Source organism: Roseisalinus antarcticus (assembly GCF_900172355.1).
GTDB classification, from domain to species: Bacteria; Pseudomonadota; Alphaproteobacteria; order Rhodobacterales; family Rhodobacteraceae; genus Oceanicola; species Oceanicola antarcticus_A.
The window spans coordinates 166944-222933 of record NZ_FWFZ01000004.1 but is presented as its reverse complement, the minus strand read 5'-3'; the positions used below and the strand labels follow the sequence as shown (position 1 = coordinate 222933).

Below are 55990 nucleotides of genomic sequence, written 5' to 3'. Positions count from 1 at the left end.
GGGCAGGTATAGCCGCACCACACCCGTCCCAGCGCCGAGGTGAACAGAAACAGGCCCAGCCCGGCCATCACCAGCAGACCGGCGACGAAATAGAATTCGTGCGGCCAGATCTCGATCCAGAAGAAGTAGAAACGCCGGCCCGCGAGGTCCAGCAGCACCGCCTGGTCGGGCAGTTCCGGGCCGCGGTCCCAGCGAATCCAGGGCAGAATGTAATAGATCCCAAGGGTGACAGCCATGATCCACCACTTCGTGCGGCGGAAGAAGCCGCTGACGCGCCTGGGAAAGACCGGTTCGCGGGAGGCGTAAAGTTTCGGGGCCTCAGACTGACTCATGGATTCGGGTGTCCTGCATGAAACATGTAACTGCCATCGTTCTTTAGAAGCGCGCGTCGCAGCAGTCCTTGATTCAGGTCAAGTCGCCCACCGCACGTGCCGATTGGCGCCTTCCCGATGGCCCGACCGACCGCCCCCCTCTGGACGGGATCGCAGCGCGTCCGGGCAGTTCGCAGCGCCCGCGGCCAGGATGGCCCGGTGGCAGGACCGCAGGGCGGGCCCTGCAAGATCGCTGCCCCTGAAAGATAAAGGCCGGGGACGGCGAGCCCGCCCCCGGCGTTGAAGATGGCCGGCGGCCGGTCGGTGTCGCCACAAGCCGCTACCAGATCGCGGCCCTATTGACCGCCGCCCAACTGGTGGACATAGGCCGCCACCGCGTTGATCTCGGCCTCGGTCAAACCGGGCATGCGCCATTCCTCGGACCAGGCGGGCATCACGCCGGCGCGGCCGTTCATCAGCGTCTCGTGGATCGCCTCTTCGGAGCCGCCATAGAGCCAGATCGCGTCCGACAGTCTCGGTGCACCGGTCATCTCGCCATCCGGATAGACGACCTCGGGGTCCTCGTAGGAGCGGGTCGCGGCAAGGCTGCCCTCGCCGTTCTCGCCGTGGCACGAGGCGCAATTGTCGAGGTACACCGTCTCGCCCGCCGCGGCGAGCTCGGCGTCATGCTCCTGCCCCGAAATGGCCAGGACGTGGTTGATGACCTGGTCCATCTCTTCGGGCGACAGGATGTCGGCGAAGGATTGCATCATGCCGCCATAGCCACGCGCATCGGGCGAATCCTCGTTGCGGATGCCGTTGGCGACGGTCCAGGCGATCTCGTCGATCCGGCCGCCCCAGATCCAGGCGTCGTCGATCAGGTTCGGAAAGCCCTTGGCCCCCGCCGCGCCGGAACCGTGACATTGCGAGCAATTGGCCCGGAACAGGGCCGCCCCGCCGTTGACAGCGAACTGGTGCAACGTCTCGTCCTCGGCGATCGTCGCGAGATCGGCCGAGGCAAGCTGCGACATCAACTCGGCGTTCTGCGCCTCGACGGCGGCGATGTCCTCGGCCACGTTCGCTCGGGTGGAATACCCCAGCACCCCGGCCGTCGCCCGGTTGATCATCGGCCAGGCCGGGTAGGCGATGGTATAGCCGACGCCCCAGACGATCGTCGCGTAGAAGATCCACAGCCACCATTTCGGAAGCGGGTTGTCGAACTCCTTGATCCCGTCCCATTCGTGCCCGGTCGTGTCGGGCGCCTTTTCCTTTTCGCTCATTTCAGAGCCTCCGTGAAATCAAAGCCCTTGCAGGCGCACTCCTGGCAGCGCCCCGAGCAATCGCCGGCGGGCTTGTCCTCGTGGCGAAACGGAACCTGGGCCGCATCGTCGTGCAATTCCCGGCTGCCCGGGCGCCAGGCCCAGAGGCCGGCCCCAAGGAACACCGCGAACATCATCAGCAAGACCCAGCTGTCCGCGATTTCGCGCAAGATGTGATAGTCCATGACGCTCTCCTCAGCGGCTGGCGTCGGGCGTGAAGGTCGAGAAATCGACCAGCGTGCCGAGCATTTGCAGATAGGCGATCAGGGCATCCATCTCGGAAATCCCCGGTGCGCCGTCGAAGTTGCGCACCTGGGCCCCCGGGTAGCGTTCGACCAGCCCGTCCCAATCCCCGAAGGGATCGGTCTGCACGCTGAAATCGGCCCATGCCACGTCGATCATCTCGTCAGTATAGGGCACGCCGACGGCGCGGTGGGCGCTCAGCAGGTCCTCGACATACTGGCCGTCGATCAGCCGGTCGGCCAGAAAGCCGTACTTGGGCATGACCGATTCCGGCACCACGGCCTGCGGATCGGTCAGGTGCAGCACGTGCCACTCGTCCGAGTAGCGCCCGCCGACCCGCGCCAGGTCGGGGCCCGTCCGCTTGGACCCCCACTGGAACGGGTGATCGTACATCGACTCGGCGGCGAGCGAATAGTGCCCGTAGCGTTCGACCTCGTCCCGCATGGGACGGATCATCTGGCTGTGGCAGACATAGCACCCCTCGCGGATGTAGATCTCGCGCCCGGTGAGCTCGAGCGGGGAGTAGGGGCGCACGCCCTCCACTTCCTCGATCGTGTTCTCCAGGTAGAACAGCGGGGCGATCTCGACGATCCCGCCCACCGTCACGACGGCAAGGCTGAGCCCGAGTAGCAGGGTCGCATTGCGCTCGATCTTGCCGTGATGCCGGAAGAACCAACTATGGTGCGGCAGCTCGTTGGGGACCTTGCCGTCGCCCAGCTGATCGACCTTGGGATCCTTGTCGGGATCGGTGAGTTTTTCGTTTTCGGTCATATCTCGCCCCCTTTCATTCGGCGGCGATGGCTGAAGCCGGCGCCGACTCTCTGGTCGGGCTGCGGCGGACAGTCATCCATAGGTTGTAGCACATGATCAGCGCACCGGCGAGAAACATGACCCCGCCCAGACCCCGCACGACATACATCGGGAACTTCGCGGCCACGGTGTCGGCGAAGGAGTTGACCAGGAACCCCTGGGCGTCGACCTCGCGCCACATCAGGCCTTCCATGATGCCGGTGACCCACATCGACGCGGCGTAGAGGACGATCCCGATCGTGGCGAGCCAGAAGTGCCAGCTCACGAGGGTCAGGGAATACAGCCGCTCGCGGTTCCACAGCTTGGGTGTCAGGAAGTAGAGCGCGGCGAAGGTGATCATCCCGTTCCAGCCCAGCGCACCGGAGTGCACGTGGCCGATGGTCCAGTCGGTGTAGTGCGACAGCGAGTTGACCGCACGGATCGACATCATCGGGCCCTCGAACGTGGACATGCCGTAGAAGCCGATGGAGATCACCATCATCCGGATGATCGGGTCGGTGCGGATCTTGTCCCAGGCGCCCTGCAGCGTCATCAGGCCGTTGATCATGCCGCCCCAGCTGGGCATCCACAGCACGATCGAGAACACCATGCCCAGGGTCGAGGCCCAGTCGGGCAGCGCGGTGTAGTGCAGGTGGTGCGGACCGGCCCAGATATACAGGAAGATCAGCGCCCAGAAGTGGATGATGCTGAGCTTGTAGCTGAAAACGGGGCGCTCGGCCTGCTTCGGGACGAAGTAGTACATCATCCCCAGGAAGCCGGCGGTCAGAAAGAAGCCCACCGCGTTGTGGCCGTACCACCATTGCGTCATCGCATCCTGCACCCCGGCGAACAGCTGCACCGAGCGCGAGCCGAAGATGCTGACCGGCAGCGACAGATTGTTCACGACATGCAGCATCGCGACGGTCACGATGAAGGCGAGGAAGAACCAGTTGGCCACGTAGATATGCGGCTCCTTGCGTTTGATCAGCGTGCCGAGGAAGATCAGCAGGTAGACCACCCAGACGATCGTCAGCCACAGGTCGACGTACCATTCGGGCTCGGCGTATTCCTTGGACTGGGTCGCGCCCAGAAGGTAGCCGGTCGCGGCCAGCACGATGAACAGGTTGTAGCCCCAGAACACGAACCAGGCCGCGTTTCCGCCCCATAGCCGCGCCGCGGTGGTCCGCTGCACGATGTAGAACGACGTGCAGATCAGCGCGTTGCCGCCAAAGGCGAAGATGACCGCCGAGGTGTGCAGCGGCCGCAGCCGTCCGAAGTTGGCGTATCCCTGCGCCCACTCGAAGTTCAGCGCCGGAAACGCCAGCTGGAAGGCGATGAACGTCCCCACCAGAAAGCCGGTGATGCCCCAGAAGGCGGTTGCGATGACGCCCGCGCGGATAACGTCATCCTGGTACCCCACGGGCGCGGGCGGTTTTTCGTCGCCCATCGTCCGAACGGTCCAGATGAACATCCCCGCGGCCACGGCGAATACGATCAGGGCATGGATCTGGTACGCCAGATCCCGGGCCCAATTCGCGGCCAAAGCTGCGAACAGGGCAACGATGCCCAGGATCGCAATCTTGATCCAATCCCACATTATCAGTGTTCCCTCGTTCTGCCCGTTGCATTTCGGCACGGGCTTCCTAAGGGGCCGGTGTGTCAAAGGGCGGCTCTCGATACCTTGATCTGCGTCAAACCAATTGACCGAAGGCTTCGGTAGTCTCCGAGAAACGCTGGCGCGGCAAGACTGCCGCCCAAGGATCGGGCAAAAAGGGAACCAGACCGATGGCTATCAAGTCTATCGCGACCGTCGTGACTGACATCGAAACGGACGGCGACATGCTCAAGGCGTCGTTTTCACTGGCGTATGCGCTGGACGCCCATCTCGACATCTACTGCCTGAGCGTGGACACGGCCCGCTACGGCGCCTTGCCGGCCGGGTCGATGGGTGTCGTGATCGAAACCGACATCGCCGCGACGCAGGAACGGGCCAGTGACCTCGCCGCCTGGGCCGAGAAGGCGACCCCCGCGGGCAGTTACAAGGTGACGGTCGAGCCGCTGATCCTGCCGAGCATGGGGCTCGACAACGGTCTGAGCCGGCTTCTCCGATTCGCCGATCTTGCGATCGCGCCGCGACCCTATGGCGAGGCGGGCGGGATGCTTCAGGTGCAGGTGCTCGAATCGGCGCTGTTTCAGCGCGGCGTGCCCTGCCTCGTGTTGCCGCCGGGACAGAAGAGCTTTGCCCCGCCGTCGCGGATCACGCTGGCCTGGGACGACAGCACTGAAAGCCTGGCCGCCGTGCGCCAGGCGATGCCGTTCCTCAAGAGCGCCGACCTGGTCAACGTCGTGATGATCGACCCGCCGCGCAACATGCCCGACCGGTCCGATCCGGGCGGCATGATCGGCACCATGCTGGCCCGCCACGGCGTGCATTGCGAGATTTCGGTGGTGTCGCAGACCATGCCCCGCGTCGCCGACACGCTGATGCGGTTCTGTGCCGAGCATGAATGCCAGGCGGTGGTGATGGGCGCCTACAACCATTCCCGCATCCGCGAGGCGATCGTCGGCGGCCCGACCCGCGACATGCTGCAGGAGGCCGACGTGCCTCTGCTCATGGCGCACTAGGTCCGGAGGGGAACAGATGCTGCGGGGGGTTCCGGCACCAGAGGAGCGGTCAGGCCACGACACCGCCGTCCACATCGTCGCCGGTCTCTTCCAGCAGACGCTGCATGTCCGGGACCTCGATCCGGCGCTTGCCTTGCAGGACGATGATGCCCTCGCGCTTAAGTGCGCTGATCTGGCGGCTGACGGTTTCCAGGGTCAGGCCAAGGTAATCGGCCATGGCCTCGCGCGTCAGGGGAAGCTCCACCATGACGGCGCCGGACTGCTTGACCAGCCCGATGGACATCTCGCGCCGCGCCACGATGGCCAGCAGGCTGGCGATCTTTTCCCGGGCCGTCTTGCGCCCGAGGATCAGCATCCATTCGCGGGCCGCGTCGAGTTCGTCGAGGGTCATGTCCAGCAACCGCTCGCCGATATGGGGCGTGCTCATCATCATCCCCTCGAACGGCTTGCGGCGGAAGCAGCAGAGCGTGACCTCGCTGACCGCCGTCACGTCGTAGGGCGAGGTGGTCCGGCCCGGACGGCCGATGAAATCGGACGACAGAAGCAGCCCGACCATCTGGGTGCGCCCGTCTTCCATGGTCTGACTCAGGGTCGCCGCGCCCTTCACCACCGAGGCCACGAACGGCATCTCGTCACCCGCCCAGCAGATCATGTGGCCGACGTCGAAGGTTCTGTAATACTTGATCTGCTCAAGCTGCGCCAGTTCATCCGCATCGCAGCGCGCACAGACGGCGCTGTAGCGGATAGGGCAGCTGTCGCACGACTGGACGGCCGCAATCTTGGTCATTCCACTCGACTCCAAAGGTTTCCGTCGGAAGCTACCCGAAAACAGCGCATCTCGAAAGAGCACAGATGACAACTCTCGCCCCTCTCCGCAAGCTTGGTCTACTTGACGCGCGGGTCCCGCGCTACACAAGCTACCCGCCCGCCAACCACTTCAGCCCGGCGGTGGATGCCGCCACGGTCGCCGGCTGGATGTCCTCCATTGCCCCCGGAAGCCGCATCTCCATCTATGTGCATGTGCCCTATTGCCGGACCCTGTGCTGGTTCTGCGCCTGCCGCACCCAGGGCACCGCCACCAACAAGCCGCTTGCGCCATACCTTGCATTGCTGAAAGCCGAGTTGAAAAAAGTTTCCGAAACTCTCCCCAAGGATGTAGTGATCGGCAACATCCACCTCGGCGGCGGCACTCCGACGATCCTGCCGGTGGATCTGCTGACGGACCTCTGCGAGACGCTGAAGGACCTGCGGCCCTGGGCACCGGACGCCGAGTTCTCGGTCGAGATCGACCCGACCGAAATCCACCAGGCTCGAATCGACGTTCTGGCCCGGTACGGCATGACCCGCGCCTCGATCGGCATCCAGGATTTTGACGAGGTCGTGCAGCAAGCGATCGGCCGGATCCAGCCCTATGAGCTGACCCGCAATGTCGTCGACATGCTGCGGGCGGCGGGTGTGCGGTCGTTGAATGTGGATGCGCTCTACGGTCTGCCCTACCAGACCTGCGCCCGCCTTGCCGCCTCGATCCAGCGGATCCTCAGCCTGGCGCCCGACCGGGTCGCCCTGTTCGGCTATGCCCATGTGCCGTGGATGGCCAAGCGGCAGGTGATGATCCCCGCCGACGCCCTGCCCGATGCCGAAGAACGGCTCGACCTGTTCGACACGGCGCGGCGGCTGCTGACCTGGGACGGGTTCCGTTCCATCGGCATCGACCATTTCGCGCTGGAGGGCGACAGCCTGTCCGACGCGGCCCGGACCCGCACCCTGCGGCGGAATTTCCAGGGCTATACCGACGACCAGTCCGATGTGCTGATCGGCATCGGCGCCTCGGCGATTTCCCAGTATCCGCAGGGCTATGCCCAGAACATCTCGACCTCGTCGCGCTACGCCCAGGCGGTGGCGGGCGGAGAGCTGGCGACCGAGCGCGGCCATGCCTTCAGCGACGACGATCGGCTGCGGCGGCGGATGATCGAAAGCCTGATGTGCGATTACGCGCTGAACCTCGATGCACTGTCGGCGGATTTCGACACGCCGAAAAGCCGGCTGATGTCGATGACGGCGGATCTGCGCGACAGGTTTGCCGAATATCTCGACGTCACCGACGGGGCGATCCGCCTGACCCGGAACGCCGCGCTGATCGCGCGCATGGCCGCCCATGAGCTCGACGCCTACCAGATGCCCGAGGGCCGGCACTCCCGCGCCCTCTAGGATCCGCCGCCCGGTCTTCGCCTCCGTCGGCCGTTTCGGCGGCCGCCACCCTCCCGGGCGCCCCTTTCCATTGCGCCCGCCTTGCCGTATCAGGCGCCAAACGCAGATCGGGAGCCAGTCAGATGGGCTATAAAGTCGCTGTTGTCGGCGCCACGGGCAACGTGGGCCGGGAAATGCTCAACATCCTTGCCGAGCGGGAGTTTCCCGTGGACGAGATCGTGGCGCTTGCGTCGCGCCGGTCCCTCGGGACCGAGCTGAGCTTCGGCGACAAGACCCTCAAGACCAGGGACCTCGACACGTTCGATTTCACCGGCTGGGACATGGCGCTCTTTGCAGTGGGCTCGGACGCGACCAAGATCTATGCGCCAAAGGCCGCCAAGGCCGGCTGCGTGGTGATCGACAACTCTTCTCTCTATCGCTACGACCCGGACGTGCCGCTGATCGTGCCCGAAGTGAACGCCGACGCGATCCAGGGCTATGCCAAGAAGAACATCATCGCGAACCCGAACTGTTCGACCGCGCAGATGGTCGTGGCGCTCAAGCCGCTGCACGACCGGGCGCGGGTCAAGCGCGTGGTCGTATCGACCTACCAGTCCGTCTCGGGCTCGGGCAAGGAAGGCATCGACGAGCTGTGGAACCAGACCAAGGGCGTCTATGTCCCCGGCCAGGAGGTCGCGCCGTCGAAATACCCCAAACAGATCGCCTTCAACGTCATTCCCCACATCGACGTCTTCATGGAAGACGGTCAGACCAAGGAAGAGTGGAAGATGGTCGCCGAAACCAAGAAGATCGTGGACCCCGCGATCAAGGTCACGGCCACCTGCGTCCGCGTTCCGGTCTTCGTGGGCCATGCCGAGGCGATCAACATCGAGTTCGAGGATTTTCTCGACGAGGACGAGGCCCGCGACATCCTGCGCGAGTCGCCAGGCTGCATGGTCGTCGACAAGCGCGAGGACGGCGGCTATGTCACGCCCGTCGAATGCGTCGGTGATTTCGCGACATTCATCAGCCGGATCCGCCAGGATTCGACCATCGAGAACGGGCTGAACATCTGGGTCGTCTCGGACAACCTGCGCAAGGGTGCTGCGTTGAACGCCGTCCAGATTGCCGAGTTGCTGGGAAGCCGCGTCCTCAAGAAGGGCTGACCGCCCGGGGAACGCAACGCTCCAACGGTCCGGCCTCCGCCGGGCCGTTGGAGCGTTGCGTTCCCTTTACACCGCGACGAACCCTCCGGCCGCGGGATCGTAGGTCTCCAGCCCGCCCTCGCCGATATGGGTCCAGAGGCCGTGCAGCGTCAGCAACCCGTCCTCGACCGCCTTGGTAACGAAGGGGAAGGTCAGCAGGTTCTCCAGCGATACCATGACAGAGGCCTTCTCCAGCGCCCGCATCCGGTCGGCCTCGTTGCCGGCGGCAAGACGCTCGTAGCCCGGACGCAGGATATCCATCCAGCGGCCGACGAAGCTTGTCTTTTCCTCAAGATGAGGCGCCCGGCCTTCGCACATCTGATAGCATCCCTCGACACCGCCGCAGCCCGAGTGGCCCAACACGATCAGATGTCCGACCCTGAGCGAGGTCACGGCGTATTCGATCGCCGCCGATGTGCCGTGGTGGTCGCCATCGGGCTCGTAGGGCGGGACGAGGTTGGCGATGTTGCGGTGGATGAAGAACTCGCCCTGGTCGGCACCAAAGATCGAGGTGACGTGAACGCGGCTGTCGCAACAGGAGATGACCATCGCCCGCGGCCTCTGGCCCTCTTCCGCCAGGCGCTTGTACCAGCCGCGGTTGTCGGCATAGGTCGTGGCCTTCCAGCCCTGATACCGCTTGACGAGAAAATCCGGCAGGGGTCGAACCGCATCCATCGCGTGTCCCTTCATGGCAAGGTCGCGACCGCAGGATTATGCTGAATTTGCCGGAAGTTCGAGGCATTTTTGGGCTTGGGCTTCATCGGTTGAAAACCGGTCCCGGCCTATGTCGGGGGCATGAATACGAACCTGCAAGATACCGGGCACACAGTGATCGCCCCCGACAGGCCCCCGCGGCTCATGCCGCGTGAACCTGTCAGCTTCGACACCACGCCCCTGGTCCGCCTCTTTGCCGAACTCGGCGAGATGGCGGCCGAGGACACCGTGTGCAACACGCTCGAACAGGTCAGCCTGCGACTGCACCGCCTCGAAAAGCGGTGTCACCGGCAGGAGTTCGACGCCATCCCCGACCTCGCGGCCGAGATTGCGCTGCTGGCGGACCGGATCGGGCTGGCGACGGTCTCTCGGGTGGCCGGCCACGTGGGCGATCGCGCCCGGGTGGGCGACCTAGCGGCCCTGGCCGCGACGGTCGGGCGCCTGTCCCGCGCGGTGGACCACTCCGTTGCCGGGATCTGGGATATCAGCGACGCCTGACGCTCCCGGCTTGCAGCCGAGTGCAAAGAGCCTAGTCTCTCCCCGACCTTCAACCGGAGAGATCATGCCCCCTCGTTTCGCCCCGCCCTCCGCCGACGCCTACCCGCTGTTCGTCACCACGCCGGAGACCCTTTCCGAGACCCTCGCCGCCCTGCCCGGTCCCGCCCGGACCTGGGCCGAGGCGCAGGGCTTTGCCGCCGGGGCGGTTGAGGTGCTGGCCCTGCCCGATGCGGCGGGGGGCGTCATGGGGGCGCTGGTCGGCCTCGGCGCCGCCGCGGCCCGTGATCGGACCCGGTTCTCCGTTGCCCGCGCGGCCTCGGCCCTGCCGGAAGGCGACTGGACCCTGACAGGCCCGCTCACGCCCGAAGCGACGGCCGAGGCCGCCCTTGGCTGGCTGCTGGAATGCTATCGGTTTGACCGCTACCGCAGCCAGCCCGCGGCAAAGGCCCGGCTGACCGCGCCCGACGGGATCGACGCGGCCCGGATCGAGGTCATCGCCGCCTCCGAATACCTGACCCGCGACCTGATCAACACGCCCGCCGCCGACATGGGCCCCGACGCGCTCGAGGCCGCCGCACGGGCGCTCGCCACCGAGATGGGCGCCGAGATCGCGGTCACGACCGGCGACGCTCTGCTCGAGGCAAATTTCCCGCTGATCCACGTGGTCGGGCGCGCGGCGGACCGGGCGCCCCGGCTGATCGACATGCGCTGGGGCAGCGACGGCCCCGCGCTGACGCTTGTGGGCAAGGGCGTGTGTTTCGACACCGGCGGGCTGAACCTCAAGCCCGGCGCCTCCATGGGGCTGATGAAGAAGGACATGGGCGGCGCGGCGAATGTCCTCGGTCTGGCCCGGATGCTGATGGCGAGCGGCGCCCCGATCCGCCTGCGCGTCCTGATCCCGGCCGTCGAGAACGCGGTCGCCGGCAATGCCTTCCGGCCCGGCGACATCCTGACCTCCCGCAAAGGGCTGACGGTCGAGGTCAACAACACCGACGCCGAGGGCCGGCTTGTCCTGGCCGATGCGCTCACCCTCGCGGACGAGAATCCGCCCGCGCTGGTGCTGTCCATGGCGACGCTCACCGGTGCCGCCCGCGTGGCCGTCGGGCCGGACCTCGCGCCGTTCTACGCGACGGCCGACAGCGACGCCCTCACCCTGGCCGCCGCGGCCGCCCGCGTGGCCGATCCGGTCTGGCGAATGCCCTTTCACGCGCCCTATGAGACGATGATAGAGCCCGGCATCGCGGATATCGACAACGCGCCCTCCGGCGGCATGGCGGGCTCGATCACCGCCGCGCTCTTCCTGCGGCGCTTCGTGACAGAGACCCCGCGCTACCTGCATTTCGACATCTACGGCTGGAACCCCACGCCCGCGCCCGCCCGGCCGAAGGGTGGCGCAGCCCAGGGCGGCCGCGCCCTCTTCGACGCCCTGCCCGAGATGCTGGGGCTCTGACATGGACCGCCGCGAACTCGCCGCCAATGGCCGCGTGGCGCTGCGGAGCCTGCGGGGGACGGTCGCCGCCGACCGCTTCACCGACGGCGAGGATCGCATGGTCGCGCACACCAGCACGGCGCTCTGCGACGCGCCGGACGGCGGCCGCGACCGCGATCTCCTGTTCGGAGAGACCTTCACCGTCCTCGAAGAGCGCGACGGCTGGGCCTTCGGACGCGCCCCGCGGGATGGCTACGTGGGCCATGCCCGGGCGGCGGCTCTCGCGGCGCCCATCGGGCCCGCGACCCATGTCGTGGCCAACCGCTTCACCTACGCCCTGACAGAGCCGCGCTTCAAACAGCAGCGCGGGCAGGTCCTGCTGTCCATCGGCTCTCCCGTCCGGGTTATCGGACAGGCCGGCCGCTGGTCCGAGATCGAGACACCGGCCGGATCGCTGTTCCTGCCGACCGGGCACCTGTCCCCGCTCGACACTCCCGAAAGCGACCCGGTGGCGGTGGCCGAGCGCCTGCTCGGCACACCCTATGTCTGGGGCGGCAACACCGGTCTCGGGATCGACTGCTCGGGCCTCGTGCAGACGGCGTGCCTGGCCTGCGGCATCCCCTGCCCGCGCGACAGCGACCAGCAGGCGGCGCAGCTGGGCACCGAACTCCCCGAGGACGCCGATGCGCGGCGCGGCAACCTCCTGTTCTGGAAGGGCCATGTCGGGTTCATCTCCGACCCCGAGACGCTGCTGCACGCCAACAGCTACCGGATGTCCACCACCTATGAACCCCTGCGCGACGCTCTGCCCCGCATCGCCGCCTCCGGAGACGGCCCCGTCACCGCACGCAAGCGCCTGACCACGATGTAAACCAAGGGACGGTGGGCGGGGCGATGCCGAAGGCGAGCGTCGTCCGCCGGCCTATTCGACCACGCGGATCAGCTTGCGCTCGAGCACCCTCAGGACCTGCCGCAGGTCGTTGCCACGCTTGAGCACCTGGCCCTCCATCCCGATCACCGCGTATTGCCCCTGCCGCGACCGCAGCTTGGGCCGCTTCTCGATCCGGTAGAGCGGAAATTCCGCCGTCCGGCGAAACACGGAAAACACCGCCACGTCGCGCAACAGGGAAATCCCGTAATCGCGCCACTCCCCCGCGGCGACCATCCGGCCGTAAAGCGACAGGATCAGCGACAACTCCGTCCGGTGAAAGCTCACCTTGTCATCGACGCCTTGAGGGAACGAAGCGGGGGGCTGCAATGTCATGCCTCAAGACTTGCGCCTTTGGCCCGGCAAATCAAGCCCGACACGCCCCCGTCGCGAAACAGCCGGAACAACTCCTTGCCGGGGCCATGGTTTCGCCATCGCGCAGCAATACCGTGATCCTGCGAACGAAGGCCCGGGGGATCGTCGTCTTGCCCCCACCCAGTGCGGTTCCCCGGGTTTTCGTCGTGCCTCCCGTAGCCGCGGTGCTCAGGCCCCCCGAAACCGGCCTTTGGGCGCGACGCTCAACCGCAACGGATACGCGCGATAATCCCGGTCTCGGCAATATCGAAATTGATGCGCTCGGGACGCAGGTCCATTGTGACCGCGTCGCCTGGCCGGATCACCCGGACCTGGCGCATGATCAGCACCCGTTCCAGCGCCGTCGCGTCGCGCCCTACAAGCGCGGCATGGGGCGCCGCGCCGCAGGTGTCGTCTGCCCCGACCGGCACTGACGGGCCGTTGGCCAGATCGCCCGAAAGGCCGCCGCACCCCGCAACCAACGCCGCACAAAACAGTGCGGCCGCCGCGCGGTGCGTCATCCGCAGTAGACCCTTCCGACCACACCCGTCGGGCTGACTTCGGCGTTCATGCGCGTGGGCACGAATTCCTCGGTCACCTCCTCGCCGGGACGGATGATCCGGAATGTCTCCGTCTCGGCAAGACCGATCGTATTCGCGGGCCGCCCGATCAGACCAAGGTAGGACCCCGCGAAACAGGGGTCGGACGGGTCGCCGACTTCGGGCGAGCGCGGTGTGAACGGCGGCGGCGGCGGAGGGGCGTCCTCTACGCCCGCTACGGGTGTCACATCCTCACAGGCAGCGAGGGCGAAACAGAGGATAAGTGCGCGTTTGATCATGGCAGCAACTAGAAACAATCCGCGGTTCCGTGCAAGCTTTCCCAAGGTTGATCTTTTGCCTTTCATCGCCCAGCGTTGCTCCAAAGACATGCCTCAAGGAGAACACCTATGCGCACCCGTGCCGCCGTGGCCACTCAGGCCGGAAAACCGCTCGAAGTGATGGAGGTCAATCTGGATGGCCCCCGCGCCGGCGAGGTGCTCGTTGAAATGAAGGCCACCGGCATCTGCCACACGGACGAATTCACCCTGTCAGGCGCCGATCCCGAAGGGCTGTTCCCCGCTATTCTGGGCCATGAGGGCGCGGGCGTCGTGGTCGAGATCGGCCCTGGCGTGACCTCGCTCAAACCCGGCGATCACGTGATTCCGCTCTACACGCCGGAGTGCCGGGAATGCGAATACTGCCTGAACCCCAAGACCAACCTCTGCCAGTCGATCCGCACCACCCAGGGCGCGGGCGTGATGCCCGACGGCACTTCGCGGTTCAGCACGCTCGATGGCGATCCGATCCTGCATTACATGGGCTGCTCGACGTTTTCGAACCACAGCGTGCTGCCCGAAATCGCGCTGGCCAAGGTGCGCGAGGACGCGCCCTTCGACAAGATCTGCTACATCGGCTGCGGCGTCACCACCGGGATCGGCGCCGTGATAAACACCGCCAAGGTCGAGATCGGCAGCCGCGCCATCGTCTTCGGCCTCGGCGGCATCGGGCTGAACGTCATCCAGGGCCTGCGGCTGGCAGGGGCGGACCAGATCGTCGGCGTCGACCTGAACCCCGACAAGAAGCCGATGGCCGAGCGGTTCGGCATGACCGATTTCGTCAACCCGTCCGAGGTCGAGGGCGACCTCGTGCCCTATCTCGTCAACCTGACCAAGGGCGGCGCGGATTACACGTTCGACGCCACCGGCAATGTCGGCGTGATGCGCACCGCGCTGGAAAGCGCCCACAAGGGCTGGGGCGAATCCATCATCATCGGCGTGGCGCCCGCGGGCGCCGAGATCTCGACCCGGCCGTTCCAGCTTGTCACCGGGCGCTCCTGGCGCGGCACCGCCTTTGGCGGGGCACGCGGTCGGACCGACGTGCCGAAGATCGTGGACTGGTACATGGACGGCAAGATCGAGATCGACCCGATGATCACCCACACCATGGGCCTCGACGACATCAACCAGGGCTTCGATCTCATGCACGAAGGCAAGTCGATCCGCTCCGTTGTGCTATACTAGGTTTTACGGACTCCGATGACGACAAGAGCACGAAAGGTAATAGTATGATGAAAACATTGGGAATAGTTGCGGCACTTCTGCTACCCGCAGGCATGGCAGCGGCCGAGGGCTGGACCATCTCGGACCTCGGCTCCGAGGCAGAGCGCGAGATCTGCATGAACAAGGCCGCAGCGACGTTTTCCAGCTTCGCGATGAAGCAGGGCATCGAAGAGGTCGTCGGCCAGTCGGAATGGACCGTGGCGGGCTATGACCTGCGCGGCAGCGGGATCGACTCGATCATCATCTGCCCGATCGAAGGCGGGCTCGTCGCCCCCTTCCTGCTGACCTATTCGTCCGACAATGACGCGGACGCCCGCCAGATCATCCACGACCGCGTCGTGGATGCGTGGAACTCGCAGTAAAGCCCGACACCGCGATGCGCCCCGGCCGGGTCAGGCCCGGGGCACATCATCCATGAGACGATCGATGATCCGCCGCACGATCGTGAGATCGTCGAACACATCATGCAGGACCTCGTCTATGCCGTGGATCGGCTGGCCGAGTTTCGCGACCTCAAGGAACGGCTCCTTGCGTTCCAGCGCGAGGAAGAAGTCCTCGCCGAAGAACGCGGCCAGCATCCCCTTCGCGCCCTTCTTGCCGCCTTCCGCCTCGCCGATGGCCACGAGGTTGTCGAGGAACCGCGGCGGCATGAAGCCCGGGACCACGTCCGGGTCCTCGGCATGAAGCTCGAACGCGGCCTCGAAATCGGGATGGCCGGTATCGACCTTGGGCATCTTGCGTCCCGACTTGCCCGCGAAGAGCCCCGCCAGCGCGTTGCCGACCATCCCGTGGTTGCGGGCAATCAGGATCTTGGTGGGCGCGGGCGCCGGTAGGGCGATGCGGAACAGCAGGCCGTCGAACACCGTCGTGGTGCTCTTCTGGTTGTCGTTGTTGCGGCTTTCGCGGGTCAGACGCGCCTCGACAAGCGTGTAGTCGATGCCGCGGTAGGTGCCCTCGATCCGATCCCGCAGCGTGCTGGAATCGTAGCTGCCGATCATGCCCAGCGTGCGCAGGGTCCCGACCGGAAAGCCGTCCTTGGCCATCCGGTCGTGGCGAACGTCGCCCAGAAAGTCGCAGACCGGCGGCATGACCGTCTCGGAGACGGCTCCGGTCCATTTCGCCGATTGCATGGAACGGGCGACCAGGGCCCCGATCACTCCGATCACGGCAACGATGATCGCCCCGACGAGGGCGCCCCCCGACGCCCCCCAAAGCGCGATGACACCGCCCGCCAACGCCAGCCCGACGATCAGCGAAATCAGGCTGTTGCGCCGCGCCCTGGACAGCAGCGCCTTGCGCTCCGCTTCCAGCCGGTCAATCTCCGGTGCGATCCGTTCGGCGAAGATCGGGGCGAAGCCCGCGTCGATCCCGCCTTTTTCGACAAATGCCATGGCCAAGCCCTCGAATGAAATTCCCTTGCGTAAGCTTTAGCTTTATGCCGCTGACCTGTCCAATTGCCTGTGCCCCGGCTCTCGCCACCGGCGGCCCGCGATAGTAGGCTGTCGCGAAACACCAACGGAGCCGTAACATGCCGGACGACCGCCCCCTTCTTGCCGTCCTCATCGACGCCGACAACACCTCGCCCAAGAACGCCACCGCGCTGTTCGAGGAGATCGCCAGCCTTGGCGAGGCCAGCGTGCGCCGCTGCTACGGCGATTTCTCGTCGCAGCAGATGGCGGGCTGGAACCGGGTTCAGGCCGAACACGGGATCGTGCCGCACCATTCGCCGGCCAACACCGTGGGCAAGAACTCCTCCGACATCTCGCTGGTGATCGACGCGATGGACATCCTGCACACCGGCCGGTTCGACGGCTTCGTTCTGGTCAGCTCGGACAGCGATTTCACCCGCCTCGCCAGCCGCATCCGGGAACAGGGGCTCGACGTCTACGGCATCGGCCAGAAAAAGACGCCGGACGCGTTCCGCAAGGCCTGCAAGCGGTTCATCTTCCTTGAAAACATCGGCGCCGCCGAGGTCGAGGAAAAGCCGACACCCGCCGGCGTCCCCGCCGCGGCCAAGGCCAAGCCTCCGGTCGAGGCCCGCGACATAATCCTGCGGGCGATGGATTCGATCGACCAGGAGGACGAATGGTATGCGCTCGGACCGCTGGGCCAGTATATCACCGCCGCCGATCCCGATTTCGACACACGGACCTACGGCCGCAAGAAACTGTCGGATCTGGTCAAGGACCTGAAGGTGTTCGAGACCAAGCGCGGCCCTGACAACCAGCTTCTGGTGCGCCGCCTGGACTAGGGCGGCCCCGCCTCAGGCGCCGTAGCGGGCGAGGAAGGTCTCGACGGCGCCATCCACGATCCGCTGCTTCTGGTCCTGCGCGAATGTCTTGTCGAGCGCGAAGATCAGCCGCGGAAACAGGTCGGCCTTGCACAATTCGTGGAACTGGTCGGCGGCCAGCGGCAGATCCTCGATCGCAAGCTCGCCACGGTCGATGGCGTCCTCGAAATAGGCGATCAGGCGGTTGCGGATCATCAGCGGGCCGCTTTCATAGAACTCTCGTCCCAGCTGCGGAAACCGTTCGCTTTCGGCCACGCAGAGGCGAAACACCCGCTGGCCGAAATCCGACGTGATGAAGTCGACCATGCGCCAGCCGAGGTCGGTCAGGACCTCCCGCACCGGCCGGGTCATGTCGATCGAGTGGACCGCCATGTCCGCCTGGCGGCAGCATTCGGTCTTGGCAACCTCCATGAACAGCAACCGCTTGTCCGGAAAATAGCTGTAGAGCGTCGCCTTCGACACCCCCGCCGCCTTGGCGATGTCGTCGACGCTGGCGCCATCGAACCCGTCGGACATGACGACATCCCGCGCCCCTTGAAGGACCTGGTCGAACTTGCGGCCCCGTTTGACTTCGGGCGTCGTTCCATCAGGCATCAGGGTCTCCTCTTGTCCCGGGGCTCAGGTATAAACCGGTCGGTTCACTTCGAACAAGCGCCGACGCTGCGGCGGCCGAATATCGCCCTCCGTCTGAACCGATCGGTTCACATTGTCGTATCTAGACATGATCTTTGGTCGTTCAAGACGTCCCCCGACAGGCCGCCCCAAGGGAACGGCGCGGAAATTCTCTGCCGACAGCGCGTTTTGGCCCCTTGCAGACTCCCGCCGTCCGTCTAATTTAGAAACATTCTAAAAAGGAGATCCCCAGATGATTCCCGGTTTCGCGACGCGCCGTCGTTTCAAGGATCTGACAGAGCAGGAGGTCCTGGCCCTGGCGATCTCCTCCGAAGAGGACGATGCCAGCATCTACCGGCTGTATGCAGAGAAGTTGCGGGAGGATTTTCCCGGCTCCGCCAAGGTGTTCGACGGCATGGCCGCAGAAGAGGACGAGCACCGCCAGCTGCTCATCGAGCTCCACACCAAGCGGTTCGGAACCGTCATCCCGCTGCTTCGGCGCGAGCATGTGTCGGGCTTCTATGCCCGCCGCCCGGTCTGGCTGGTGCAGAACCTCAGCCTCGAACGGATCCGCGAGGAGGCCGCCGCGATGGAGCGTGACGCTGGCGCGTTCTACCAGGCCGCCGCCAAGCGCACCACGGACGCGGACACGCGCAAGCTGCTGGGCACCCTCGCCGCCGCCGAATCGGGGCATATCGACACCGCCAACGCGCTCGAGAAGGAGCACCTGACCGACGAGGTCCGCGACGACGAGGAGAGTGCGGCCAAGCGCCAGTTCCTTCTGACCTATGTGCAGCCGGGCCTTGCCGGGCTCATGGACGGGTCGGTCTCTACCCTCGCGCCGATCTTCGCGACCGCCTTCGCGACGAACGACACCCATACGACCTTCCTCGTCGGTCTCGCCGCGTCGGTGGGCGCCGGCATCTCCATGGGCTTCACCGAGGCCGCGTCGGACGACGGGCAGCTGTCGGGCCGGGGCAGCCCGCTGAAACGGGGCCTTGCCGCCGGGATCATGACCACGATCGGCGGGCTGGGACACGCGCTGCCCTACCTCATCCCGCATTTCTGGACCGCCACGATCATCGCCTTCGTCGTGGTCTTCGTAGAGCTCTGGGCCATCGCGTGGATCCAGAACCGCTACATGGACACGCCGTTCCTGCGCGCCGCCTTCCAGGTGGTTCTGGGCGGGGCGCTGGTGTTTGGCGCGGGGGCGCTGATCGGCGCCGGATAGCTTGCCGGACACGGGCCGGGCGCGGATACTCGGCCCATGTTCCCGCCCCCGGTTCCTCCCAAGGCCGAACTGCCGCGACGGCCGCTGTCCCTGCCCGCGCTTATCGCGACGGCGCGGCAGGATTCCACGGCGATCTTTCCCGCCGCGCTGTTGCGCCAGTCGCATCTCGCCGGCCGGAGCCTCTGGCCCTGGCTCGCCCTCGCCAACCCCGTCGACGCCCGCGCGGTCCTGCTGGACCGGGCGCGGCATTATCCCCCCGCCAAGCCGGTGGAGCGGATGGTCCGCCCGCTTCTGGGCGAAAGCTTCTTTCTGAAGCGCGGAGAGGAAGGCGCCTGGCTGCGCCGCCGGATTCTGCCGCATTTCTCGACCCGCGCCTCTATCGGTCACGGGCCGCACCTGCGCCGGCTCGCGGCGGCGACGCCCTTGCCGCGCACACCGTTCGACGCGATGGGGCCGCTGCGCACCCTGACCCTGCGGGCGATCCTCGACATTTGCTGCGGCCCCGATCACGGGGTCGATGTTCCGCGCTTTGCCAGGGCGTTCGACGGGTATCTGTCGCGCATCGCCCGGCTCGGCCCGCTGGACATGGTCAACCTGCCGCCCCGGCTGACCGAGACCCTGGGCAGGCGCCCCGGCCCGCTGCCCGACCTGCGCGGCCAGATCGACAGCGTGGTGCACCGCAGAATGAAGGACGGCCCCCGTGACGACGTGCTCGGCACATTGATCGCTGCGCGCCATCCCCGGAACGGCAGGGCGCTTGGGCCCGAGGAAGTCCGCGACAACATCCTGCTGATGATCCTCGCGGGACACGAGACATCTGCCAGCACCCTCGGCTGGGCGCACTGGCTTCTGGCGACCCACCCGGAGATCCAGGATCGGGTCCGCGCCGAGGTTGCCGCCGCCCCTTCCGGGCCCGCCGACGTGCTGTCGGCCACGCCGTTGCTCGGTGCTGTCATCGACGAGACGCTGCGGCTCTATCCGCCGCTCTCCATGCTGGTGCGCCGGCCGTCGGGCCGCGACACGTTGGCCGGCTGTCCTGTCGGCCGGCACAGTTTCGTGCTGGTCTCGCTTTATGCGATGCACCGGTCAGAGTGCTACTGGCAAGATCCGGACGCCTTTCGCCCCGAGCGGTTCACCCCCGGGGTGGGCGCGGGGAACCCGGCCTTTCTGCCGTTCTCCATCGGCCCGCGGTCCTGTCCCGGCGCGACCCTGGCGCACTACGAGGCGCGGGTGATCCTGTCGGCGATCCTTTCTCGCGTCCGGCTCAGCCCCGCCGGGCCGCCGCCGGTGACTGGCGGGGCGCTGACGCTTCAACCCACGGGCGGGGTCTGGCTTACCGCAACCCCGCTGAGTCAGACGGCATAATCCTCGGGCTCCGGGGGATGGGTGAAGTCGGACCGGGCGTAGCCCTGAAGGAACAGCAGCGCGGTCAGGTCGCCGTGGTTGATGCGAAGCTCGCACTGGGCCTGGACAGCGGGCTTGGCATGCACCGCCACCCCCATCCCCGCGCGGCCAAGCATCCCGAGGTCATTGGCCCCGTCCCCGACCGCCAGAACCCCGGCCGTCGACAGCCCGAGCCGCGCGACGGTCCGGTCCAGCGCCTCGACCTTCGCCGCATGGCCAAGGATCGGGCGGCGCACCTCGCCGGTCAGCTTGCCGCCCTCGACCAGCAGGTCATTGGCCTGCGCCGCGTCAAAACCCAGCCGCTCGGCCACCGGCGCGGCGAAGGCGGTGAACCCGCCCGAGACCAGCAGCGCATGGGCCCCCGCCGCCTTCATCGTCGCCACCAGCGCCGCGCCCCCCGGCGCGTCGGTAATGCGCTCGGCCAGGACCGTGTCGATCACCGAGGCGTCCAGCCCCGCCAGAAGCCCCACACGTTCGATCAGGGCCCCTTCGAAATCCAGCTCTCCGTTCATCGCCCGGGCGGTGATCTCGGCGACCTGCGGCCCGACGCCCGCCGCATCGGCCAGTTCGTCGATGCATTCCTGCCCGATCATGGTGCTGTCCATATCCGCGATCAGCAGCTTCTTGCGGCGATGGCCGGTCGGCTGAACGCACAGGTCCACGCCCTCGGCCTGCAGGCTTTCCCACACCTGCGGCAGGTTCCCGGGCCGGACCATCAGCGGAAACTCCGCCGCCTCGTCGGGCGACAACCAGACGGCATCCCCGCCGCCCCAGGCGTTGCGCAAGGAATGGACCAGCTCGGGGTCGAGCGCGCCCGGTTTGGCGATCAGGGTCGCTGTCAGCATCGTCTGTCTTCCTCTTCTGTGCCGGCAAGGAATGCCGAGCCCTTCAGCAGCGACAACCGCGTCGCCCGGGCCTTGGCGATCCGGGTCAGGAACCCGGTATTGCGCGTCCGAAACCGCTCTGCAATCTCCGACGCCCGCGAGCCCGACAACTTGCGATGGGCCGAGGCGAAGCCCGCCGGCAGGTGCGCGGGCCGGCCGAGGGCCTCTCCGAAGGCCGCGGCGATCTCCTCCTCCGAGCTGCGTTGCAGCCGTTCATAACTCAGCAGATGTGCCGGCGGTTTGATCCGGCTCAAGGCGGCGTCAATTCGCGCCTCCATCCGGGCCAGTTGCGCCACCCGCAGGCGCAGGCCCGCCCCGTCGTCGGTCAGCCCGGCTTCGGCCGCGGCGATGTCGCCATCGGTCAGGGAGGTCGCATGATGCTGCCCGGTCTGGATCTGCCGCGTGATCGACACCGCCTGGGCGACGATGTCCTCCCGCAGCAGCACGAACAGATGCGTCGGCCGCAGAAGCTCCGAGAACCGTGTCGAGGTGCCGAAGACCCGCGCGATATGAGCAGGGGTGACCTCGCATCCGAAAACGCCGGCCTCCGCCCGCCACTTGCAGAGGATGTCCACATAATCCGGCAGATCCCGCGCGCCCAGCTTGCGGGCCATCTCGGGCAGAAAGGCGGTGTTGAACCCCTCGTCCGCCCGGCTCAGCCCCGCCACCGTGAGAATATCCGTGAGGCGCGAAGACCCGCTGCGCGGCGTGAACAGGATCGCAAAGCGCGTGTCGGGCGCGGGGCGGGCCCTGAGGCGCGCCGCCCGCGCAGCCGGGGCGCCGGTCGGATCAAGCCCGGCAAGCGGGCGCTGTGCGCGGTCCCGCAGGTCGGCCAGTGCAAGCTTTGCCGTGATCCACATCCTGTCCCCGCCACGCGTTCGACGCCGCCCATACAGCCGGCGCCGCGCCGTGTCACGCAGAGCCGCGGCGGTTTCCTATCGGAACCACGGGACGGGCATTTGCGTCGCGTCCGGCCTCCATCGCGCCGCATCCGCGCAATTTTGTCGTTGCACGCCGCTGCGGCACCCCCTATCTGCCGACGCGGGACACCCCTCCCCAACGAGGGGCGAATATCTGTGAGGATATCACATAATGGCACCGACCAAACCGGCAACGCGCCCGGACAATGCGCGTTTTTCCTCTGGCCCCTGCGCCAAACCCCCGACATTCACGCTTGATGCGCTGTCTGACGCGGCCCTCGGCCGGTCGCACCGCGCGGCCGTCGGCAAGGCCAAGCTGAAGGATGCGATCGAGCGCACCCGCGCCATCCTAGGCGTGCCCGCCGACTACCGCATCGGCATCGTTCCCGCCTCGGACACCGGCGCCGTCGAGATGGCGATGTGGTCCATGCTCGGCGCCCGCAAGGCGACCATGGTCGCCTGGGAAAGCTTCGGCGCGGGCTGGGTCACCGACGTGGTCAAGCAGCTCAAGATCGACGCCGAGGTCAAGACCGCTGACTATGGCGAGATCGTCGACTTCGCGCAGATCGACTTCGATACCGACGTGGTCTTCACCTGGAACGGCACGACCTCCGGCGTGCGCCTGCCCTCGGCCGAGGCGATCCCGGCGGACCGCGCGGGTCTGACCATCTGCGACGCCACTTCCGCCGCCTTCGCGCAGGACCTGGACTGGTCCAAGCTCGATGTGACCACCTTCTCCTGGCAGAAGGTGATGGGCGGCGAAGCGGCGCATGGCATGATCGTGCTGAGCCCCCGCGCGGTCGAGCGGCTGGAAAGCTACACCCCCGCCTGGCCGCTGCCGAAGATCTTTCGCATGACCAAGGGCGGCAAGCTGATCGAAGGCATCTTCGTCGGCGAGACGATCAACACGCCGTCGATGCTGGCGGTGGAGGATTACCACTTCGCGCTCGGCTGGGCCGAAGGGATCGGCGGACTCTCCGCCCTGATGGCGCGGGCAGACGCGAACGCACAGGCGATCTGGGACTTCTGCGACAGCCGCGACTGGATCGCGAACCTCGCGTCCGACCCGGCGACCCGCTCTAACACCTCGGTCTGCCTGAAGTTCACCGACCCGCGCATCGCCGACGGGGCGGCCTTCGCCAAGGCGGTCGCCAAGCGGCTGGAGGCCGAGGGCATCGCGCTGGACATAGGCGCCTACCGCGACGCGCCGGCCGGTCTGCGCATCTGGTGCGGCGCCACGGTGGAAACCTCGGACATCGCGGCGATGCTGCCCTGGCTCGACTGGGCCTTCCACGCCGAGATCGAAGCCCAAACGGAAGCTGCCTGAGCGCCCCAGAATATTCGCGAATATTCTGGGCCCCGGTGGCCACTGACCCAAATCATATTCAACGACAGGACCAAACCATGGCTCCCCGCGTTCTCATCTCCGACAAACTCTCCGAAGCCGCCGTCCAGATCTTCCGCGACCGCGGCATCGACGTCGATTTCCAGCCCGACCTCGGCAAGGACAAGGACAAGCTGCTCGAGGTCATCGGCCAATATGACGGCCTGGCCATCCGCTCGGCCACCAAAGCCACCGAGAAGGTCATCGCCGCGGCCACCAACCTCAAGGTGATCGGCCGGGCCGGGATCGGTGTCGACAATGTCGACATTCCCGCCGCGTCGAAAAAGGGCATCATCGTGATGAACACCCCTTTCGGCAACATGATCACCACGGCCGAGCACGCCGTCGCGATGATGTTCGCCGTCGCCCGCCAGATCCCCGAGGCCTCGGCCTCCACCCACGCCGGCAAGTGGGAAAAGTCGCGCTTCATGGGCGTCGAGTTGACCGGCAAGACCCTGGGCGTCATCGGCGCCGGCAACATCGGCTCCATTGTCTGCGCCCGTGCGCTAGGGCTCAAGATGAAGGTCGTCGCCTATGACCCCTTCCTGTCGGAAGAACGTGCCACCGAGATCGGCGTCGAGAAGGTGGAGCTCGAGGATCTGCTGAAGCGCGCCGATTTCATCACCCTCCACGTGCCCTTCACCGAGCACACCAGGAACATCCTGTCGCGTGAGAACCTCGGCAAGACCAAGAAGGGCGTGCGGATCATCAACTGCGCCCGCGGTGGCCTGGTGGACGAGGCCGCCCTCGCCGACATGCTGAAATCGGGCCACATCGCCGGCGCGGCCTTCGACGTCTTCGCCGAGGAACCGGCCAAGGACAACCCGCTCTTCAACCTGCCCAACGTGGTCTGCACCCCCCACCTCGGCGCGGCCACCACCGAGGCGCAGGAAAACGTCGCCCTGCAGGTGGCCGAGCAGATGTCGGACTACCTTCTGACCGGCGCCGTGCAGAACGCGCTGAACATGCCGTCGGTGACCGCAGAAGAGGCCAAGATCATGGGCCCCTGGATCAAGCTCTCGGGCCACCTGGGCAATTTCATCGGCCAGATGACGGACGAGCCGATCACCGCGATCAACATCCTGTTCGACGGCGAAGCGTCCGAGATGAACCTCTCGGCCCTGACCTCCTCGGTCGTGGCCGGCATCATGAAGGCGACCAGCCAGGACGTGAACATGGTCTCCGCCCCTGTCATCGCCAAGGAGCGCGGCATCCGGATCTCGACCACGAAGCAGGACCAGTCCGGCGCCTTCGAGGGCTACATCAAGGTCACCGTCGTGACCCCCAAGCGCGAACGCTCCATCGCCGGGACCGTGTTCTCTGACGGCAAGCCGCGCTTCATCCAGATCAAGGGGATCAACATAGATGCGGAGATCGGGGCGCATATGGTCTACACGACCAACAAGGACCAGCCCGGGATCATCGGCACGCTCGGCACCACCCTCGGCCGCAACGGCGTGAACATCGCGAACTTCACCCTGGGCCGGTCGGCCGCCACCGGCGAGGCCATCGCCCTGCTCTACATCGACGAGGCCCTGCCGGCCGAAGCGATCGAAGAACTCACCGGCACCGGGCTCTTCGGCCAGGTCAAGCCACTGAGCTTCGACATCTGACGATTTCGCGGGGCCCCACCGGCCCCGCGACCGCCGGCCGCGACGACCGGCCAACCAGGAGGCCCGATGCACTACGTCATAGGCGATATCCACGGCCAGGCGGCGGAACTCGACCGCGCCCTCGCGCTGATCGAGGCCGACGGCGGCCCGGACGCCCCCATCACCTTCCTCGGAGACTACACCGACCGCGGCCCCGACAGCCGCGGTGTGCTCCAGCGCCTGATCGAGGGCCGCGACGCTGGCCGGCCCTGGCGCTTCCTTCTGGGCAACCACGACCGCATGTTTCTGCGTTTCGTGACCCAGGCGGACCAGCACGACACCCATATCCTGTCGGGCAAGGGCTGGCTCCACCCCGCGCTGGGCGGGCCCATGACGCTGGCCTCCTACGGCATCGACGTGGGCGACACCACGCGCACGGTCTACGACATCTCGCTTGAGGCCCGCGCCAGAATCGACCCCGCGCACATGGCCTTCCTCCGCGACCTGCCGCTCTACATCGAGGAAGGGCCCAACCTCTTCGTCCATGCCGGCATCCGCCCCGGCGTGCCGCTGGCCGAGCAGACCGAAGAGGACCTGATCTGGATCCGCGAGGGCTTTCTCGATCACGAAGACCCCTTCCCCTGGACGATCGTCCACGGTCATACGGCGCTCGACGCGCCGGCGCATTTCGGCAACCGCATCGACCTCGACGGCGGCGCGGGCTACGGTCGGCCCCTGGTGCCGGCCGTCTTCGACGGGCAGGACTGGCACACCCTGTCGGACATCGGGCGCCACCTGCTCTGGCCCGAGATCTGATCTGACCCGCTTCATTGCCTTCGCATATCCCGGGGGGCCGCAGGCGGGGGCAGAGCCCCCTCCGCACTCGACCGTCACTCCCGGCGGATCACCCCGGTGATCGCCGCCGCCACAAGCGCCGCGATGACCCAGCCGACCCCCTTGGCAAACCAGCGGATCCACCAGCCGGCCCGCCCCCAGTCCGACCGCGAGGTCGACGGCGCCCAGGCCGCCTCCTGGCCCAGCGACACCAGCGGCACGACGAGATCGGCGGCATAGGCGAAGGCATTGAACGTCTCGTAATCCTGCCCCGCCTGCCCGGGCGCGGCCCAGAATGCGGCGGGATTGTCCGGGTGGCGTTCCGTCGCCACGACCCAGTCCCGCGAGACCAGGATTGGTGCCGCGTTCGGCGCCATATCCCCGACCTTCCACGTCCGGTCGAAGAACAGGCCCAGCGCCGCCACCAGCAGGACCGCGATCGCGATGCTGCGCCCGGGCCGGAACCCGTAACCGACCGTTACCCGCAGGAACAGGTCCCACAGCCCCGACAGACCCCAGGCAAGCGAATGCCCCTCGTCCAGCCGCAGCGCTTCGCGGTCGGCCGCCCGCAGGTGCCTCTCCTTGGCGACGAGGACGGTGCTCGCATCCTCCCGGTGGCCGATCCGCCGCAGCACCTCGGCCAGGTGTTCATAGGGTTGGGCGGTAAAGGGCGTGTCCTCCGGCCGCCGCTCCAGCCAGGCCAGCCGCGCCTTGACCCCGGTCTCCGCATGTCGCGAAAAATCGCCATAGCGGAACCCGTCGAGCCGGATCGGGTAATTCGCGCCGGGGCCGGACGGCTCGTCCTTCAGCCGCGCACAGGTGGCGCCGGCAAGGTTCACGATCCCCTGTCCGATCTGGTTGTCCTGGAAATAGAGGATGCCGCCGATCCGGGCGCGGCCCAGCGACAACGCCATGTTCGCCCCATGCTCTTCGGTGGCGCCGAAAAAGCCCGCCATCACGCCCTCGTTCAGCGACACGGCCGTGTTGGTGACAAAGACGTCATGCCCCACGATCGCACTGGCAAAGAACAGCGTGCCGCGGCTGACCAGCGTGGTGACCCCCTCGGCATAGGGGTAATTGCCCAGAAACAGCGAGCCGTCCACGTGCAGCGACGGGGCGAAGACGGCGTCCTGCCGCTCCCCCACGATCTCGACCCCGCACAATTGCAGATCCCCCGCGATCCGTGCGCCGGCCAGGCTGAACTCGCCCTCGCAAAGCGTGCCCTCGCGAAGATAGACGGAGCCGGAGAACCGCGCATTGTCCGCCGCCAGCCCGTGGATCCGCGAACCCGAGACGTGCAGCCCGCGCAGCTGGGCGTTCACAAGCGTCATCGCCTCGGTCATGTGGCAGTCGCGCAGCGTGATGTCGCGCGGGCAATCCGCCCCGTGCAGGTCCAGCGCCCCCTCGATCCAGGCCCCGCGCAGGCGCAGGCCGCGCCCGTCCAGCGGCGAATCCGCGGCCATCAGCAAGTGCCGCAGGAACCCGGCGCGCAGCCGCACCGCCTCCTCCGGCGCCTCGGGAATGGCGTCCCCCATCCGGGCCCGGCCGGTCTCGGCCAGCTCGGTCAGAAGCCGCCGTTCGCCCGCGCTCGCCGGCGTCTCGAAATCCTCGCTCATCGGCCAAGCGTTCCACGCAACCGGAACGACGGCAACCCTCGGCCTTTCCGTCATGCCCGCTGCGCGTTAGACGGGTCCATGGCCCTGACCTTCACCTCGCTCACCGATCTTCTGTCCCATGGCTACGACAGCCTGATCGACGTGCGATCGCCCGCGGAATACGCCGAGGATCACATCGCCGGCGCGGTCAACATGCCGGTCCTGTCCGACGAAGAGCGCGCGACCGTGGGCACGATCTATGTCCAGCAAAGCCCGTTCCTGGCCCGCAAGATCGGCGCGGCCATGATCTTTCGCAACGCCGCCGCCCATGTCGAGGGCCCGCTTGCGGTCAACGGCGGCGGCTGGCGGCCACTGGTCTATTGCTGGCGCGGCGGCCAGCGGTCGGGCAGCTTTTCCTATCTTCTAAAAGAGATCGGCTGGCGGTCGGACACGATCTCGGGCGGATATCAAAGCTATCGCCGCCTCGTGTACCAGGCCCTCTATGACGGCACGCTCAGCCAGCGGGTCGTGCTGCTCGACGGCTATACCGGCACCGCCAAGACCGACCTTCTGCCGCTGCTGGCCGCCCGCGGCGTGCAGGTGATCGACCTCGAGGGGCTGGCCAACCACCGCGGCTCCTTGCTGGGCAGCCGGCCCGGCGGGCAGCCACCGCAAAAGGCGTTCGAAAGTGCGCTCGCGGGCCAGCTGCAGGCGCTCGACCCCGACCGCCCCCTGGTGCTGGAAGCCGAGAGCAGCAAGATCGGCAACCTGCTGATTCCACCCGCCCTGTGGAAACTGATGAAAGCCGCGCCCCGGATCGAGGTCACAGCTCCGCTGGCCGCCCGCGCCGACTATCTCGTCGCCGCCTACGAGGATCTCTGGACCGATCCCGCCCGGCTGAAGAAGAAGCTGGTGGCGCTGGTCGGAACGCGCGGGCGCGAGACGGTGAACGGCTGGATCGCGAAGCTGGAACAGCAGGACATGACCGGCCTCGCCGCGGCCCTGATGGCACAGCACTACGACCCGTCCTATGCCAAGTCCCGCCGCAGCATCGGCGCCGAGACGGTGGCGCAGATACACGCCGAAAGCCTCGACCCGCCGGGGCTGGAGACGACGGCCGACGCGCTCGCCCGGGCCCTGGCCGCGCTTTAGATCAGCGTGACCTGCGCCGGGCCGGCGACGATCCGCCCGATTTCCGCCGCCTCGAACCCCGCGCTGCGCAGCGCCGCCACCGCCGCCGGGCCATCCGCCACAGCCGCCAGCAGCCCGCCGCAGGTCTGGGGGTCGAACAGCAGGTCCGCCCGCGGCCCCTCGGGCAGGCCGGGCACGCCCGCCCGGTTGTCGTCGTAGATCGTCGAGCGCACGCCGCGCTCGGCCAGCGTCAGCGCCCCGTCCAGCACCGGCACGGCGTCCGGCCAAAGCTCGGCTCCGACACCCGAGGCCGCGCACAGGCCCGAAAGGTGCCCGGCGAGGCCAAAGCCCGTGACATCCGTCATCGCATGGGCCCCGGCCAGCGCCCGCGCCGCCGCCCCCTGGGGCTGGATCATCGACGCGAGCGCCGCCTCCACCCATGCCCCCTTGGCCAGGCCCCGCATCTCGGCGGCCAGAATGACGCCGGACCCGATCGGTTTGGTCAGCACCAGCGCATCGCCCGGCCGTGCCCCTGCCAGCGTGATCGGCGCGTCCGACGCAAGACCCGTGACGGTGAAACCCAATGTCAGCTCCGCCCCCATGCTGGTGTGGCCGCCGACGATCTCGGCCCCCTCGGCGCCAAAGACGGATTCGGCTGCGGCCATGATCTCGGACAATGTCCGCGCCTGCAGCGTCGCCGACATGCGCGGCAGGATCAGCGTCGCCAGCGCCGCCTGCGGCTGGGCGCCCATGGACCAGATATCGCCGAGCGCGTGAACCGCCGCGATCCGGCTCATCATCTCGGGGTCCTCTGTCACCGCCCTGAGGTGGTCGACGGTGATCACCTGCCGTGCGCCGCCGATGCGCAGGACCGCCGCGTCGTCGCCCGGCCGGCATTCGACATCGGCGCGGCGGTGGGGCAGCGCGGCAAGCGCCGCGCCCAGCGTCCCGCGCCCGACCTTCGCACCGCAGCCGCCGCACATGGGCGCGTCACCGATGGCATCGCGCACCCCCTTGGCCACATCCTTCGGCACCTCCGCCGACATCTGCGGAAGCTGCGCGACCTTCGCCATGAAGCGTCGGTCGATCCAGTCCTTCCACCGCCAAAGCAGCGGGCCGGAGAGCGCCCGGCCGTTCCGCTCGGCCAGGGCCAACTTGCCGCCCAGAGAGATAAGCTTGAGGTAATCCCGCTGCGGCCGCCACCGGCGCATCGGCCCACCCCCGAGCGCGGCCCGCAGGTTGTGATGCAGGATCGGCGCCGCGCGGACGGCGAAGACACCGGCCTTGGGGCGCGGCGCGTGGCCGAGATGGGCGCAATCGCCGACCGCGAAGATGGCGGCGTCAGAGCTCTGCAGCGTCGCGCCCACGGTGATGAACCCGTCCCGCAGTGCGAGACCGGATCCGGCGAGCCAGCCATGGGGCCGCGCCCCCGCCGCGCCGACCACGAAATCCGCGTCGATCCGCTCTCTGTCGGCAAGAAGGACACCCTCTGCGGTGATCCCGGCGACATCCGCCCGCTCGACCGGCTCGACCCCGGTGGCCCTCAGCGCGGCAAGCAGCCGGGCGCGGGGCTGCGGCGCGAAGCTGCCCAGGACCTGCCCCCTGTCGATCAGCCGGACCCGCGCGTCGCGGCCACGGGTGGCATGGGCCATCGCCATGGCAAGTTCGGCCCCTGCGACGCCACCGCCGATCACCGCGATCCGCGGGGTTTCCACCCCGGCGAGATAAGACGCCCAGCGCGTGGCAAAGGGCCCCAGCGGCTTGGCCGGCACAGCGTGTTCGGCAAATCCGGGCATTTCGAACATATCGGATGTGATTCCGATATCAACAGAGCACACATCATAGGCAATCGGGGCACGCCCTTCGATCTGCACTTCACGCGCGGCGACATCAATCCCCGTGGCCGCCCCGAAGATCAGGCGGGCCCCGGCGAACCGCGCAAGCGTCACAAGTTCCAGATCCAGCTCCTCGCGGGTGTAGTGCCCCGCGACGAAGCCGGGAAGCATTCCCGAATAAGCCGCCGTCGGCCCCGGATTGACCAGCGTCACCCGCACGCCCGGCAGCGGCCGCATACCCCAGGAACGCAGCAGCAGCGCGTGGGTGTGCCCGCCACCGATCAGCACCAGGTCGCGGGTCAGGGGGATGCTCTGTTCCATGGGCGGCAAGCTACACCCGACCTACGGCGACAGCCAGCGCCCGGCCCAGCCGTCGCGCCGTTCGAACCGGGCGCGCCGGTGATCCGGCCCCAGGTGCACCGCGTCGATCTCGTCGACCTCCAGCCGGAGCGCGGCGAAATTCTCGGCCCCCGGCGCCAGCTCGTAGTCCAGCGAATCGGCGATGACCGTGCCGGGCGGCGGCCGCTTGCCATAGGCGGTCTGCGAGCTGTCCGGCACCTGCGCCCAGCGCTCCACCACGGCGTCGCCCTCGAGTATTTCGGCCCGGCAGGCCAGCCGGATCTGCAGCCGGACCTCTGGTTCCCAGATCAGCAGGGCCGCGCACGGGGTCGCCCGCAAGCTGGCGATCTTGTCCGACCGCAGATCGGTATGAACCTCGCAGACGTGCTCCTCGGCTCCGCGCAGCACCACCGTCCGCGCCTCGGGAAGGCCCGTCGGGCTGACGGTCGCCAGAACCGGGAACCGCGCGGCGGACGCCGCATCGACGACGCCCAGCATCAGCCGGGCCCAGACCTCTGCCCGCATCCCGTCGAGCGTGTCGTGGATGTCACTCATAGCCTGTCATCTCCAAGTATCCCCGTCCCTGATGGCTGCCCGTCACGGTAACCGGCCCCTCCCAATAGGGAAAGGAGGTCGCCATCCAGGCCTCGGGGTTGAGCGCCTCGACGGTCACGTCCACGCCCTTGTCGGGCAGCCGCACCCGCCAGCGCACCGGCACCTCGCGCCCGGCAACCTCTGCCCGCGCCAGCGGGTCGGCCTGAAAGGCGCCGTCGGGCAGCGCCTCCACCGTCTCGCCGATCCAGGTGGCAGAGGTGAAATCGGCGCCGCCCGTCTCGCGCAGGCGAAAGCCCATCAGCTTCTGGCCCGCGTCGAAGGACAGCGAGAACCAGTCCCAGCCGGTCTGGCTTTCCGACAGCGGCTGCGACGACCACTCGCGATCGAGCCAGGCTTCTCCGGTCACGGCGACCGCGCCGTCGGGCAGGGTGATCGTGCCCTCGACCGCGTAGAACGGCTGGGAATAGTAATAGCTGGCTTGCCCCTCGGACGACTTGACCGAATAGCCGTCTTCGCCGTGACGGACCAGCGGAGCCTCCGCCGAAAGTCCAAGGTCGTAGGCGAAGTCCGGCGAGGAGGCCCGCAGGCGCAGGTCGTCCAGAGAAGGGCCGGCCATCTGCCATTCGTCGATCCAGGCCTCGAACGGGTCGGCCGTGACACCGGCCGCGCCGAACCCACCGCGCGAGAAACGCTCGGCCACGAAATGCGCGTCCGGCGTGGTGACGGCGGCGTGGCCCATCCAGACCTGCGCCTCATCGGCCCCGCCGGGCGCCAGCGCGGTGCGGAACAGCGTCCATTGGGCGCCCATCTCGCGGCCGTCCTCGGCGGTCAGGGATGCCGTGACGTACCACCATTCGATGCGATAGCCGGGATGCGCCCCGTGATCTTGCGGAAAGGCGAAGGCCCGTTCCGGCACGGGCGTCGTGAACCCCTCCGCATCGGTCCCCAGACCGGCGAAGCCCTGGGCGGAGGCGAGACAGGGCATAAGGCCGAATACCATCGTCCTAACGTTCATTGGAGAAGACTTTCAGCAAATCGGCGGGTGGTGTCCGGGCGAGGCGGCGGGCCGGCCACAGCGCGGCGACCGCCCCGGCAAGGACCGCGAAGGCCAGCAGGCGCAAGTAGTCGACCGGGAACAGATACATCGGCAACCGCCATCCGAAGGCGGCTACGTTGACCTGCGTCAGCAGGATCCACGCCAGCGCCAGCCCCAGCGGGATCGCCACCGCCGCCGTCAGCACGGCCAGCAACACGGCCCGGACAAGCTCCAGCATGCCCAGCCGCCGGCGGGTCAGGCCCAGCGCCCAGACCGGCGCCAGCTGCGGCAGGCGCAACGCCGCCAGGGTCAGCAGGCTCATCAGGATCGCGAAGCCGGCCACGGACAATGTCAGCACGTTCAGCGCCCCTGTCACCGTGAAAGTCCGTTCGAAAACCTGAAGCGAGAAGGCCTTGATCGCCGCCTGGTCGATGATCTGGGCTTCGGGCAGGCCGAACGCCCGCAGCCAGTCGGCGACGGTTTCGGCCTCGGCCGTGCGCAGCCCGAACCGCAGCGCACGGGCATCCGGGTAAAGCTCCGAGAACTGCGCCTCGCCAAGGATCACCTGCCCGATCGGGTTGCCATAGTCGCCCACGACACCCACGACCGGCAGGGCCGTGCCCGGCGCGACGGCGATCTCCTGCCCCAGCATCAGACCTGCCCGGCGGAACAATTGCTCGTTCACCACAGCGCCCTGCCCGGCAAAGACCGCGTCCCAGGCGCCGGGCGCGGCCTCCAGAAAGACCCAGTTCTGCCGGTAGGTGCGGTCGTCGCGCGTGCCGTAGATCTCGGCCGGAAACCCGGCCACCGCCCGGTCGACCGACACGATGGGCAGCACCGCGTCGACCTGCGGCGCGAGAAAGGCGACCAGCCGCGCCGCCTCGTCGGCATCCTCGGCGGTGACGTAGAGCTCGGAGGCGAGGCGCTGGTCGAGAAAGCCGGTGAATGTCAGGCGGAACGACGAGACCATCGTCGAAACCCCCACATTCGCCGCCATCGCCAGAAGCAGCGCCATCAGGGCCAGCGACAGTCCCGGCAGCTGCTGCCGCGTGTCGGCCCAGAACCAGTCGGCCCGGGGGCCACGTGCGAGCGTCGCGCCGATGCGGGTGCCAAGTTCCAGGACCAGCGGCAGCGCGAAGGCCGCGCCGATCAGCAGGCTGCCAAGCGCCGCGAAGGCCGCGATCAGCCCCGATCCGAGCCACGCAAGCGCCCCGGCGAGCGCCAGCAGGATCACCGCCACGGCACTGCGCAGCCCGCGGCCACGGCCCGCGTCCATCGCCCAGGCCCGCGGCCGGGCCGAGGCCAGAAGCGGCATCCGCGCCATCCGCCACAGCGCCCCGCCCCCGGCGGCGGCCGTCCCCAGCATCGCGATCCCCAGGCCGGCCAGCCACCAGATCGGCCGCAGCTCCAGCGCGCCCGACACCTGCGCCCCGTAGAGGCCGCTGAGCGTCGCGGCCACGTCCGGCAAGAGCGCCGCCGCGATCAGATAGCCAAGCGCCACGCCCAGCGCCCCCGCCACCAGCGCGAGCCCCAGAAGCTCTGCCGCCATCAACGCGATCAGCCGGTCGAGCGGCATCCCGAGCGACCGCAGGGTCCGCACCATCGGGCGCCGCTGCTCGAACGCGAGGCCGATGGCGCCGTGGACGATGAACAGGCCGACGGCAAAGCTGAGGAAGCCGAAGGCGGTCAGGTTCAGGTGGAACGAGTCCGTCAGCCGCCCGACATCCGCCCCCTGCTGCGCGGGCCGCAGGGAAAGGCCGGGGGCGACCTCGGCGAGGGGCGGCTGTCCGATTGGCTGGGCGGGCGCCACGATCAGCCGCGAGGCCCCGTCCTGCCCAAGCAGCCGCGAGGCCACCGAGATATCCGTCACGACCGTCATCGGCGCCACATCCGGCGACAGCACCTTTTCGGGCGCGACATCGCCAAGCGCCTCCAGCGCCTCCGCCGTGCCAAACACCTGGCCCGCGCCGCCCAGGAAGGTCCCGACCTCGGGCCCGCTGCCAAGATCGACCGGCCCCAGCCCACCGGGCGCGGTCAGCGGGTCGAGGCCGACGATGCGGACAAAGTTCAGACGCCCCTCGACCACCGGCGAGACCAGCCAGCCGGCGCGACGCAGCGCCACCACGTCCGCAAGGGGGATCTCCGCCCCCTCGCTGTCGAGGATCTGCGCGAAACGGCCCTCGCCCAGCGTGGCGGCGGCGGCATCGTAGCTTGCCCGCGCCTCGGCATTCACCGCCTGCACCCCGGACCAGAGCGCGGTCGCCAGCGCGAGCCCCGCCACCAGCGTGAACAGCTGAAGCGGATTGCGCAGCCAGTGGCCCAGCAACGCCCGCAGTCCCTGCGCGATCATGCGATCCGCCCCCGTTCCAGGTGCAGCCGGCGGCCCATCGCCGCGGCAATGCGCTCGGAATGGGTGACGACGAGCAGCGCCGCTCCGGTCTCGGCCACCAGCTCCAGCATCAGCTCCAGCACCCCGTGGGCCGACGTTTCGTCGAGGTTGCCGGTGGGCTCATCCGCCAGCACCAGCGTGGGCCGGGCGGCCAGAGTGCGGGCGATGGCGACGCGCTGTTGCTGACCGCCCGACAATTGCTCGGGGTATTTGCCCAGATGCGCGGCCAGCCCCATCCGGCTGGCGAGGGCATCGCACCAGGCGGCATCGTGACGGCCCGCCATCCGCGCCTGAAACGCGATATTGGCCCCTACATTCAGCGAGGGGATCAGGTTGAACTGCTGGAACACGACGCCGACCACGTCGCGCCGCATCCGCGCCCGGCCGCGATCATCCATCGCGGTCAACTCTTCGCCCGCCAGCGTGATCCAGCCCGCATCGGGCGCGTCGAGCCCGCCGATCAGGTGCAGAAGCGTGGACTTTCCCGATCCGGACTCGCCCGTCAAAGCAAGCGTCTCGCCCCGCGCCAGCGTCAGGGACACGCCTTGCAGCACGGGCACCGGCCCCTCGGCCCCGGGGTAACTCTTACTGACGTCACGGACATCCAGCACGCAAAGACTCCTTGCTTTGCGCAGGACCTAACACGTCCGCCGCCGGCGGAAAGTCACGCGACCGAAGAGATCCCGGCCAAGGCGAACAGAAGAAAGGTCATTCCAGCCAAAAGCCGCCGCGGAAGCGCCTCGTCCGGGTCCCGCAGCCAGCCCGAAACCGCCCCCAGAAAGGTGAGCGGGCCGGGAAAAATCCGGCCGGTTTCGGCGACCGCCAGGGTCCGCAGGTGGAACAGCGTCCGAAACGCCAGCGCCGCCCAGGCCAGGAATATCACCCCCTGAAGCACGAAGAACAGAACAATGGGCCAGGTCACCGCAGCGTCTCCCACGCCAGGATCGGCAGATAGGGCACGACGGCGAAGACCGCGAAACTGATCGCAGTCAACCGGATGAATCGGCAAATCGTCAGAATCACGTTACATCGCATAAGGCAGGCCCCCAGACATCGCCCACGAGCAATGCAAGCGCCTTCGCCGGCGCATGGTCAATCGACCACGTGTCGGATTTGTCACTAACTGTGCCGAAGAAACCGCAGTCTTTCACGGCGCCGTGAGGGTTTTCGGCCAATTCAAGCCGATCCGCGGGGATCTTAGCGCATCTCGATCGAAACCCGGGCCGCGCGCCCTTCGGCGTCGATCACCGACAGCGTCGAGAAGCCGCGCCCGAGGCCGCTGATCTGCACCTCCCGGCGGTGACCGCTGGCAACCGGCGCCCCGTTGGCCAGCCAGGTGAACGGGGCCGCGCCGTCGCGCACCTTGAGGACCAGCGCCTCACCCTCGACCACGGCGCCCTCGGGGGGAAAGGCGATCCGGGGTCCGTCCCGCTCGACCACCTCCCCTGGGGCGCGGAAGCGCCGAAGCGCCTGCGGCAGGCCCGCATTTGCGACGATCACGGTTTCGGGCGGCGGGGGCGGCAGGGGGGTGACCTCGGGCGCCACCCGTTCGAAGGCGGCGAACATGACCGGGGCCGCGAGCCCGGCGCCGTACATCCCCGGCACCGGGGTGCCATCGGCGCGGCCCATCCAGACGCCGACCACATGCGCCCCGTCGAAGCCTAGTGCCCAGGCGTCGCGATAGCCGTAGGAGGTGCCGGTCTTGAAAGCGATGCCCTCGCCGATCACCCCGGCAGGCCGGGGCGCGTCGCGCAGGATGTCCGCGACCTGCCAGGCCGCGGCGCGATTCATCAGCCGGTGGGGAACAAAGCCCGTGGTGGCCGCCCCGCGCACCCGCAGATCGACCGCCTCGCCGCCATGGCCAAGCGCCGCGTAGACCCGCATCATGTCCTCCAGCGTCAGGCCAAGGCCGCCCAGCCCGATCGCCAGGCCCGGCCGGCCGCCCGGCAGCACCGGCTCGGCGCCCGCGCGGCGCAGCGCGGTCAGCAGATGTTGCGGCCCCAGCGCCTGCAGCAGGGCGACGACAGGCACGTTGAGCGACAGCTGCAGCGCCCGCCGGACCCGCAATTCGCCCCGGAACAGGCCGTCGAAATTCTGCGGCGCGTAGCCGTCGAAACTCACCGGCCTGTCGGCGATCAACGTCTCGGGATGGGCCAGCCCCTGGTCGAAGGACAGCCCGTAGATCAGCGGCTTGAGCGTGGAGCCGGGCGAGCGCAGCGCCCGTGTCATGTCGACGAAGCCCTGCCGCGCGTCCGCGCGATAGGCGGCCGAGCCGACCTGCGCCAGGATCTCGCCGGTGCGGTGATCTGCGACGACGATGGCGACCTGCATCCGCGCCCCGGCGTCGCGCACGGCCTCGGCGGCCAGCGCCTCCAGCCCGGCCTGAAGGCCCGCGTCCAGCGTCAGCCGGTGGATGCCCGCCTCCGGGTCCTCGGAGGTCACGCGCTCGGCCAGGTGAGCGGCGAGCGCGGGAAAGTCGACCCGGCCGGCGGGCGCGGCCTCGGTCACCGCGGCCTGCGCCCCGGCGCTTGTCAGGATGCCGTCCCGCGCCATCCGCGCCAGCACGCGGTCGCGCGCCGCCCGCGCCGCCGCCGGGTCGCGGTCGGGGCGGCGGGCCTCGGGCGATTGCGGCAGCGCCACGAGCAGCGCCGCCTGCGCCGGCGTCAGCCGCCCGGGCGGTTTGGCGAAATAGGCGATGGACGCGGCCCGGACCCCCTCCAGGTTGCCGCCGAACGGCGCCCGGTTCAGGTAGAGCGTGAGGATCTGTTCCTTCGACAGCCGGCGTTCCAGCGCCAGCGCCACGCGTATCTGCCGCAGCTTGCCACCCACCTGCCCGGTCGTGCCATCCTCGAGGATCCGCGCCACCTGCATCGTCAGGGTTGAGCCGCCGGAGATGATCCGCCCATGGCGCAGCGCCTGGCCGACGGCCCGTATCATCGCCACCGGGTCGACCCCGTGGTGATCCCAGAAGCGCTTGTCCTCGTAGCGCACGAGCATGTCGACATAGGTCGGATCGACCCCCTCGAACGGCACCGCCAGCCGCCAGCGCCCATCCGCCACGAGGAACGGGCGCAGCAGGATGCCGTCGCGATCCAGCACCTCGACGGAGGTTTCCGCCACCAGAGGCGGCAGGTCCGTCGCATCGACCCAACGGTCGAAAGCGTCCCGGCCCGCCGCCAGCCCGCCCAGAACCAGCACACAGGCGACGAGCAGAACGGCGAGGCTGCGGCCCGTCATTCGACGACGGTCACCAGGCCCGGGTCCGTATGGGCGCGCATCTGGGGTCGATACATGTCCTCGACGCTGGCCGCGGGGTGATGGAACTCTCCCGGAGAGACCGCACGGACGACATAGGCCAGGTTGAACGACGCGGCCGATTGCCGGTCCACCGCGGCAAGGAACCTGTCGGACCGGAACTCGGCCGTCTCGGGCTCTGCCATCTCGAGCCATTCAAGCCCCGAGATATCGCCGCCGCGCAACAGGTTCGGGTTGTCGATCTCGAACCCGGCGGGCAGCGGGTCGTCGACCATCAGCCGCGCCTCCTGCCGGCCGAAGGGCCGCACGGTCACCACCGCCACAAGACGGGTGCCGACCTGCTGGCCGGAGGGCTGAGTCTCTTGCCCGTCCAGCGTGTAGTACTTGCGCGAAATGGCATAGCCGTTGCCCCCCGCCGGCTCCGGCACCTCGGGAACCCCGAAGGTCGTCAGCGTCAGCGCGACGTCGTCGCCGCCGTTCTCGAAGAGGACTGGCGCCGCATCCGCGGCATCCTCCCGCAGGTGGACAAGGGGGCCGTCCGGAAGCTCTCCGTTCACCGTCACCCCGGCCTCGCGCAGGTCGTCGACCAGTGCGTTTGCGGCCAGCAGCGTCCAGGCCGCCTCTTGCGTCGAGGCCCGGCCGGACTGCGCGATCGCGCCGGCCAGCCGAGCAGTGTCGACCGCGGTCGACCCGGCCTCCACCGCGAGGGTCAGAACGGCGGCCGCGTCCCGCTGGTCGGTGCCGAAATCCGCCCGCCAATAGGCCCTCTCCTCGGCCGCGAGCCGGTTGGACAGGACCGCCTGCGCACGCCCGAACATCTTGTCGGCGCGGCGCTGCTCTCCGTATTGCGCAAGCGCCGCGCCAAGCTGGGCCGCCGCGAGCGGAGAACCGAAGGCATCCGCCTTCTCGTCCGCGTAATAGCGCAGGTCACCGATGGCCGCGGCCCCCTCGCGGGCGAGGACCAGCAGGGCATAGGCCAGATCCTCGGCCCCAGTGTCGAAATCGGGATAGTAATTCACCCGGTTGGACAGGTTGTTGACCGCCATCTCGAAGGCGACATCCGGCACGTCGTGGCCCCGCGCCCTGGCCCGGCTTAGGAAATCCGTGACATAGGCGTCCAGCCAGAGGTTGCCCGAAGACGGCCGCCACATGCCGAAGGACCCGTTGCGCGCTTGCCGGGTGAGGATCGTCGCGACCGCCTCCTCGATCCGGGTCGAGATCGTATCGGCCTGCTCCAGCCCCATCGCCACGGCGACCTGGTCGAAATAGAGCAGCGGCAGGGCGCCCGAGGTGACCTGCTCTGTGCAGCCATAGGGATAGCGGTCGAGCATCGCCAGAAGGCCGGGCGCGTCGAACCGCGCGAGCGGCCCGACTGAAAGGGTGGCACTGCCCGACCCCGGTACAAAGCCCGCAAAGACCTGGTCGTCGAAGGCAAAGACATCGCCCGACGCAAGCGTGAACCGCGAGGTGCGCGAGACCACGGGGTCGTTGCGCTCCACCGGGACGGTCACCGTCCGCTCCAGCCTGGTGCCGTCCGGCAGGGTGGCCGCCACGGTAATCTCCTGCACCCCGGCCGCGTCGGCCACGAGCGGCAGGGACCGGACAAAGCCGGTCTTGTCCGCGACATCGCCCCCGAACAGCCCGCCGGGCATCCCCACGTCGATCCCGTCGGATGTGGCCTCCAGCCCGACGAAGCCGGTGGGGCCATAGGCATGGGTGACCTCGATCAGCATCCGGCTGCGATCGCCCGGCGCCATGAACCGCGGCACGGTGACGTTGACGACGACCGGATCGCGGACGAGCACATCCGCCTCGGCCTGCCCGACGCCGCCGGCGGACCAGGCCACGGCCATCAGCCGCACCGTGCCGTTGAAGGCCGGCATCTGGAACACAGCCCGCGCCTTGCCGTCGGCGCCCACGGTCACCGGGCCTTCGAAATAGGCCACCAGTTCCTCGGTGGGCGGCGGCGCCTGTGCCCCGGGCATCGCACCGCTGTCACCGCCCGAGCGGACCTCGCCCATGGCGCCGGTCATGCCGTCCAGCAACCGCCCGTAAAGGTCCCGCATCTCGACGCCCAGCTTTCGCTGACCGAAGTAATGGCCCTGCGGATCGGGGCTGTCGAAACCGGTGAGGTTGAGGATGCCGACATCCACCGCCGCAAGCGTCACATAGGCCGTCTCGACCTCGGCCACGCCATCGACCGCCACGGCCACCTCGAGCGGGGCACGGGGCATTGCCGATTCCGGCGCCTCGATGCTGACGTCGAGCGCCTTCGGGCCCGGGTCCACGGCGGCATGGGCCAGCCCCAGCGAGCGGGCCGGGTTGCGCCCCTGGTCCACGTCCATGGGCCGAATGACCGAGGCGGTGACATAGGCGCCGGCCCCCCATTCGTCGGTCACGGTCAGGGGGATGACGTTCTCGCCCTCGCCGACCTCGACCGATTGCATCGAGATCACCCGGTTGGACATCACCGTGACCACGGCGGTGCCCGCATAGCGCGGCACGATCCGGAATTGCGCGGTGTCGCCCACGGCATAGCTTTCGGCGTCCAGCGACGCCTCCAGCAGGTCGGGCGTCACGGATGTATCGGCCGGCGCATACCAGCCCGCGTAGAACGAGGTGGACGACGCGAGATAATCGGCGCCCGTCCGCTCCACCACAACCTCGTAGCGGCCCCAGGTGACCGGCGCCCCGATGCGCAGGGGCTCGGCGCCCAGCATGCCCTCGCCCGTGGCGATCCGCTCGCGGGTGGTGATCGGCTCCCACAGCCAGCGGCCGTTGACGCGATACCATTGGTAGCGGCTGGTGACGCGGTTGATCGTCCAGACCACCTCCATCTGTTCCGGCTCCAGCCCGGAATCCAGGCCGATGACGCGGAATTCCGCTTCGGCGCCTTCGGACAGGGTCCCGTCGAACGCCGGCTTGATGCCGATCAGGTCGCTGTCGGGCAGGACCTGCGCCCGGGTGCTGCGCTCGACCGGGCGGCCCGAAAGCTCCTGCACCCGGGCGGTGACGAGCAATTCCAGCGGCCGCCCGCCGGCATCGGCCTCGGGGATCGGCAGATCGACGGTCGCGGCGCCGGTGTCGTCGGTCTGCCAGCCGCCGCCGAAGCTCTCGGCGCGCGGCGAGAATGGCGCGTCGTGGCGGCCGAAGATGTAGCCCGGGAACCCCTCGACCGCGCTGGCGGCGCGCAGGACGATCTCTCCCTCGACGGTCAGGCCGCCGGCGGGGGCGCCGAAGAGGTAATCGGCCTGAACCCCGAGAGGCGGCGTCTCGGACTGGCGCAGGACATCGGCAAGCGCAAGCTCCACGTCGATCCGTTCGGGCAGGAAATCCTCGACCAGCACGGTCTCGGTCGCCAGGGGCGCCGCGTCCACATCGGTGTGGACGGCGACGAACCAGACCCCGCGCGGCGCCGACGGCGCAACCGGCAGCGCGAAGACGTGTCCGCCGGCCAGATCGTCGCCCGAGAAGTGGCGCGAGTATTCGACCCCGTCGGGCCGGGTCAGGATCGCGGTCAGCGGCACGCCCGGCTCTGCCAGGGCCTCGGCGTCGCGCATCAGGGCGGTGGCGAAGATCGTCTCGCCCGCGCGGTATGCGCCGCGATCGGTGGTCAGGAACACGTCGATCGGCGGGGCCGGCTCGCGCCCCTCGACACCCCGGTCGGACAGATCGAAGGCCGGGTCTGTCAGCGACAGAAAGGCCATGTCGTCGCCGGTCTCGACGGTCACCAGCGCGGGCGACGCGGCCCCCACGCCCCGGGTCAGACCGGGATCGAAACGGGCCACGCCCTGGGCATCGGTCGTGGCCGTGCCGAGGACGGCGTTCGCCCGGCTGACAAGCGTGACCTCCGCACCGGCGGTGGCGCTGGCATCGCCCAGCGACCGGACCATGATCGTCAGCCCGTCGACCCCCTGCATCGTCGCGATGCCGAGATCCGACAGAACGAACCACTGGGTCGCCGCCGGCGTGTCGCGCTGGTCGACATCGGGGACAGTCGCCCGCAAGACGTAGACGCCCGGCGCCTGCCCCGCGATGGCCGCGTCCAGCGGCAGGCGCGCGGTCATGTCCTGGTTCAGCTCCATCCCCACGGTCGCGCTGCCCTGCCAGACAGGCGTCCCGATCGAGGTCGCGAAGAAATCCTCGCGGTAGTCATAGATCGGCTGCGCGAAGAGATCCTCCTGCATGGACCGCACGAGGTTGCCGTCCGACACCCGGTAAAGCGACAGCTCCACCGTCTCGACATTGACCGAGCCCAGCGGCAGCGCCGCGTCACCGGTCCGGGGCAGGACATAGCCGCGCCCGGCAAAGCGCACCTGCGGCGTCCTGTCCCGCACGTAGAATTCAAGCTCCACCGGCCGTGCCAGCACTTCGCCGCTTTCGGCCGGCAGCCCCTCGCGCAGGACGATGCGATAGCGCTCGCCATGGGCCACGCCATCGACGCAGATCTGCTGGCCCGACCCGCTGACGGTCAGCGTCCTGTCGGGCAATTGCACGTAGGGGGCATAGTCGACCCCGGCCTGCACCAGATCCTCCGACAATTCCGCGCAAAGGCGCGGTTCGGCGCTGTCGCTTTCCACATCGGTATCGAGGACCCGGAACCCGTATTTGCCGATGGCATCGTCCAGCAGAACCTCGGTGTCGCGCCGGAACTGCGCGTCCTGGGCCAGGCGCAGGGCGTCTATCATCTGGCGTCCGCGCCGGTCCTCCTCCAGCGCCTGCGCGAGGGCGACAAGCGCCGTATGCTCCTGGGCCGGGCTCGTCGCCCGCAGAAAGCCGTTGAGCGCGGCGGGAACGGCGCGGCCCCGCTCCTCGCGGTCGGAGGCAGACCGGGAAAGCACCGAATAGTCGATCCAGAGCTCCGCATCATCCGTCACCGCAAGGGCCGCGCCGGTAAAGCGCATGGCACTGGTTCGGGCGCCGTCCCGCCGGCGTTCCTGCGCCAGGGCGATCATGGCGTCCGGATCCTGCTCGTCGGTGGAATGCAGCCGCCCGATGGTCTGGCCGAGGGTCCGCGCCTCGGACAGATCGCCCGGCCGCAGGAAATCCAGCCGAGCGATCTTCTCGGGCGCCGCGGCCAGGACCGCCGGGTCCGTGGGATAGATCCGCGCCGAGACCGCCCCGTCATAGGGCTGCACCTCGGTCACGGCCCCTTTCGGGAAACAGGACCCGTTGCGCTGATTATAGGTGAATCCGACGCATTGCGTGTTCGCGAGGCAGGCCGCCTGGCAGGCGTCCAGCGTCGTGTCGAAGATGCTCGCAAGGTCCGATCCGTAGAAATCCAGGTTCCGTGAAATCGCAACCCGCCGGTCCGGAACCACGTCCTGCTGCGCTGTCACAAGACCGGGAACGACCAGCAGAGCGAAGGCAAGGATCAAACGGATCATCGGACAAACTCCCTAGGATCAATACCCCAGAGGGTGACAGGGCGGCCCTGCCTTGGCAACGATTCCCCTGTGCAGGCGAAGGTGAGGAAAACCGGACCATTCGCGCAAGATACCGCGCGATGACCCTGCCACGCCGGCACCCGGCGCAGCCCCGCCCGGCCCTGCCTCAGCCTTCCGGGTAGGGCCGCACGAAGACCGGCTTGCCGTCCTCGCTGGCCTCCGGATCGAACCTGTAGCCGCCGGTCTCGAACCCCTCGAGGTCGGCGGGCTCGGTCGCCCGCGTCTCGACCGCGAAGCGTGCCATGGCCCCCCGCGCCTGCTTGGCGTAAAAGCTGACCATCTGCCGCTTGCCGCCCTTGTCCTCGTAAAAGGCGGGCGTGATGACCCGAAGCTTCAGGGCCTTGTGATCGGTTGCGCCGAAATATTCCTGGCTGGCGCAATTCAGCAGGATGTCGGTGCCCATGTCCTCGGCCTGTTGGTTCAGCGCCTTGGCGATCCGGTCGCCCCAGAAGTCATAGAGGCTCTTGCCCCGGCGGGTCTTCAGCCTCGATCCCATTTCCAGCCGATAGGGCTGAATCCCGTCGAGCGGCCGCAAAAGGCCGTAGAGGCCGGACAGGATCCGTAAATGCTCCTGCGCATAGGCCATGTCCCCCTCGGCCAGGGTGGCGGCCTCCAGCCCCTGGTAGGTGTCGCCGGCGAACATCAGCGCGGCGGGCTTGATCTCGTCGGGCCCGGGCTCGGCGCTGAAGTCCCGGAACCGGTCGCGGTTGAGCCGCGCCAGATCCTCCGAGATCGACATCAGCGACCGCAGATCCTTTAGCGTGAGGTTCCGCGCCGTCCTGGCCAGCCGCAGGGCCTCGTCCGCGAAAACGGGCTCGGACGGCCGGACGTCGACCGGCGCCTCGTTCAGCGATTTGGCTGGCGAAATGACAATGAGCATCGGGACCCTCTTGTGACCGTTGACCGCCTACCTACGGCCCGACGCGCCGCCGTCAACTCCGCGCGGGCGCTTGCCCGCACGCCCCCCTTGCCAAAGGGCCCCGTCCCCGACATCTGGGGAGGCATGACCAGAACCCTGCTCTCCTTCGGCCACGGCTATTCCGCCCAGGCCCTCGCCCGCCGGCTGATCCCCCATGGCTGGACTGTGATCGGCACCACCCGCAGCGCGGAAAAGGCCGAAACGCTGGCCGAGACCGGCGTAGAGCCCCTCGTCTGGCCCGGCGCGGACCTCTCCGGTGCCCTGGACCGCGCGACTCATATCCTCGCCTCCGCCGCGCCGACGGAGGCGGGCGACCCGGTGCTGGCCGACCTCGCCGGTGCGATCGCAGCCCGGCGGGACGGCATCGCCTGGGCCGGCTACCTGTCGACCACGGGCGTCTATGGCGATCACGCCGGCGCCTGGGTCGACGAATCGACTCCGCTTGATCCCGCGACGCACCGGGGCCGGCTGCGGGTGGCGGCAGAGGCCGAATGGCGGGCGCTGGACCTGCCGCTGCACATCTTTCGCCTGGCGGGCATCTACGGGCCCGGGCGCGGCCCCTTCGCCAAGGTGCGCGCCGGCACCGCGCGGCGGATCGTCAAGCCCGGTCAGGTCTTCTCGCGCATCCATGTGGACGACATCGCGCAGACCCTCGCGGCCTCCATCGCGCGCCCCGATCCGGGGGCGGTCTACAACGTCTGCGACAACGACCCGGCCCCGCCCGAGGACGTCATCGCCCACGCCGCCGAGCTCCTGGGGATGCCGCTGCCCCCCGCTGAGGATTTCGCGACCGCCGAGATGAGCCCGATGGCCCGAAGCTTCTATGCCGAGAGCAAGAAGGTCTCCAATCGCCGGATGATCGAAGAGCTGGGGCTCTCGCTCACCTACCCCGATTACCGCAGCGGCCTGCGGGCCCTTCTTGAAGCGGGTGGCTGACCTGCCCAGATGTGACCCTGGACCATAGCAGGAGAGCCCATGACCCACCGCGACCGGCTGGACGCCTTTCTCGAGACGCCCCGCGTCCGCAACGCGATCATCGCGGTGATCCTGTTCAATGCCGTCATCCTGGGGCTGGAGACCTCCACGACCGCGATGGCCGTTGCCGGAGAGCTCATCACCTGGCTCGACCGGGCCTGTCTCGCGATCTTCACCGTGGAGCTTGCGGCCAAGATCTATGCGCAGGGCTCGCGGTTTCCGCGCAACGGCTGGAACATCTTCGACTTCATCATCGTCGGGGCCTCGCTGGTCCCCGCGTCGCAAGGGCTGTCGGTCCTGAGGGCGCTGCGGATCCTCCGGGTGCTGCGCGTGATGTCGGTGGCGCCGCGCCTGCGCCGGGTGGTCGAGGGGTTCATCACCGCGCTTCCCGGCATGGGCAGCGTGTTCCTGCTGATGGGGATCATCTTCTACATCGGCGCGGTGATGGCGACGAAACTCTTCGGCGGCGCGTTCCCGGACTGGTTCGGCAGCCTTGGCCGATCCGCCTATTCCCTGTTCCAGATCATGACGCTGGAAAGCTGGTCGATGGGCATCGTGCGCCCGGTGATGGAGGTCTACCCGGCGGCCTGGGCCTTCTTCGTGCCCTTCATCATGGTGACGACCTTCGCGGTGGTGAACCTGCTGGTCGGCCTGATCGTGAACTCGATGCAGGACGCCCACAGCGAGGAAGACGCCGCCCGGACCGACAGCTATCGCGACGAGGTCCTCGCCCGGCTCGAAGCCATCGAGAAACGGCTCGCCGACCGGCCCTGACCACGGCCGCAACGCGTGCGCCGCCGGCTCCGACGGGCTCACATGGGATCTTTTTCCCGGAGAACTGCGAGGCGCCGCAGGCGCCTCTCAATCAGGTCAGGCCCGCTTGGTCATGATCTCGACGCCCAGCGTCTGCAGCACCCTGGCCTCGATATCCTCGGCGTTGAGCGCCGCGACCGCGTACATGTCCCGCGGAGAGGCCTGGTCGATGAACACATCGGGCAGCACCATGGACCGGTACGCAAGGCCCGCGTCGAACACGCCTTCCTCGGACAAAAGCTGCGCCACGTGGCTGCCGAACCCGCCGACGGCCCCCTCTTCGATGGTGATCAGCGCCTCGTGGTCGCGGGCCAGCGACAGGATCAGCCCACGGTCGAGCGGCTTGGCGAACCGCGCGTCGGCCAGCGTCGGGGTGATGCCGCGCTGCTCCAGCCTTTCGCAGGCGACCTCCGCCTCCGACAGGCGGGTGCCGAAGGACAGCAGCGCCACGCGGCTGCCCTGGCGCACGACACGGCCCTTGCCGATCTCCAGCGGTTGCGGGTCCAACGGCATCTCGACGCCCACCCCCTCGCCACGCGGAAAGCGGAAGGCGATTGGACCGTCGTCATGGGCCGCGGCAGTGGCAACCATGCGCACAAGTTCTGATTCGTCGGCCGCGGCCATCACCACCATGCCGGGCAGGTTCGACAGGAAGGCGACGTCGTAGCTGCCAGCGTGGGTCGCACCGTCCGCGCCCACAAGCCCGGCCCGGTCGATGGCAAAGCGCACCGGCAGGCGCTGAATCGCGACATCGTGGACGACCTGGTCGTAGCCCCGCTGCAGAAACGTGGAATAGATCGCGCAGAACGGTTTCATCCCGCCCGCGGCCAGCCCCGCCGAAAACGTCACCGCGTGCTGCTCGGCGATACCCACATCGAAACAGCGCGAGCCATAGCGCTCCATGAAGGTCTTGAGGCCGGTGCCGTCCGGCATCGCCGCCGTGACGGCCACAATCTTGTCGTCCCGCGCCGCCTGGTCGCACAGGGCATTGGCGAAAACCGAGGTATAGGACGGCGCGTTGGGCGTCGCCTTCTTCTGCTCGCCCGTGAGCACGTTGAACTTCGCCACCCCGTGGCCCTTGTCGCGAGCTTCCTCGGCAGGGGCATAGCCCTTGCCCTTCTGGGTGATCGCGTGGATCAGGATCGGCCCGTCCGCGCGCGACCTGACCGTCCGCAGCACCGCCAGCAGCTGATCGAGGTCATGCCCGTCGATGGGCCCGAGGTAGGAAAACCCCAGCTCCTCGAACAGGGTCCCGCCGACGGTCAGGTGCTTGAGCATCTCCTTGGCGCGGCGCGCCCCCTCCTGGAACGGCGGCGGCAGAAAGCTGACCGCGCCCTTGGCGACGGCCTTGAGCTCCTGGAACGGGGCGCCGGCGTAGAGGCGCGACAGGTAGGACGACATCGCCCCGACCGGCGGCGCGATGGACATGTCGTTGTCGTTGAGGATGACGATCAGCCGCTTGCCCAGATGGCCCGCGTTGTTCATCGCCTCATAGGCCATGCCGGCCGACATCGCCCCGTCGCCGATTACCGCGATGGCATCCCCCGGATCGCCGCCCAGATCCCGCGCCACGGCAAAGCCCAGCGCAGCCGAGATCGAGGTCGAGGAATGCGCCGCGCCGAACGGATCATAGGGGCTCTCGGACCGCTTGGTGAAGCCCGACAGCCCGTCCTTCTGGCGCAACGTCCTGATCCGGTCGCGCCGCCCGGTGAGGATCTTGTGCGGATAGGTCTGGTGCGACACGTCCCAGATCAGACGGTCGCGCGGCGTCTCGAACACCGCGTGCAGCGCCACGGTCAGCTCGACCACCCCCAGCCCCGCCCCGAGGTGGCCGCCGGTCTGGCTGACGGCCGAAATGGTCTCGGCCCGCAGCTCGTGCGCCACCTTGTGCAAATCCGTGTCGGACATCTGCCGCAGGTCGGCGGGCAGGTGCACCTTGTCGAGGGTCGGGGTATGGGGTCGGTTTGTCATATTGCCTGAATACCTAAGTCTGATCCGGCGATTTAGCAGGTCATGAACGCCGCGTCACGATGAAGCGCGCAAGTTCGCGCAGGATCTCGGCATCCTGCCCGAAGTCCTCCAGTGCGCCCGTGGCCTCGTCGACAAGCTCTTGCGCCCGCCTCCGTGCGCCCTCGACGCCCAGTAGATCGACGAAAGTGGCCTTGCCGCGGCCCGCGTCCTTGCCGACCGCCTTGCCCGCCTCGGCTTCGGTGCCCAGAACGTCCAGCAGGTCGTCCTGGATCTGGAAGGCCAGCCCGATCGCCTCGGCATAGGTCTCGAACGGGGCCGGGGGGGCCCCGGACAACAGCGCGTTGGCCGTCGCCGACCATTCGATCAGCGCACCGGTCTTGAGGCGCTGCACGGTCTCCACATGGGCCAGCACGGTGACGGGCGGGCGACCCTCGGCCGAGAGATCCATCCATTGGCCGCCGCCCATGCCAAGGTGCCCGCCAACCTTTGCCAGACGCTGCAACACCACCAGGGCGTTGCCGGGCGGCACCGCGGGATCATCAATCGACGCAAGAAAGTGAAACGACAGCGCCTGCAACGCGTCCCCCACCAGGATCGCCAGCGCATCGCCGTATTTGACATGGACCGTCGGACGCCCGCGCCGCAGATCGTCGTCGTCCATCGCCGGCAGATCGTCATGAACCAGCGAATAGGCGTGAAAGGTCTCGGCCGCCGCGGCCACGGCGAGCGCGGTCTCGCCGCTCACCCCAAGCAGCCGGGCCGTCTCGAAGGCCAGGGCCCCGCGCACGCCCTTGCCGCCCTGCATTGCATAGATCATCGCCTCGCGCATCAGCCCCAGATCGTCGGCCGGGTCATGCACCCGCGCCGGATCCGCATGGGGCAGGACGGCCTCCACATGCGCCAGAACCCGGGCATGGTGCCCGGCCAGAATGTCGTTAACTATCAAGAGGTTCGGTTCCCTTGGGATTGCCCGCCGCGTCCAGCGTCAGCTTCGCGACCTTTTCCTCGGCCTCCTTCAGCTTGGCCTCGCACCGGGCCTTGAGCTTCGCACCGCGCTCATAGAGCGCAATCGACTCGTCCAGCGGCACATCCCCCCGCTCGAGCTTTCCGACCAGACCCTCCAGCTCCTTCATTGCCTGCTCGAAGCTCATCTCCCCGACATCACCGTCACTCATTTTCCGCGCTCCATCAGCACCTCGAGATGTGCGCGGGCCGACCGGCCCAGCGCGTCCAGATCGTAACCGCCCTCCAGCGCAGAGACCAGCTTGCCCCCGCAGAGCGCGTCGGCCAGGTCGCAGAGCCGGTGGGTGACCCAGGCGAAATCCGCCTCTTGCAGCATCAGCCCGGCCAGCGGGTCGGCCGCATGGGCATCGAACCCGGCCGAGACCAGGATCAGCTCGGGGCGGAACGCCTCGACCTTCGGGAAGACATGAGCCTCCATCGCGGCGCGAAAGGCCGCCCCGCCGGTGCCGTCGCGCAGGGGCACGTTGACCACGTTGTCATGCCCGCCGGTCTCGTCCGCCGCCCCGGTGCCCGGGAACAGCGGCATCTGGTGGGTGGAGCAGAACAGGACCCTGGGATCCTCCTCGAGCAGATCCTGAGTGCCGTTCCCGTGGTGCACGTCGAAATCCACCACGGCCACCCGCGCCAGCCCGTGATGGTCCAGCGCCGCCTTGGCCCCGATGGCGACCGAGCCAAAGAAACAGAACCCCATGGGCGTCTCGCGCTCTGCGTGGTGGCCGGGCGGACGAACGGCGGCAAAGGCGTTGGCCGCTTCGCCGCCCAGCACCATGTCCACCCCGCGCACCACGGCGCCCGCGGCCCGCCAGGCGGCGGACAGGGTCCCGGCGGACATGAACGTGTCGGCATCGAGCGGGCGCCAGCCTTCGTCGGGGGCCGCCTCGCGCACCGCCTGGATGTGACGTTGCGGGTGCACCCGCAACAGGTCCGATTCGGCGGCGAAAGGCGCGGCGACCCGGATCAGGTCCAGCCCGTCGAGCGCGGACAGCACCGCATCCAGCCGCGCGACCTGTTCCGGGTGGCCCGGTGGCGTGACGTGGGCTAGACAATCGGCATGGGTGATCAAGGCTGTGGTCATGTGGCGACCGAACGCGAAACGCGACCGAGGCACAAGCGGGTTTGGCCGGGGCTCTTGCGAAGTGTCCCCTTTCTGCTTCTCTCCGCCGCCCCCGCCCCGGCGCAGCCCGCGGGCGACATGCTGACCGCCGACCTGAACCGAGACGGCCGCGTCGAACGGTTCCAGCTTCTCGACATGGGCGACGGCACCGTCGATCTGCAGATCGAGAACACCGGGGGTGGCGTGATCTATGCGGAGGAACTGGCCATCCTGTCCCCGTTCGGCCCGCCACCGCGGCTGGACGTCGCGCCCGGCGGGTCGCTGCAGGTCATCACCGAGAACGACGGGCGCGGGCAGCTGACGCTGACGATCGCCTTCCGCGACGGGGACTATCGCGTGGCCGGGGTGAGCTATGGCTGGTACGACCCGCTGGACCCCGAGCTTGGCGCGACCTGCGATTTCAACCTGTTGACCGGGCGCGGCAGGATCGACCGGGGCGATGAGCCGCCGAGTTTCGTGCCCGCGCCCTGGCCGCCGATGCCGGTCGCGCACTGGACGGCCGAGACCTTCGTGCCGCCGCCCGGTTGCCTTTGACCGGGAGTGTCAGTCTAGGGGGGGGTCAGTCCGGTGCGAGCATGTAGCCTGCGCCCCGGACCGTCTGCAGATAGCGCGGCTGCTTGGGGTCTTCCTCCAGCTTCCGCCGCAGCCGAGTGATCTGGACATCCACGGCGCGTTCCTGTGCCTGCCCGCCGGCGCGGCCAAGCTCTTCCACCAGGGTCATCCGGCTCAGCGGCACTCCGGGACGGACGGAAAAGATCCGCATCAGGTGGGATTCCGTCGCCGTCAGACGGACCATGTCCTCGCCGCGCCACATCTCGCCACGTTCGATATCATACCGGCAGGGGCCGAGGTTGAGGACCTTGGGCATCACCGTCACCGGCTCGGCCGCGGGCACCCGCCGCAGGATCGCATTGATCCGCAGCAACAGCTCCTTCGGCTCGAACGGCTTGGCCAGGTAATCGTCCGCCCCCGCCTCGAGCCCCGAGATCCGGTCCCCCGTCTCGCCCTTCGCGGTCAGCAGCAAGATCGGCGTCGACAGTCGCTTGCGCAGGTCCCGGCACAGGGTGATCCCGTCTTCGCCCGGCATCATCACGTCCAGCACGATGATGTCGAATTCCAGCCCCTCAAGCAGGCGCCGCGCGTGGGCCGCGTCCCGCGCCGAACTGACCAGGAACTGGCTCCGGATCAGAAACTTCTGCAACAGGCCCCGGATTCGCTCGTCATCGTCCACGATCAGGACATGGGCGTCGTCCATTGGGTCATCCCCCCTTGTCCCCGCGGTCGCGCAATGCCTCGAACTGGGGCCGCATCTCTTCGTCCATCATCGCCTCCAGCACCTGGCGGAACCCGGTGACCGCCGTGGGCCCCGCGGCGCGGTAGGCCATCCGCATCCGGTCCCGCTGCACCAGGCTCAGCCGCCCCTCGAGCGCCGCGCCGACCTCGGTCAGGCGCAGATGCCGTTCGCGGCGATCCCGGTCGCCGACCCTGCTCTCAACGAGACCTTCCTCGATCAAGGTCCGCAACACACGATTAAGCGATTGTTTTGTAACGCCCAGAATGTTCAGCAGATTGTTCACGGTCGTGCCGGGCGAGCGGTGGATGAAATGCAGGGCCCGGTGATGCGCCCGGCCGAGCCCCTGTTCCGCAAGGATGCGATCGGGGTCCGCCGTGAACCCGCGATAGGCGAAGAACATCGCCTCGATCCCCTTTCTGAGCTGCTCGTCCGTAAGAAACAGCAGGCTTTCGCCCTCACGCGTCGTCTCCGACATGGCCTCCCCGACACTTGTTCCAGTCTGCCGCGACAATACGTCAGCCTTATTGACATTCCAAGGGCCCACTGGTAGCGATCTGCCAGAATTGCGCAACTTTGTGTCCACATCGGACCTTTCGGCGCAATATCTGCAAACACTGGGCGAGAGAACGGCAGGAGACGACATGGCGGGTGGCTACAACGACCGCGACGGAAAGATCTGGATGGATGGCGAACTGGTGGATTGGCGCGGCGCCAACGTGCACCTGCTGACCCACGCGATGCATTATGCCTCTTCCGTATTCGAGGGAGAGCGGGCCTACGGCGGCACGATCTTCAAGAGCCGGGCCCATTCCGAACGGCTTCTGGGCTCGGGCGTGGCGATCGACATGCCGATCCCGTGGACCGTGGACGAGATCGAGGCCGCCAAGCAGGAAGTGCTTGCCGTCAACGGGCTGACCGATGCCTATGTCCGCGCCATCGCCTGGCGCGGCGCGGGCGAGGACATGGGCGTCAGCTCATCGCGCAACCCGGTCCGGCTGGCGATCGCGGCCTGGGAATGGGGCGCCTATTACGGCGATGCCAAGATGAAGGGGGCCAAGCTCGACATCGCCAAGTGGAAGCGGCCCTCGCCGGAAACCGCGCCCAGCCATGCGAAGGCCGCCGGCCTCTACATGATCTGCACCATGTCCAAGCACGCGGCCGAGGCCAAGGGCTGCTCGGACGCGATGATGTTCGACTATCGCGGCTACGTGGCCGAAGCGACCGGGGCGAACATCTTCTTCGTCAAGGGCGGCGAGGTGCACACCCCGAAACCGGATTGCTTCCTCAACGGACTGACCCGGCAGACGGTGATCGGCCTGCTGAACGAGCGCCAGATCAAGGTGCATGAACGTCACATCATGCCTGAAGAGCTGGAAGGCTTCGAGCAATGCTGGCTGACCGGCACCGCCGCCGAGGTCACCCCCGTGGGCCAGATCGGGGATTACAATTTCGAGGTCGGAAGCCTCGCCCGCGACATGGTGCAGACCTACGAAAAGCTGGTCCGGGGCTGACCGGGCCCCTTCGGATCTGACCCCCGCGCCGCGGCTTGGTCGCGGCGCGGGGACTTTTCGTCGCCCAACGCTCAGGCGCTGCTGGCGCGCAGCATGGCGGTATGCGCCTGGACCTGGTGGTTGAGCTCGCTGATCTTGGCCAACCGCTCCTCGATACCGTCCTGGCTTGCGTCCAGCTGGTCGACGATGCCGACCAGGGTCTCGCCCGACTTGGACAGGGTCGCGCTTTCGATCTTGCACATCATCCGGGTGGAGCTGAGCCCGGTGATATAGCGCTTCATGTCGAGCACGCTGCGGGACAGGCGCCCGGCCTCAAGCTCCGTCTTTTTCAGCTCGACCTTGGAGCGATCGATGGCATGATCGCACAGGTCGCTGAGCATTTCGAGCTCGCCGGTGGTCTCTTCGCCGGTGTCGCCGTCGACCTCCTCCTTGAAGAACCTGATCATCTCGGAGCTGAGCTGGCTGATGCCGTTGCAGAACAACCCGCTGACGATGGCGTCCCGGATCCGGGAAAAGGCGCTGTCATCGCCGTGGATGAAGGTCTTGACCCAGGCGGCCATCTCGTCCGACATCGAGCCGTAATTGACCGAGATCGCACTGATCGGCCCGCCTGCATTCTCCAGCCGCGAGGCGAGGATGCGCATGTTGAGCGGGATCGTGCGGATCGCCTCGAAAGCCTTCATCATCTCTTCGGTTTCGGCGCCGACCTGTTGGATCGCCCGCGACATGGCCAGGAACCGGTCCATCCGCGAATCGGCGGCCTGTCCGATCTCGGCGCAGCGCTGCTTCATCTCCAGCGCCAGCGCCTCCGCCTCGAACGTGGCGTAGGAGGCATGGCCCTCGCGGGCGAGGGCCATGCGCAGTTCAGCCAGGCTCTGTTCCGCGCCGATCCCGTCTTCGGTCTCGCGCCGGCGCTGCGCTGCGTAAAGGGTCTGCGCCACGCGCAAGAGCTTGGCCGAGGGCTTGAGCCGGATCGAGACGTAGCCACCTTCGATCGGCGAGACCACTGCATAGACCCAGTAATACCGGCCGTCCTTCGCGCGATTCTTGATGTAGGCGCCCACGGGCTTGCCGGCCCTGATCCGATCCCAGACCAGCTGGAACACCGCCTTGGGCATGTCGGGGTGGCGGACGATCTTGTGCGGGGCGCCGATGATCTCGTCGGCGTCGAACCCCGATACTCTGCAGAAAACCTCGTTTCCATTGAGGATCACGCCCCGCGTATCGGTGCGGGAGAAAAAAAGCTCCTCCACGGCGAAAGGCACTTCGCCGGCCGTCATTCTGGTGCGGTCGGCAAAGTCGGAAGTGTCGGTCAAGGCAGTCATATGGGCGGGCTCCCGGGCGAGTGTTTGCCCGAACTTCGCCCAATCGGCTTTCCAACCGATGAAGATCCGCCCCCGAACGCCCCGCCCGGGGGAGAAAATCCGTTCAAATGGCCCGAGGGCCGGCCCCGCCCGACGGTGCGGAGCGGGGCAGCGACGCGATCAGGCCAGGTTGCCGCGGTCGATTCGCAGGTATTCGCGCACACGGGTCTGGCTCGGACGCTTGCGCATCCGGCGTTGCAGCATGAGGCTCGCCCGGTCCGGGTTCTGCGCCCGCTGCAGGTTGAGGAACTGGCGCGTGCGTTCCGCGCTCATCGGTTGCCTCGGCTTGTCGATCACGTGTCTGGACATTGCAAATCCTCCATTTACGCCATGCTCTCTGAGTCTAACACGAAAGGGCGGGACCTGTTCCACCCTTGTCCTGTCGGCCCTCCTTGGCCTAGGAGACGCCATGTCCTTCGTCGTCGCCGCGCTTTACCGATTTACCCGCTTCGCGGACCCCGAGGCCCTGCAGGAGCCACTGGCAGAGGCGGGCCGGGCGGCGGGCGTGAAAGGCACGCTTCTGCTTGCGCCAGAGGGCATCAACGGGACCATCGCCGGGACCCGCGGCGGCATCGACATGATGCTGGCGCATCTGCGGCGGCTACCGGGCTGCGCCGATCTGGCCTGGAAGGAAAGCCCCGCGCGCGACATGCCGTTTGGCCGCTTCAAGGTCCGGCTCAAGCGCGAGATCGTGACCATGGGCCAGCCGGACGTGGATCCGACCGCGGCCGTGGGGCGCTACGTGGACCCGGCGGACTGGAACGCGCTGATCTCGGCGCCCGACGTCGCCGTCATCGACACCCGGAACGCCTATGAAGTGGCGATCGGCACCTTTTCGGGCGCGGTGAACCCCGGAACCGAGGCCTTCGGCGGCTTCCCCGGCTGGTGGCAGGCAAACAGGCAGCGGTTCGACGGCAAGCGCGTCGCCATGTTCTGCACCGGCGGCATTCGCTGCGAGAAGTCCACGAACTACCTGCTCGGCCAGGGGGTGGAGGAAGTGTTTCACCTCAATGGCGGCATCCTGAAATACCTCGAACAGGTCCCCGAGGAAGACAGCCTCTGGTCCGGGGCCTGCTTCGTGTTCGACGACCGCGTATCGGTCGGGCACGGCCTTGCGGAAGGGCCGCACATCCTCTGTCATGGTTGCCGCCGCCCCTTGCTGCCAGAGGAAACCTCGCGGCCGGGCCATGAGCGCGGGGTGTCGTGCCATCATTGCGTCCACGAGACGACCGCCGACCAGAAAGCCCGCTTTCGCGAGCGGCAGCGACAGCGCGACCTTCAGGAGCGCAGGAAAGCCTCCGCGGGCTGAGGCGCGGCCGCCACGATCCGGCCCGCCGGGCCCACCGACGCCGCAGTCTGGTCTCGGGGCGTCGCATACCAGCTTGCCAACCGCGGCCAAGGTAGTAGTCACGACCCGGACAACCAGCCTGCGCCGGACGCACCCGAAGACCCGGACACAACTGAAGACCCGGACACAACTGAAGACAAGGACAAGCCCGACATGACCTCATTCGTGCTGACCGTGGATTGCACCTCGCGCCGCGGAATCGTCGCCGCGATCTCGGCCTTTCTC

The 55990-nt window shown here is 68.0% G+C and carries 53 protein-coding genes (2 of these 53 only partly in view); 21 read left to right on the top strand and 32 right to left on the bottom strand.

The features are described 5' to 3' along the window. The 5 genes from ccoG to ccoN all read right to left on the bottom strand — a co-directional run. Window positions 1-332, bottom strand: partial view of a cytochrome c oxidase accessory protein CcoG gene (ccoG, locus tag ROA7023_RS06115; protein ID WP_085878128.1) — the beginning only. 1093 nt of this gene lie to the left of the window's left edge; the window shows 332 of its 1425 coding nt (coding positions 1-332); it begins with the start codon at window positions 330-332; its stop codon lies off the left edge, out of view. A gap of 335 nt (window positions 333-667) precedes the next feature. Beyond that, the gene (gene ccoP / locus ROA7023_RS06110; protein ID WP_085878127.1) at window positions 668-1591 is read right to left on the bottom strand and encodes a cytochrome-c oxidase, cbb3-type subunit III; all 924 of its coding nucleotides are present in this window, start codon (window positions 1589-1591) and stop codon (window positions 668-670) included. Beyond that, a complete protein-coding gene (locus tag ROA7023_RS06105) occupies window positions 1588-1815 on the bottom strand; it encodes a cbb3-type cytochrome oxidase subunit 3 (RefSeq protein WP_085878126.1) in 228 nt (75 codons plus the stop codon). Before ROA7023_RS06105 ends, ccoP begins: the two co-directional genes overlap by 4 nt. A 10-nt stretch (window positions 1816-1825) precedes the next feature. Then, window positions 1826-2644 (bottom strand): cytochrome-c oxidase, cbb3-type subunit II, encoded by an 819-nt coding sequence (gene ccoO, locus ROA7023_RS06100; protein ID WP_085878125.1) that lies wholly within the window; start codon window positions 2642-2644, stop codon window positions 1826-1828. A gap of 13 nt (window positions 2645-2657) precedes the next feature. Further along, on the bottom strand, window positions 2658-4259 hold the full coding sequence (ccoN, locus tag ROA7023_RS06095) for a cytochrome-c oxidase, cbb3-type subunit I (protein ID WP_085878124.1): 1602 nt from the start codon (window positions 4257-4259) through the stop codon (window positions 2658-2660). Between the two features lie 188 nt (window positions 4260-4447). On the opposite strand from ccoN, the gene ROA7023_RS06090 reads away from it, so the two are divergent. Next, window positions 4448-5287, top strand: a complete 840-nt coding sequence (locus tag ROA7023_RS06090; RefSeq protein WP_085878123.1) for a universal stress protein — start codon at window positions 4448-4450, stop codon at window positions 5285-5287. 49 nt (window positions 5288-5336) lie between these two features. Here ROA7023_RS06090 and fnrL read toward each other — a convergent pair whose 3' ends face one another. Beyond that, window positions 5337-6074, bottom strand: a complete 738-nt coding sequence (fnrL, locus tag ROA7023_RS06085) for a transcriptional regulator FnrL (RefSeq protein WP_085878122.1) — start codon at window positions 6072-6074, stop codon at window positions 5337-5339. A 65-nt stretch (window positions 6075-6139) separates the two neighbouring features. Between fnrL and hemN the strand changes: the two genes are divergently transcribed. Together hemN and ROA7023_RS06075 are read left to right on the top strand one after the other, a co-directional pair. Continuing rightward, window positions 6140-7495, top strand: coding sequence for an oxygen-independent coproporphyrinogen III oxidase (gene hemN, locus ROA7023_RS06080; RefSeq protein ID WP_085878121.1), 1356 nt, complete (start codon window positions 6140-6142; stop codon window positions 7493-7495). A 122-nt stretch (window positions 7496-7617) separates the two neighbouring features. Then, window positions 7618-8640, top strand: coding sequence for an aspartate-semialdehyde dehydrogenase (locus ROA7023_RS06075; RefSeq protein ID WP_085878120.1), 1023 nt, complete (start codon window positions 7618-7620; stop codon window positions 8638-8640). Window positions 8641-8706: 66 nt separating this feature from the next. Here the strand turns inward: ROA7023_RS06075 and ROA7023_RS06070 are convergent, their stop codons facing one another. Continuing rightward, on the bottom strand, window positions 8707-9354 hold the full coding sequence (locus tag ROA7023_RS06070) for a carbonic anhydrase (RefSeq protein WP_085878119.1): 648 nt from the start codon (window positions 9352-9354) through the stop codon (window positions 8707-8709). A 183-nt stretch (window positions 9355-9537) separates the two neighbouring features. Here ROA7023_RS06070 and ROA7023_RS06065 point away from each other — a divergent pair, with 183 nt between their 5' ends. From ROA7023_RS06065 to ROA7023_RS06055, 3 genes are all read left to right on the top strand, one after another. Continuing rightward, entirely contained in the window at window positions 9538-9891 is a 354-nt protein-coding gene (locus ROA7023_RS06065; protein WP_085878118.1) for a hypothetical protein, read from the top strand. A gap of 64 nt (window positions 9892-9955) precedes the next feature. Then, window positions 9956-11341 (top strand): leucyl aminopeptidase family protein, encoded by a 1386-nt coding sequence (locus ROA7023_RS06060; protein WP_085878117.1) that lies wholly within the window; start codon window positions 9956-9958, stop codon window positions 11339-11341. A 1-nt stretch (window position 11342) separates the two neighbouring features. Continuing rightward, on the top strand, window positions 11343-12191 hold the full coding sequence (locus ROA7023_RS06055) for a C40 family peptidase (RefSeq protein WP_085878116.1): 849 nt from the start codon (window positions 11343-11345) through the stop codon (window positions 12189-12191). A 51-nt stretch (window positions 12192-12242) separates the two neighbouring features. Here the strand turns inward: ROA7023_RS06055 and ROA7023_RS06050 are convergent, their stop codons facing one another. From ROA7023_RS06050 to ROA7023_RS06040, 3 genes are all read right to left on the bottom strand, one after another. Further along, window positions 12243-12584 (bottom strand): DUF2794 domain-containing protein, encoded by a 342-nt coding sequence (locus ROA7023_RS06050; RefSeq protein ID WP_085878115.1) that lies wholly within the window; start codon window positions 12582-12584, stop codon window positions 12243-12245. A 242-nt stretch (window positions 12585-12826) separates the two neighbouring features. Next, the gene (locus ROA7023_RS06045) at window positions 12827-13123 is read right to left on the bottom strand and encodes an I78 family peptidase inhibitor (protein ID WP_085878114.1); all 297 of its coding nucleotides are present in this window, start codon (window positions 13121-13123) and stop codon (window positions 12827-12829) included. Further along, window positions 13120-13440, bottom strand: a complete 321-nt coding sequence (locus ROA7023_RS06040; protein ID WP_159458449.1) for an I78 family peptidase inhibitor — start codon at window positions 13438-13440, stop codon at window positions 13120-13122. The genes ROA7023_RS06045 and ROA7023_RS06040 overlap by 4 nt, the downstream gene beginning before the upstream one ends. Window positions 13441-13548: 108 nt before the next feature. On the opposite strand from ROA7023_RS06040, the gene ROA7023_RS06035 reads away from it, so the two are divergent. Together ROA7023_RS06035 and ROA7023_RS06030 are read left to right on the top strand one after the other, a co-directional pair. Next, window positions 13549-14661, top strand: a complete 1113-nt coding sequence (locus ROA7023_RS06035; RefSeq protein WP_085878112.1) for an S-(hydroxymethyl)glutathione dehydrogenase/class III alcohol dehydrogenase — start codon at window positions 13549-13551, stop codon at window positions 14659-14661. 44 nt (window positions 14662-14705) lie between these two features. After that, window positions 14706-15062 (top strand): hypothetical protein, encoded by a 357-nt coding sequence (locus tag ROA7023_RS06030; RefSeq protein ID WP_159458448.1) that lies wholly within the window; start codon window positions 14706-14708, stop codon window positions 15060-15062. A gap of 30 nt (window positions 15063-15092) precedes the next feature. Here the strand turns inward: ROA7023_RS06030 and ROA7023_RS06025 are convergent, their stop codons facing one another. After that, window positions 15093-16091: a DUF3137 domain-containing protein gene (locus tag ROA7023_RS06025; protein WP_085878110.1), complete on the bottom strand. Its 999-nt coding sequence runs from the start codon at window positions 16089-16091 to the stop codon at window positions 15093-15095. A gap of 137 nt (window positions 16092-16228) precedes the next feature. Here ROA7023_RS06025 and ROA7023_RS06020 point away from each other — a divergent pair, with 137 nt between their 5' ends. Beyond that, entirely contained in the window at window positions 16229-16951 is a 723-nt protein-coding gene (locus ROA7023_RS06020; protein ID WP_085878109.1) for an NYN domain-containing protein, read from the top strand. A 12-nt stretch (window positions 16952-16963) separates the two neighbouring features. Here the strand turns inward: ROA7023_RS06020 and ROA7023_RS06015 are convergent, their stop codons facing one another. Further along, window positions 16964-17584: a TetR/AcrR family transcriptional regulator gene (locus ROA7023_RS06015; RefSeq protein WP_085878108.1), complete on the bottom strand. Its 621-nt coding sequence runs from the start codon at window positions 17582-17584 to the stop codon at window positions 16964-16966. 271 nt (window positions 17585-17855) lie between these two features. Between ROA7023_RS06015 and mbfA the strand changes: the two genes are divergently transcribed. Both mbfA and ROA7023_RS06005 read left to right on the top strand, forming a co-directional pair. Then, window positions 17856-18833, top strand: coding sequence for an iron exporter MbfA (gene mbfA, locus ROA7023_RS06010; protein ID WP_085878107.1), 978 nt, complete (start codon window positions 17856-17858; stop codon window positions 18831-18833). A 36-nt stretch (window positions 18834-18869) separates the two neighbouring features. Beyond that, window positions 18870-20198, top strand: a complete 1329-nt coding sequence (locus tag ROA7023_RS06005) for a cytochrome P450 (protein WP_085878106.1) — start codon at window positions 18870-18872, stop codon at window positions 20196-20198. On the opposite strand, the gene serB is transcribed toward ROA7023_RS06005, so the two are convergent. Both serB and ROA7023_RS05995 read right to left on the bottom strand, forming a co-directional pair. Next, window positions 20186-21082: a phosphoserine phosphatase SerB gene (serB, locus tag ROA7023_RS06000; RefSeq protein WP_085878105.1), complete on the bottom strand. Its 897-nt coding sequence runs from the start codon at window positions 21080-21082 to the stop codon at window positions 20186-20188. The genes ROA7023_RS06005 and serB overlap by 13 nt on opposite strands. After that, window positions 21076-21981 carry a Stf0 family sulfotransferase gene (locus tag ROA7023_RS05995; RefSeq protein WP_085878104.1) on the bottom strand — a complete coding sequence of 302 codons (906 nt, stop codon included), beginning with the start codon at window positions 21979-21981 and terminating at the stop codon, window positions 21076-21078. Before ROA7023_RS05995 ends, serB begins: the two co-directional genes overlap by 7 nt. 232 nt (window positions 21982-22213) lie before the next feature. Between ROA7023_RS05995 and ROA7023_RS05990 the strand changes: the two genes are divergently transcribed. From ROA7023_RS05990 to ROA7023_RS05980, 3 genes are all read left to right on the top strand, one after another. Further along, window positions 22214-23368 carry a phosphoserine transaminase gene (locus ROA7023_RS05990; protein WP_085878103.1) on the top strand — a complete coding sequence of 385 codons (1155 nt, stop codon included), beginning with the start codon at window positions 22214-22216 and terminating at the stop codon, window positions 23366-23368. 77 nt (window positions 23369-23445) lie between these two features. Beyond that, window positions 23446-25038 carry a phosphoglycerate dehydrogenase gene (gene serA / locus ROA7023_RS05985; RefSeq protein ID WP_085878102.1) on the top strand — a complete coding sequence of 531 codons (1593 nt, stop codon included), beginning with the start codon at window positions 23446-23448 and terminating at the stop codon, window positions 25036-25038. Between the two features lie 66 nt (window positions 25039-25104). Then, window positions 25105-25833 carry a metallophosphoesterase gene (locus ROA7023_RS05980; RefSeq protein ID WP_085878101.1) on the top strand — a complete coding sequence of 243 codons (729 nt, stop codon included), beginning with the start codon at window positions 25105-25107 and terminating at the stop codon, window positions 25831-25833. A gap of 74 nt (window positions 25834-25907) precedes the next feature. On the opposite strand, the gene ROA7023_RS05975 is transcribed toward ROA7023_RS05980, so the two are convergent. Then, a complete protein-coding gene (locus ROA7023_RS05975; RefSeq protein WP_085878100.1) occupies window positions 25908-27467 on the bottom strand; it encodes a hypothetical protein in 1560 nt (519 codons plus the stop codon). 78 nt (window positions 27468-27545) lie between these two features. On the opposite strand from ROA7023_RS05975, the gene mnmH reads away from it, so the two are divergent. Continuing rightward, a complete protein-coding gene (gene mnmH / locus ROA7023_RS05970; protein WP_085878099.1) occupies window positions 27546-28598 on the top strand; it encodes a tRNA 2-selenouridine(34) synthase MnmH in 1053 nt (350 codons plus the stop codon). Here mnmH and selD read toward each other — a convergent pair. The 9 genes from selD to yaaA all read right to left on the bottom strand — a co-directional run bounded on the left by selD (window position 28595) and on the right by yaaA (window position 44313). After that, entirely contained in the window at window positions 28595-30733 is a 2139-nt protein-coding gene (gene selD / locus ROA7023_RS05965; protein WP_085878098.1) for a selenide, water dikinase SelD, read from the bottom strand. The two genes, mnmH and selD, sit on opposite strands and share 4 nt — an antisense overlap. A 21-nt stretch (window positions 30734-30754) precedes the next feature. Beyond that, entirely contained in the window at window positions 30755-31306 is a 552-nt protein-coding gene (locus ROA7023_RS05960) for a pyridoxamine 5'-phosphate oxidase family protein (protein ID WP_085878097.1), read from the bottom strand. Continuing rightward, window positions 31299-32321 (bottom strand): lipocalin-like domain-containing protein, encoded by a 1023-nt coding sequence (locus ROA7023_RS05955; protein WP_085878096.1) that lies wholly within the window; start codon window positions 32319-32321, stop codon window positions 31299-31301. The genes ROA7023_RS05960 and ROA7023_RS05955 overlap by 8 nt, the downstream gene beginning before the upstream one ends. Then, window positions 32311-34692 carry an ABC transporter permease gene (locus ROA7023_RS05950; RefSeq protein WP_085878095.1) on the bottom strand — a complete coding sequence of 794 codons (2382 nt, stop codon included), beginning with the start codon at window positions 34690-34692 and terminating at the stop codon, window positions 32311-32313. Before ROA7023_RS05950 ends, ROA7023_RS05955 begins: the two co-directional genes overlap by 11 nt. After that, window positions 34689-35342 (bottom strand): ABC transporter ATP-binding protein, encoded by a 654-nt coding sequence (locus tag ROA7023_RS05945; RefSeq protein ID WP_200812462.1) that lies wholly within the window; start codon window positions 35340-35342, stop codon window positions 34689-34691. The genes ROA7023_RS05950 and ROA7023_RS05945 overlap by 4 nt, the downstream gene beginning before the upstream one ends. Window positions 35343-35395: 53 nt before the next feature. Further along, complete coding sequence (locus ROA7023_RS05940; protein ID WP_085878093.1) at window positions 35396-35653, bottom strand: hypothetical protein; 258 nt, start codon at window positions 35651-35653, stop codon at window positions 35396-35398. Between the two features lie 275 nt (window positions 35654-35928). After that, the gene (pbpC, locus tag ROA7023_RS05935; RefSeq protein ID WP_085878092.1) at window positions 35929-37968 is read right to left on the bottom strand and encodes a penicillin-binding protein 1C; all 2040 of its coding nucleotides are present in this window, start codon (window positions 37966-37968) and stop codon (window positions 35929-35931) included. Continuing rightward, window positions 37965-43373 carry an alpha-2-macroglobulin family protein gene (locus ROA7023_RS05930; protein WP_085878091.1) on the bottom strand — a complete coding sequence of 1803 codons (5409 nt, stop codon included), beginning with the start codon at window positions 43371-43373 and terminating at the stop codon, window positions 37965-37967. Before ROA7023_RS05930 ends, pbpC begins: the two co-directional genes overlap by 4 nt. Window positions 43374-43539: 166 nt before the next feature. Beyond that, the gene (yaaA, locus tag ROA7023_RS05925; protein WP_085878090.1) at window positions 43540-44313 is read right to left on the bottom strand and encodes a peroxide stress protein YaaA; all 774 of its coding nucleotides are present in this window, start codon (window positions 44311-44313) and stop codon (window positions 43540-43542) included. Between the two features lie 123 nt (window positions 44314-44436). Between yaaA and ROA7023_RS05920 the strand changes: the two genes are divergently transcribed. Together ROA7023_RS05920 and ROA7023_RS05915 are read left to right on the top strand one after the other, a co-directional pair. Further along, on the top strand, window positions 44437-45288 hold the full coding sequence (locus ROA7023_RS05920; protein WP_085878089.1) for an SDR family oxidoreductase: 852 nt from the start codon (window positions 44437-44439) through the stop codon (window positions 45286-45288). 39 nt (window positions 45289-45327) lie between these two features. Next, window positions 45328-46101, top strand: a complete 774-nt coding sequence (locus ROA7023_RS05915) for an ion transporter (protein WP_085878088.1) — start codon at window positions 45328-45330, stop codon at window positions 46099-46101. A gap of 96 nt (window positions 46102-46197) precedes the next feature. On the opposite strand, the gene dxs is transcribed toward ROA7023_RS05915, so the two are convergent. From dxs to ROA7023_RS05895, 4 genes are read right to left on the bottom strand one after another with little or no spacing between them, the layout of a single operon-like run. Beyond that, window positions 46198-48111, bottom strand: coding sequence for a 1-deoxy-D-xylulose-5-phosphate synthase (gene dxs / locus ROA7023_RS05910; RefSeq protein WP_085878087.1), 1914 nt, complete (start codon window positions 48109-48111; stop codon window positions 46198-46200). A gap of 40 nt (window positions 48112-48151) precedes the next feature. Continuing rightward, on the bottom strand, window positions 48152-49054 hold the full coding sequence (locus tag ROA7023_RS05905) for a polyprenyl synthetase family protein (protein ID WP_370739202.1): 903 nt from the start codon (window positions 49052-49054) through the stop codon (window positions 48152-48154). Then, complete coding sequence (locus ROA7023_RS05900) at window positions 49047-49286, bottom strand: exodeoxyribonuclease VII small subunit (protein WP_085878086.1); 240 nt, start codon at window positions 49284-49286, stop codon at window positions 49047-49049. Before ROA7023_RS05900 ends, ROA7023_RS05905 begins: the two co-directional genes overlap by 8 nt. Next, a complete protein-coding gene (locus tag ROA7023_RS05895; RefSeq protein WP_085878165.1) occupies window positions 49283-50209 on the bottom strand; it encodes a histone deacetylase family protein in 927 nt (308 codons plus the stop codon). The genes ROA7023_RS05900 and ROA7023_RS05895 overlap by 4 nt, the downstream gene beginning before the upstream one ends. A 117-nt stretch (window positions 50210-50326) precedes the next feature. On the opposite strand from ROA7023_RS05895, the gene ROA7023_RS05890 reads away from it, so the two are divergent. Beyond that, on the top strand, window positions 50327-50782 hold the full coding sequence (locus ROA7023_RS05890) for a hypothetical protein (RefSeq protein WP_143535455.1): 456 nt from the start codon (window positions 50327-50329) through the stop codon (window positions 50780-50782). 25 nt (window positions 50783-50807) lie between these two features. On the opposite strand, the gene ROA7023_RS05885 is transcribed toward ROA7023_RS05890, so the two are convergent. Both ROA7023_RS05885 and ROA7023_RS05880 read right to left on the bottom strand, forming a co-directional pair. Next, complete coding sequence (locus ROA7023_RS05885; RefSeq protein ID WP_085878084.1) at window positions 50808-51503, bottom strand: response regulator; 696 nt, start codon at window positions 51501-51503, stop codon at window positions 50808-50810. A gap of 4 nt (window positions 51504-51507) precedes the next feature. After that, the gene (locus ROA7023_RS05880) at window positions 51508-52017 is read right to left on the bottom strand and encodes a MarR family winged helix-turn-helix transcriptional regulator (RefSeq protein WP_085878083.1); all 510 of its coding nucleotides are present in this window, start codon (window positions 52015-52017) and stop codon (window positions 51508-51510) included. A 166-nt stretch (window positions 52018-52183) separates the two neighbouring features. Between ROA7023_RS05880 and ROA7023_RS05875 the strand changes: the two genes are divergently transcribed. Beyond that, window positions 52184-53053: a branched-chain amino acid aminotransferase gene (locus ROA7023_RS05875; protein ID WP_085878082.1), complete on the top strand. Its 870-nt coding sequence runs from the start codon at window positions 52184-52186 to the stop codon at window positions 53051-53053. Between the two features lie 71 nt (window positions 53054-53124). Here the strand turns inward: ROA7023_RS05875 and ROA7023_RS05870 are convergent, their stop codons facing one another. Together ROA7023_RS05870 and ROA7023_RS24365 are read right to left on the bottom strand one after the other, a co-directional pair. Next, a complete protein-coding gene (locus ROA7023_RS05870; RefSeq protein ID WP_085878081.1) occupies window positions 53125-54378 on the bottom strand; it encodes a PAS domain-containing protein in 1254 nt (417 codons plus the stop codon). Window positions 54379-54537: 159 nt separating this feature from the next. After that, window positions 54538-54726, bottom strand: a complete 189-nt coding sequence (locus tag ROA7023_RS24365; RefSeq protein ID WP_085878080.1) for a hypothetical protein — start codon at window positions 54724-54726, stop codon at window positions 54538-54540. Between the two features lie 100 nt (window positions 54727-54826). Between ROA7023_RS24365 and trhO the strand changes: the two genes are divergently transcribed. Beyond that, window positions 54827-55726 carry an oxygen-dependent tRNA uridine(34) hydroxylase TrhO gene (gene trhO, locus ROA7023_RS05860; protein WP_085878079.1) on the top strand — a complete coding sequence of 300 codons (900 nt, stop codon included), beginning with the start codon at window positions 54827-54829 and terminating at the stop codon, window positions 55724-55726. Window positions 55727-55918: 192 nt separating this feature from the next. Then, window positions 55919-55990, top strand: partial view of a formyltetrahydrofolate deformylase gene (gene purU, locus ROA7023_RS05855; RefSeq protein WP_085878078.1) — the 5' end (the start) only. 813 nt of this gene lie beyond the right edge of the window; 72 of the gene's 885 nt are visible here — the first part of the coding sequence; it begins with the start codon at window positions 55919-55921; the stop codon falls past the right edge of the window.

Coding starts and splice junctions, on each gene's coding strand:
- pbpC (WP_085878092.1), bottom strand. CDS start 37,968: ATGACGGGCCGCAGCCTCGCCGTTCTGCTCGTCGCCTGTGTGCTGGTT.
- selD (WP_085878098.1), bottom strand. CDS start 30,733: ATGGAACAGAGCATCCCCCTGACCCGCGACCTGGTGCTGATCGGTGGC.
- ccoN (WP_085878124.1), bottom strand. CDS start 4,259: ATGTGGGATTGGATCAAGATTGCGATCCTGGGCATCGTTGCCCTGTTC.
- ROA7023_RS06075 (WP_085878120.1), top strand. CDS start 7,618: ATGGGCTATAAAGTCGCTGTTGTCGGCGCCACGGGCAACGTGGGCCGG.
- ROA7023_RS06060 (WP_085878117.1), top strand. CDS start 9,956: ATGCCCCCTCGTTTCGCCCCGCCCTCCGCCGACGCCTACCCGCTGTTC.
- ROA7023_RS06090 (WP_085878123.1), top strand. CDS start 4,448: ATGGCTATCAAGTCTATCGCGACCGTCGTGACTGACATCGAAACGGAC.
- ROA7023_RS06035 (WP_085878112.1), top strand. CDS start 13,549: ATGCGCACCCGTGCCGCCGTGGCCACTCAGGCCGGAAAACCGCTCGAA.
- ROA7023_RS05900 (WP_085878086.1), bottom strand. CDS start 49,286: ATGAGTGACGGTGATGTCGGGGAGATGAGCTTCGAGCAGGCAATGAAG.
- ROA7023_RS06050 (WP_085878115.1), bottom strand. CDS start 12,584: ATGACATTGCAGCCCCCCGCTTCGTTCCCTCAAGGCGTCGATGACAAG.
- ROA7023_RS06005 (WP_085878106.1), top strand. CDS start 18,870: ATGTTCCCGCCCCCGGTTCCTCCCAAGGCCGAACTGCCGCGACGGCCG.
- serB (WP_085878105.1), bottom strand. CDS start 21,082: ATGCTGACAGCGACCCTGATCGCCAAACCGGGCGCGCTCGACCCCGAG.
- fnrL (WP_085878122.1), bottom strand. CDS start 6,074: ATGACCAAGATTGCGGCCGTCCAGTCGTGCGACAGCTGCCCTATCCGC.
- ROA7023_RS05950 (WP_085878095.1), bottom strand. CDS start 34,692: ATGATCGCGCAGGGACTGCGGGCGTTGCTGGGCCACTGGCTGCGCAAT.
- ROA7023_RS06070 (WP_085878119.1), bottom strand. CDS start 9,354: ATGGATGCGGTTCGACCCCTGCCGGATTTTCTCGTCAAGCGGTATCAG.
- serA (WP_085878102.1), top strand. CDS start 23,446: ATGGCTCCCCGCGTTCTCATCTCCGACAAACTCTCCGAAGCCGCCGTC.
- ROA7023_RS05870 (WP_085878081.1), bottom strand. CDS start 54,378: ATGACTGCCTTGACCGACACTTCCGACTTTGCCGACCGCACCAGAATG.
- ROA7023_RS24365 (WP_085878080.1), bottom strand. CDS start 54,726: ATGTCCAGACACGTGATCGACAAGCCGAGGCAACCGATGAGCGCGGAA.
- ROA7023_RS05920 (WP_085878089.1), top strand. CDS start 44,437: ATGACCAGAACCCTGCTCTCCTTCGGCCACGGCTATTCCGCCCAGGCC.
- ROA7023_RS06065 (WP_085878118.1), top strand. CDS start 9,538: ATGCCGCGTGAACCTGTCAGCTTCGACACCACGCCCCTGGTCCGCCTC.
- ROA7023_RS05975 (WP_085878100.1), bottom strand. CDS start 27,467: ATGAGCGAGGATTTCGAGACGCCGGCGAGCGCGGGCGAACGGCGGCTT.
- trhO (WP_085878079.1), top strand. CDS start 54,827: ATGTCCTTCGTCGTCGCCGCGCTTTACCGATTTACCCGCTTCGCGGAC.
- ROA7023_RS05885 (WP_085878084.1), bottom strand. CDS start 51,503: ATGGACGACGCCCATGTCCTGATCGTGGACGATGACGAGCGAATCCGG.
- ROA7023_RS05995 (WP_085878104.1), bottom strand. CDS start 21,981: ATGTGGATCACGGCAAAGCTTGCACTGGCCGACCTGCGGGACCGCGCA.
- ROA7023_RS06045 (WP_085878114.1), bottom strand. CDS start 13,123: ATGACGCACCGCGCGGCGGCCGCACTGTTTTGTGCGGCGTTGGTTGCG.
- ROA7023_RS05875 (WP_085878082.1), top strand. CDS start 52,184: ATGGCGGGTGGCTACAACGACCGCGACGGAAAGATCTGGATGGATGGC.
- yaaA (WP_085878090.1), bottom strand. CDS start 44,313: ATGCTCATTGTCATTTCGCCAGCCAAATCGCTGAACGAGGCGCCGGTC.
- ccoO (WP_085878125.1), bottom strand. CDS start 2,644: ATGACCGAAAACGAAAAACTCACCGATCCCGACAAGGATCCCAAGGTC.
- ROA7023_RS06105 (WP_085878126.1), bottom strand. CDS start 1,815: ATGGACTATCACATCTTGCGCGAAATCGCGGACAGCTGGGTCTTGCTG.
- ROA7023_RS05890 (WP_143535455.1), top strand. CDS start 50,327: ATGCTGACCGCCGACCTGAACCGAGACGGCCGCGTCGAACGGTTCCAG.
- hemN (WP_085878121.1), top strand. CDS start 6,140: ATGACAACTCTCGCCCCTCTCCGCAAGCTTGGTCTACTTGACGCGCGG.
- ROA7023_RS05990 (WP_085878103.1), top strand. CDS start 22,214: ATGGCACCGACCAAACCGGCAACGCGCCCGGACAATGCGCGTTTTTCC.
- ROA7023_RS06015 (WP_085878108.1), bottom strand. CDS start 17,584: ATGCCTGATGGAACGACGCCCGAAGTCAAACGGGGCCGCAAGTTCGAC.
- dxs (WP_085878087.1), bottom strand. CDS start 48,111: ATGACAAACCGACCCCATACCCCGACCCTCGACAAGGTGCACCTGCCC.
- ROA7023_RS05930 (WP_085878091.1), bottom strand. CDS start 43,373: ATGATCCGTTTGATCCTTGCCTTCGCTCTGCTGGTCGTTCCCGGTCTT.
- ROA7023_RS05980 (WP_085878101.1), top strand. CDS start 25,105: ATGCACTACGTCATAGGCGATATCCACGGCCAGGCGGCGGAACTCGAC.
- mnmH (WP_085878099.1), top strand. CDS start 27,546: ATGGCCCTGACCTTCACCTCGCTCACCGATCTTCTGTCCCATGGCTAC.
- ROA7023_RS06020 (WP_085878109.1), top strand. CDS start 16,229: ATGCCGGACGACCGCCCCCTTCTTGCCGTCCTCATCGACGCCGACAAC.
- ROA7023_RS05895 (WP_085878165.1), bottom strand. CDS start 50,209: ATGACCACAGCCTTGATCACCCATGCCGATTGTCTAGCCCACGTCACG.
- ccoP (WP_085878127.1), bottom strand. CDS start 1,591: ATGAGCGAAAAGGAAAAGGCGCCCGACACGACCGGGCACGAATGGGAC.
- mbfA (WP_085878107.1), top strand. CDS start 17,856: ATGATTCCCGGTTTCGCGACGCGCCGTCGTTTCAAGGATCTGACAGAG.
- ROA7023_RS06055 (WP_085878116.1), top strand. CDS start 11,343: ATGGACCGCCGCGAACTCGCCGCCAATGGCCGCGTGGCGCTGCGGAGC.
- ROA7023_RS05955 (WP_085878096.1), bottom strand. CDS start 32,321: ATGAACGTTAGGACGATGGTATTCGGCCTTATGCCCTGTCTCGCCTCC.
- ROA7023_RS06025 (WP_085878110.1), bottom strand. CDS start 16,091: ATGGCATTTGTCGAAAAAGGCGGGATCGACGCGGGCTTCGCCCCGATC.
- ROA7023_RS06040 (WP_159458449.1), bottom strand. CDS start 13,440: ATGATCAAACGCGCACTTATCCTCTGTTTCGCCCTCGCTGCCTGTGAG.
- ROA7023_RS05880 (WP_085878083.1), bottom strand. CDS start 52,017: ATGTCGGAGACGACGCGTGAGGGCGAAAGCCTGCTGTTTCTTACGGAC.
- ROA7023_RS05960 (WP_085878097.1), bottom strand. CDS start 31,306: ATGAGTGACATCCACGACACGCTCGACGGGATGCGGGCAGAGGTCTGG.
- ROA7023_RS05915 (WP_085878088.1), top strand. CDS start 45,328: ATGACCCACCGCGACCGGCTGGACGCCTTTCTCGAGACGCCCCGCGTC.
- ROA7023_RS06030 (WP_159458448.1), top strand. CDS start 14,706: ATGATGAAAACATTGGGAATAGTTGCGGCACTTCTGCTACCCGCAGGC.